Source organism: Blastomonas sp. CCH9-A1 (genome assembly GCF_001557175.1).
In the GTDB taxonomy this organism is placed as follows: Bacteria; Pseudomonadota; Alphaproteobacteria; order Sphingomonadales; family Sphingomonadaceae; genus Blastomonas; species Blastomonas delafieldii_A.
In genome coordinates, this window is record NZ_LSHM01000062.1 from 56505 (window position 1) to 105322 (window position 48818).

Annotated in this window: 44 protein-coding genes, 1 tRNA gene and 1 pseudogene (1 of these 46 only partly in view); 22 read left to right on the top strand and 24 right to left on the bottom strand. The window is 65.5% G+C overall.

Going from position 1 to position 48818, the window contains the following annotated elements; translation table 11 throughout:
- The 5 genes from rbfA to rimP form a co-directional block, all read right to left on the bottom strand.
- Positions 1 to 389: the 5' portion of a 30S ribosome-binding factor RbfA gene (gene rbfA / locus AX725_RS16840; RefSeq protein WP_060978158.1), read on the bottom strand. Its footprint begins 34 nt before the window's first position; the window shows 389 of its 423 coding nt (coding positions 1-389); the start codon lies at positions 387 to 389; the stop codon falls past the left edge of the window.
- A gap of 55 nt (positions 390 to 444) precedes the next feature.
- Positions 445 to 3006 (bottom strand): translation initiation factor IF-2, encoded by a 2562-nt coding sequence (gene infB / locus AX725_RS16845; protein WP_066111093.1) that lies wholly within the window; start codon positions 3004 to 3006, stop codon positions 445 to 447.
- Between the two features lie 93 nt (positions 3007 to 3099).
- A complete protein-coding gene (locus AX725_RS16850; RefSeq protein ID WP_060978503.1) occupies positions 3100 to 3810 on the bottom strand; it encodes a DUF448 domain-containing protein in 711 nt (236 codons plus the stop codon).
- Complete coding sequence (gene nusA, locus AX725_RS16855) at positions 3791 to 5416, bottom strand: transcription termination factor NusA (protein ID WP_060978504.1); 1626 nt, start codon at positions 5414 to 5416, stop codon at positions 3791 to 3793. Before nusA ends, AX725_RS16850 begins: the two co-directional genes overlap by 20 nt.
- 2 nt (positions 5417 to 5418) lie before the next feature.
- Positions 5419 to 5988 (bottom strand): ribosome maturation protein RimP, encoded by a 570-nt coding sequence (gene rimP / locus AX725_RS16860; RefSeq protein ID WP_196490369.1) that lies wholly within the window; start codon positions 5986 to 5988, stop codon positions 5419 to 5421.
- Between the two features lie 326 nt (positions 5989 to 6314).
- On the opposite strand from rimP, the gene AX725_RS16865 reads away from it, so the two are divergent.
- The 3 genes from AX725_RS16865 to AX725_RS16875 all read left to right on the top strand — a co-directional run bounded on the left by AX725_RS16865 (position 6315) and on the right by AX725_RS16875 (position 8646).
- Positions 6315 to 6992, top strand: coding sequence for a L,D-transpeptidase family protein (locus tag AX725_RS16865; RefSeq protein WP_060978506.1), 678 nt, complete (start codon positions 6315 to 6317; stop codon positions 6990 to 6992).
- 46 nt (positions 6993 to 7038) lie between these two features.
- On the top strand, positions 7039 to 8220 hold the full coding sequence (locus AX725_RS16870; protein WP_060978507.1) for an aspartyl/asparaginyl beta-hydroxylase domain-containing protein: 1182 nt from the start codon (positions 7039 to 7041) through the stop codon (positions 8218 to 8220).
- Between the two features lie 78 nt (positions 8221 to 8298).
- A complete protein-coding gene (locus AX725_RS16875) occupies positions 8299 to 8646 on the top strand; it encodes a GntR family transcriptional regulator (protein ID WP_060978508.1) in 348 nt (115 codons plus the stop codon).
- 20 nt (positions 8647 to 8666) lie between these two features.
- On the opposite strand, the gene AX725_RS16880 is transcribed toward AX725_RS16875, so the two are convergent.
- The 3 genes from AX725_RS16880 to AX725_RS16890 are packed head-to-tail and all read right to left on the bottom strand — an operon-like array spanning position 8667 to position 12515.
- Complete coding sequence (locus tag AX725_RS16880; RefSeq protein WP_060978509.1) at positions 8667 to 10001, bottom strand: dicarboxylate/amino acid:cation symporter; 1335 nt, start codon at positions 9999 to 10001, stop codon at positions 8667 to 8669.
- Positions 10002 to 10053: 52 nt separating this feature from the next.
- On the bottom strand, positions 10054 to 11250 hold the full coding sequence (locus AX725_RS16885; RefSeq protein ID WP_060978510.1) for a M24 family metallopeptidase: 1197 nt from the start codon (positions 11248 to 11250) through the stop codon (positions 10054 to 10056).
- Positions 11247 to 12515, bottom strand: coding sequence for an NAD(P)/FAD-dependent oxidoreductase (locus tag AX725_RS16890; protein WP_060978511.1), 1269 nt, complete (start codon positions 12513 to 12515; stop codon positions 11247 to 11249). Before AX725_RS16890 ends, AX725_RS16885 begins: the two co-directional genes overlap by 4 nt.
- 60 nt (positions 12516 to 12575) lie before the next feature.
- Between AX725_RS16890 and AX725_RS16895 the strand changes: the two genes are divergently transcribed.
- The 7 genes from AX725_RS16895 (at position 12576) to AX725_RS16925 (ending at position 21521) form a co-directional block, all read left to right on the top strand.
- Positions 12576 to 13499, top strand: a complete 924-nt coding sequence (locus AX725_RS16895; protein ID WP_060978512.1) for a dihydrodipicolinate synthase family protein — start codon at positions 12576 to 12578, stop codon at positions 13497 to 13499.
- Positions 13500 to 13505: 6 nt separating this feature from the next.
- A complete protein-coding gene (locus tag AX725_RS16900; RefSeq protein WP_066112747.1) occupies positions 13506 to 14504 on the top strand; it encodes a 4-hydroxyproline epimerase in 999 nt (332 codons plus the stop codon).
- 7 nt (positions 14505 to 14511) lie between these two features.
- On the top strand, positions 14512 to 15177 hold the full coding sequence (locus tag AX725_RS16905; protein WP_066114804.1) for a GntR family transcriptional regulator: 666 nt from the start codon (positions 14512 to 14514) through the stop codon (positions 15175 to 15177).
- Positions 15178 to 15212: 35 nt separating this feature from the next.
- On the top strand, positions 15213 to 16637 hold the full coding sequence (locus AX725_RS16910) for an amino acid permease (protein ID WP_060979973.1): 1425 nt from the start codon (positions 15213 to 15215) through the stop codon (positions 16635 to 16637).
- A 41-nt stretch (positions 16638 to 16678) separates the two neighbouring features.
- Positions 16679 to 18316, top strand: a complete 1638-nt coding sequence (locus AX725_RS16915; RefSeq protein ID WP_060979972.1) for an amidohydrolase family protein — start codon at positions 16679 to 16681, stop codon at positions 18314 to 18316.
- Entirely contained in the window at positions 18313 to 19890 is a 1578-nt protein-coding gene (locus AX725_RS16920; RefSeq protein ID WP_060979971.1) for an aldehyde dehydrogenase (NADP(+)), read from the top strand. The genes AX725_RS16915 and AX725_RS16920 overlap by 4 nt, the downstream gene beginning before the upstream one ends.
- Positions 19891 to 20000: 110 nt before the next feature.
- Entirely contained in the window at positions 20001 to 21521 is a 1521-nt protein-coding gene (locus AX725_RS16925; protein WP_060979970.1) for a flavin-containing monooxygenase, read from the top strand.
- Between the two features lie 3 nt (positions 21522 to 21524).
- Here the strand turns inward: AX725_RS16925 and AX725_RS16930 are convergent, their stop codons facing one another.
- Positions 21525 to 22337 carry a DUF4163 domain-containing protein gene (locus tag AX725_RS16930; protein ID WP_060979969.1) on the bottom strand — a complete coding sequence of 271 codons (813 nt, stop codon included), beginning with the start codon at positions 22335 to 22337 and terminating at the stop codon, positions 21525 to 21527.
- A 45-nt stretch (positions 22338 to 22382) separates the two neighbouring features.
- Here AX725_RS16930 and AX725_RS16935 point away from each other — a divergent pair, with 45 nt between their 5' ends.
- The 3 genes from AX725_RS16935 to argC all read left to right on the top strand — a co-directional run bounded on the left by AX725_RS16935 (position 22383) and on the right by argC (position 25803).
- Positions 22383 to 23792, top strand: a complete 1410-nt coding sequence (locus tag AX725_RS16935) for a leucyl aminopeptidase family protein (RefSeq protein ID WP_060979968.1) — start codon at positions 22383 to 22385, stop codon at positions 23790 to 23792.
- A 110-nt stretch (positions 23793 to 23902) separates the two neighbouring features.
- Positions 23903 to 24868, top strand: coding sequence for a C40 family peptidase (locus tag AX725_RS16940; protein WP_060979967.1), 966 nt, complete (start codon positions 23903 to 23905; stop codon positions 24866 to 24868).
- Complete coding sequence (gene argC, locus AX725_RS16945) at positions 24865 to 25803, top strand: N-acetyl-gamma-glutamyl-phosphate reductase (RefSeq protein WP_099046564.1); 939 nt, start codon at positions 24865 to 24867, stop codon at positions 25801 to 25803. The genes AX725_RS16940 and argC overlap by 4 nt, the downstream gene beginning before the upstream one ends.
- A 13-nt stretch (positions 25804 to 25816) precedes the next feature.
- Here argC and AX725_RS16950 read toward each other — a convergent pair whose 3' ends face one another.
- The 3 genes from AX725_RS16950 to AX725_RS16965 form a co-directional block, all read right to left on the bottom strand.
- Positions 25817 to 26773, bottom strand: coding sequence for a GGDEF domain-containing protein (locus AX725_RS16950; RefSeq protein WP_060979965.1), 957 nt, complete (start codon positions 26771 to 26773; stop codon positions 25817 to 25819).
- Positions 26774 to 26864: 91 nt separating this feature from the next.
- Positions 26865 to 28073, bottom strand: a complete 1209-nt coding sequence (locus AX725_RS16955; RefSeq protein WP_060979964.1) for an acyl-CoA dehydrogenase — start codon at positions 28071 to 28073, stop codon at positions 26865 to 26867.
- 362 nt (positions 28074 to 28435) lie between these two features.
- Positions 28436 to 29968, bottom strand: a complete 1533-nt coding sequence (locus AX725_RS16965) for a cryptochrome/photolyase family protein (RefSeq protein WP_060979962.1) — start codon at positions 29966 to 29968, stop codon at positions 28436 to 28438.
- A gap of 135 nt (positions 29969 to 30103) precedes the next feature.
- Between AX725_RS16965 and AX725_RS16970 the strand changes: the two genes are divergently transcribed.
- On the top strand, positions 30104 to 30520 hold the full coding sequence (locus AX725_RS16970; protein WP_060979961.1) for a DUF983 domain-containing protein: 417 nt from the start codon (positions 30104 to 30106) through the stop codon (positions 30518 to 30520).
- Between the two features lie 4 nt (positions 30521 to 30524).
- On the opposite strand, the gene AX725_RS16975 is transcribed toward AX725_RS16970, so the two are convergent.
- Positions 30525 to 30902 (bottom strand): DUF2147 domain-containing protein, encoded by a 378-nt coding sequence (locus AX725_RS16975; RefSeq protein WP_060979960.1) that lies wholly within the window; start codon positions 30900 to 30902, stop codon positions 30525 to 30527.
- Positions 30903 to 31138: 236 nt separating this feature from the next.
- Between AX725_RS16975 and AX725_RS16980 the strand changes: the two genes are divergently transcribed.
- From AX725_RS16980 to AX725_RS17000, 5 genes are all read left to right on the top strand, one after another.
- Positions 31139 to 32443 carry an isoprenylcysteine carboxylmethyltransferase family protein gene (locus tag AX725_RS16980; RefSeq protein WP_060979959.1) on the top strand — a complete coding sequence of 435 codons (1305 nt, stop codon included), beginning with the start codon at positions 31139 to 31141 and terminating at the stop codon, positions 32441 to 32443.
- Positions 32444 to 32522: 79 nt separating this feature from the next.
- Positions 32523 to 32927, top strand: coding sequence for a c-type cytochrome (locus tag AX725_RS16985; RefSeq protein ID WP_060979976.1), 405 nt, complete (start codon positions 32523 to 32525; stop codon positions 32925 to 32927).
- Positions 32928 to 33023: 96 nt separating this feature from the next.
- The gene (gene apaG, locus AX725_RS16990; protein WP_060979975.1) at positions 33024 to 33422 is read left to right on the top strand and encodes a Co2+/Mg2+ efflux facilitator ApaG/CorD; all 399 of its coding nucleotides are present in this window, start codon (positions 33024 to 33026) and stop codon (positions 33420 to 33422) included.
- Between the two features lie 12 nt (positions 33423 to 33434).
- A complete protein-coding gene (locus tag AX725_RS16995) occupies positions 33435 to 34247 on the top strand; it encodes a LysR family transcriptional regulator (protein WP_060979958.1) in 813 nt (270 codons plus the stop codon).
- The gene (locus AX725_RS17000) at positions 34244 to 34813 is read left to right on the top strand and encodes a GNAT family N-acetyltransferase (RefSeq protein WP_060979957.1); all 570 of its coding nucleotides are present in this window, start codon (positions 34244 to 34246) and stop codon (positions 34811 to 34813) included. Before AX725_RS16995 ends, AX725_RS17000 begins: the two co-directional genes overlap by 4 nt.
- Here the strand turns inward: AX725_RS17000 and AX725_RS17005 are convergent.
- From AX725_RS17005 to AX725_RS17015, 3 genes are all read right to left on the bottom strand, one after another.
- The gene (locus AX725_RS17005) at positions 34755 to 36119 is read right to left on the bottom strand and encodes a serine hydrolase (protein WP_066117359.1); all 1365 of its coding nucleotides are present in this window, start codon (positions 36117 to 36119) and stop codon (positions 34755 to 34757) included. The two genes, AX725_RS17000 and AX725_RS17005, sit on opposite strands and share 59 nt — an antisense overlap.
- Positions 36120 to 36216: 97 nt before the next feature.
- Positions 36217 to 38208 (bottom strand): DNA topoisomerase IV subunit B, encoded by a 1992-nt coding sequence (gene parE / locus AX725_RS17010; protein ID WP_060979381.1) that lies wholly within the window; start codon positions 38206 to 38208, stop codon positions 36217 to 36219.
- Positions 38209 to 38290: 82 nt separating this feature from the next.
- Entirely contained in the window at positions 38291 to 39058 is a 768-nt protein-coding gene (locus AX725_RS17015) for a GcrA family cell cycle regulator (RefSeq protein WP_060979380.1), read from the bottom strand.
- 68 nt (positions 39059 to 39126) lie between these two features.
- Here AX725_RS17015 and AX725_RS17020 point away from each other — a divergent pair, with 68 nt between their 5' ends.
- A complete protein-coding gene (locus AX725_RS17020) occupies positions 39127 to 40005 on the top strand; it encodes an ABC transporter permease (protein WP_286133065.1) in 879 nt (292 codons plus the stop codon).
- A gap of 30 nt (positions 40006 to 40035) precedes the next feature.
- Here AX725_RS17020 and hspQ read toward each other — a convergent pair whose 3' ends face one another.
- Positions 40036 to 40362 carry a heat shock protein HspQ gene (hspQ, locus tag AX725_RS17025; protein WP_060979383.1) on the bottom strand — a complete coding sequence of 109 codons (327 nt, stop codon included), beginning with the start codon at positions 40360 to 40362 and terminating at the stop codon, positions 40036 to 40038.
- A gap of 254 nt (positions 40363 to 40616) precedes the next feature.
- Between hspQ and AX725_RS17030 the strand changes: the two genes are divergently transcribed.
- Together AX725_RS17030 and AX725_RS17035 are read left to right on the top strand one after the other, a co-directional pair.
- Positions 40617 to 40706: transfer RNA gene (locus tag AX725_RS17030), tRNA-Ser, on the top strand.
- Between the two features lie 212 nt (positions 40707 to 40918).
- On the top strand, positions 40919 to 41464 hold the full coding sequence (locus AX725_RS17035) for a class I SAM-dependent methyltransferase (protein WP_208598015.1): 546 nt from the start codon (positions 40919 to 40921) through the stop codon (positions 41462 to 41464).
- Positions 41465 to 41662: 198 nt separating this feature from the next.
- On the opposite strand, the gene AX725_RS17040 is transcribed toward AX725_RS17035, so the two are convergent.
- The 7 genes and pseudogenes from AX725_RS17040 to AX725_RS21335 form a co-directional block, all read right to left on the bottom strand.
- The gene (locus tag AX725_RS17040) at positions 41663 to 43411 is read right to left on the bottom strand and encodes a coiled-coil domain-containing protein (RefSeq protein WP_060979379.1); all 1749 of its coding nucleotides are present in this window, start codon (positions 43409 to 43411) and stop codon (positions 41663 to 41665) included.
- A gap of 18 nt (positions 43412 to 43429) precedes the next feature.
- On the bottom strand, positions 43430 to 44509 hold the full coding sequence (locus AX725_RS17045) for a protein-glutamate methylesterase/protein-glutamine glutaminase (protein WP_060979378.1): 1080 nt from the start codon (positions 44507 to 44509) through the stop codon (positions 43430 to 43432).
- A 6-nt stretch (positions 44510 to 44515) separates the two neighbouring features.
- Positions 44516 to 45373, bottom strand: a complete 858-nt coding sequence (locus tag AX725_RS17050) for a CheR family methyltransferase (protein WP_060979377.1) — start codon at positions 45371 to 45373, stop codon at positions 44516 to 44518.
- A 61-nt stretch (positions 45374 to 45434) separates the two neighbouring features.
- The gene (locus tag AX725_RS17055) at positions 45435 to 46103 is read right to left on the bottom strand and encodes a DUF2490 domain-containing protein (RefSeq protein WP_060979376.1); all 669 of its coding nucleotides are present in this window, start codon (positions 46101 to 46103) and stop codon (positions 45435 to 45437) included.
- Between the two features lie 92 nt (positions 46104 to 46195).
- A complete protein-coding gene (locus AX725_RS17060; RefSeq protein ID WP_060979375.1) occupies positions 46196 to 46678 on the bottom strand; it encodes a chemotaxis protein CheW in 483 nt (160 codons plus the stop codon).
- A complete protein-coding gene (locus tag AX725_RS17065) occupies positions 46675 to 48360 on the bottom strand; it encodes a methyl-accepting chemotaxis protein (protein ID WP_060979374.1) in 1686 nt (561 codons plus the stop codon). The genes AX725_RS17060 and AX725_RS17065 overlap by 4 nt, the downstream gene beginning before the upstream one ends.
- Before the next feature lie 112 nt (positions 48361 to 48472).
- Positions 48473 to 48818 (bottom strand): annotated as a pseudogene (locus AX725_RS21335) (methyl-accepting chemotaxis protein); the annotation flags it as partial.

The window sequence follows — 48818 nt, forward strand, 5'->3', positions numbered from 1 at the left end:
CCCAGGTCCTGCGCCACTTTGGGATCGCTCAGCAGCCGGTCGATATGGCTGCCGGTGTCGAAGCTGTCATCGGCGAGCCATTTAAGCTTGGCGGCATATTTCATCCGCACGCGCTGCGCGACCTCGCGCTGGAAATAGGCGGTGTTGGTGCGCAGCGCCTTGAGCACCACGTCCTCTTGCCTGCCCAGTAGCGGCTTCACGAACACGGTTGCGTGGCGCAGGTCGGGCGACATGCGCACTTCGGTGACCGATACGGTGGTGCTGCTCAGCACATCGTCATGCACCTCGCCGCGCGTCAGCAGTTCGGACAGCACATGGCGTACCTGCTCGCCGACGCGCAGCACGCGCACCGAACGCCCTTCGGGGCTGGTATCGTTATGCCTGGCCATGATCGTTTCCTTCACGATACCCCGCCGACCGTTGCCGGGCGGCGGGGATCATGCCTTACAGCGTGCGATCGCGCATCTCGACGTCGAACGTCTCCAGGATATCGCCCGGCTTGATGTCGTTCGTATCCTGCAGCACGACGCCGCATTCCAGACCCGCACGGACTTCGGCCACGTCGTCCTTGAAGCGGCGCAGCGAGGCGATGCTCGTCTTGCTCACGATGACATCGTCGCGGGTGATGCGTGCATACAGGCCCTTGCGGATGAAGCCGTCGGTGACCAGCAGACCCGCTGCCTTGTCCTTCTTGCCTGCCGGGAAGATCTCCTTGATCTCCGCACGGCCAACCACGGTCTCGATCCGCTCCGGACCCAGCACGCCCGCCATCTCGCCCTTGATGTCGTCGAGCAGGTCATAGATGATGTCGAAATATTTGAAGCGCACGCCGTCGCGTTCGGCCAGCGCGCGCGCCTGGGCATTGGCGCGGACGTTGAAGCCGATGATCGGCGCGTTCGAGGCCTTGGCCAAGGTCACGTCGGATTCGGTGATCGCACCCACGCCCGAGTGCAGCACGCGGGCCTTGATGTCGTCGGTCGAGATCTTGTTGAGCGATCCGACAATGGCTTCCACCGAACCCTGCACGTCGCCCTTGACCAGCACCGGATATTCCTTGGCGCGGTTGGCCGAGAGTGCCGAGAACATCGTGTCGATGCTCGCAGGCGCCATGGTCGTGCGCTTTTCCAAGGCCTTCTGGCGGCGATAGTCTGCGACTTCGCGGGCACGCTGCTCGTTCTCGACCACGGTCAGCTTGTCGCCTGCCGACGGCACGCCGGTCAGGCCCAGCACTTCGACCGGGATCGACGGGCCGGCCTCGTTGACCTGCTTGCCCTTGTCGTTGATCAGCGCGCGCACCTTGCCCGACTGTTCGCCGACGACGAACACGTCGCCGCGCTTGAGCGTGCCGCGCTGCACCAGCACGGTGGCGACAGGGCCGCGACCCTTGTCGAGCTTGGCTTCGACCACCACGGCCTCGGCAGCACGATCGGGATTGGCCTTGAGCTCGAGCAGTTCGGCCTGGAGCAGGATCTTGTCGACCAGTTCGTCGAGGTTGATCTTCTTGAGCGCGGAAACTTCCACGTCCTGCACGTCGCCCGACATCGCTTCCACGATGACCTCGTGCTCGAGCAGGCGCTCGCGGATCTTCTGCGGGTTGGCGCTGTCCTTGTCGACCTTGTTGATCGCCACGATCATCGGCACGCCCGCGGCCTTGGTGTGGTTGATTGCCTCGATCGTCTGCGGCATCAGGCCGTCATCGGCCGCCACCACCAGGATGACGATATCGGTGACGTTGGCCCCGCGCGCACGCATTTCGGTAAAGGCGGCGTGGCCCGGCGTGTCGAGGAAGGTGATCTTGTCGCCCGACTTCACCTGCACCTGATAGGCGCCGATATGCTGGGTGATGCCGCCGGCTTCGCCCGCCACCACATCGGTGCCGCGCAGCGCATCGAGCAGGCTGGTCTTGCCATGGTCGACATGGCCCATGATGGTGACCACCGGCGCACGGGGTTTCAGCGTTTCGGCCGCATCGACATCCGCCTCGTGATCGATTTCCACATCGGAATCGGACACGCGGGTGATCTTGTGGCCGAATTCCTCGACCAGCAGTTCGGCGGTATCCTGGTCGATCGTCTGGTTGACGGTGACCATCATGCCCATCTTGAACAGCGACTTGACCAGGTCCGCGCCCTTTTCCGCCATGCGGTTGGCGAGTTCCTGGACGGTGATTGCTTCGGGCACGACGACGTCGCGCACCTGCTTGGGCTGCGCATCGCGGCTCTGGCCGCCCATGTGCAGACGGCGCTCCTTTTCACGCGCACGCTTGAGCGCGGCAAGGCTGCGGGCTCGTGCACCGCCATCGCCTTCGTTCAGCGCCTTGCTGACGGTGAGCTTGCCTGCCTGGCGACGGTTGTCGACCACCTTGGTGCTGGCCGGCTTTTTGGGCTTGATTTCGGGGCGCGGGGCAGGGGCGACCGGCGTGAACCGGCGCGGCGGCGGGGCCGCACGCGTTTCTTCGTTGGCAGGCTTGGCCGCGTCCTTGGCGGCAGGCGCGGCCTCGGTCTTGGCTTCGACCGGCTCGGCCGCAGGCACCTGCTGCGTCTCGGCCGCAGGTGCGGGTGTTTCGGCAGGCGCAGGCGCGGGTTCAGCCGCAGCCTTGCGCGCTTCCTCGGCCTTGCGGCGCGCTTCCTCGGCGGCCCGCTGACGCTCCTCGGTCTCGCGGCGACGCGCTTCCTCGAGCGATGCCAGACGTGCTTCCTCGGCCTCGCGCAGCAGCTTTTCCTGCAGCTCGCGGCGGCTCAGCGCCGAAACCGGCTGCTGCGGACGCGGCGGCGGCGGCGGAGCTGCGGCGGGGGCAGGGGTGGGCGCCGGAGCGGGCGCAGGGGCAGGCGCGGCAGCAGGCGCTTCACCCGGCTTGCCGACCAGCTTGCGGCGCTTGACCTCGACCACGACCTTGTTGGTGCGACCATGGCTGAACGTCTGCTTGACTTCGCCAGCCTCGACAGAACGCTTCAGCCCCAGCGGCTTGCGACCCAGTGTCGGCTTGTTTTCGGTATCTTCACTCATCGAACAGACTCAATCCTCAATAAATTCTCATATCGGGCGATGCATCAGGCATCGCCGGTCCGCACGGGGCATGTCCGCGCACGCCAGAGCGGGCTAGACTGGCTCGCCGGGGCCGGGCACGGCCCCCTCCCCTTTGAAATGCAGCAATCGGCCAAGAAACTGGTCAATGCGGGCGGCGGCGCGCTGATCGGTCAGCGCCACATGGACCGCGTTGTCGCGCCCCAATGCCACAGACAGGCGGGTGCGGTCTACAGGCAATACGGTTCCGCGCTGGCCGCTGCCTTCGGCATCGCTGCCGACGCGCCAGGCCTGGTCGAGCTTCGCATTGCCGTCGGGCGAGCTGTCGCTCGAATGCAGCAGCAGCCACACCTTGCCGCGCCGCGCCGCCTCGGCGATGCGGTCCGATCCGGTCAGCAGCGTGCCCGAGCGCGATTCCAGCCCCAGCCGGTCGAGCAGGGCGCGGGTGAGCGCTTCCTCGATCATGGCAGGAAGATCGTCGGGCACGGTGATCGGCCCGATCTTGAACGCACGCGCGAGGGCCGCCTTCATCCGGCCCTTGGCGATGGCCTCTTCGAGCTCGGGCCGGGTCACGCCGATCCACGCGCCGCGCCCGGGGGCACGCGCACGCACATCGGGAGCGACCTGGCCCTCGGGGCTGATTGCCAGCCGGATCAGCGCGCCACGCTCCGCCCGTTCGCCGCTGAGGATACAGCGGCGGATCGGGCCATCCGCCTTGTCGGCGGAAATGTCGGTGGCGTCGTCGGTTAGAAGATCACCGGCCGTGTCATTGGGAAGTTTCCGCATGCGCGTCCTCCCCGTCTGCACTCGCATCCTCGTCCTCGAACCAGTGCGCGCGTGCGGCCATGATGATCTCGTTGCCCTGCTCTTCGGTCAGGCCATAGGTGGCAAGCACGCCGCCCTTGTCCTCGGGCCGCTTGTTGGCGGGGGCCGAGTTGTCGCGGCGACGCTGCTCGGTGCGCTTTTTGGCGATCAGCTCGTCGGTGGCGAGATCGGCCAGATCGTCGAGCGTCTTGATGCCCGCCTTGCCCAGGGTCACCAGCATGGCTTCGGTGAGGTGCGGCAGCTCGGCCAGCGCATCCTCGACGCCCAGAGCGCGGCGTTCCTCGCGCGAGGCCTCTTCGCGGCGCTCGAGCGCTTCCTGCGCGCGGCTCTGCAGCTCTTCGGCCAGTTCCTCGTCAAAGCCCTCGATGCTCGAAAGCTCGTCGGGCGAGACATAGGCGACTTCCTCGAGCTCGCTGAAGCCTTCGGCGACCAGCAGCTGCGACAGCGTTTCGTCGACATCGAGTTCGTTCTGGAACATTTCCGAACGCTCGGTAAATTCCTTCTGGCGCTTCTCGCTCGATTCCGCCTCGGTCATGATGTCGATGGCAGAACCGGTGAGCTGGCTGGCCAGACGCACGTTCTGGCCGCGACGGCCGATGGCGAGCGACAGCTGATCGTCGGGAACGACGACCTCGATGCGGCTCTCTTCCTCATCGATCACCACGCGGCTGACCGTGGCCGGCTGCAGCGCGTTGACGACGAAGGTCGCGGTGTCTTCCGACCAGGGGATGATGTCGATCTTCTCGCCCTGCATTTCCTGGACGACGGCCTGCACGCGGCTGCCCTTCATGCCGACGCATGCGCCGACCGGATCGATCGAGCTGTCATAGCTGATCACGCCGATCTTGGCGCGGCTGCCCGGATCGCGCGCAGCGGCCTTGATCTGGATGATGCCGTCGTAGATTTCCGGCACTTCCAGCTCGAACAGCTTGCGCATGAAATCGGGATGCGCGCGGCTGAGGAAGATCTGCGGGCCACGGTTCTCGCGGCGGACGTTGAGGATGATCGCGCGGATGCGGTCGCCGACGCGGGCGACTTCGCGCGGAATCTGCTGTTCGCGGCGGATCACGCCTTCGGCGCGGCCCAGATTGACGATGACATGGCCGAATTCGACCGACTTGACGACGCCGGTGATGATCTCGCCGACGCGATCCTTGAACTCGTCAAACTGACGCTCGCGCTCGGCATCGCGGACCTTCTGGAAGATCACCTGCTTGGCGGCCTGCGCGTCGATGCGGCCCAGGTCCACAGCGGGGAGAGGGTCGACGATGAAGTCGCCGACGACCGCGCCCTTTTGCAGCTTCTGTGCCTGCTTGACATCGACCTGCTTGAAATAGTCCTCGACCGTCTCGACCACCTCGACGACGCGCCACAGGCGCAGGTCGCCGCTGACCGGATCGAGCTTGGCACGGATGTCGTTTTCCGCGCCATAGCGGGCCCGCGCCGCGCGCTGGATCGCCTCTTCCATCGCTTCGAGCACGATGGCCTTGTCGATCATCTTTTCGGTCGCCACCGAGTTGGCGATGGCGAGAAGTTCAGCCTTGTTGGCAGAAATGGCGCTGGCCATGATCAGTCTTCCTGTTCTTCGAGATCTGCGTTTTCGTCGATTTCTTCGATATCGTCCACACCGCTGGTGTCGAGCGGGCGGGTGGCGGCGATCAGCTTGTTGGTCAGCATCAGCTTCGCGCTGAGCACCTGGCCGAAGGGCACGGTGACATGGCCGACCTTCTTGTCGTTGACCGAGATCATCTCGCCCTCGAGCGAAAGCAGCTCGCCGGTCAGCTGCTTGCGGCCCTGTGCGGCTTCGGCGAGCACCAGCCGTGCTTCATGGCCCAGCCAGTTGCCGTAATCCTTGAGCCGGGTGAGCGGACGATCGATGCCGGGCGAGCTGACTTCCAGTCGATAGGCACCGGGCACCGGGTCCTTGCCGGCTTCTTCCAGCGCATCGAACACGTCCGAAATCCGGCGCGACAGGCTGGCGCAATCGTCGATGTTGAGCTGGCCGGTCTCGGGCCGTTCGGCCATGATCTGCAGCGTACGGTCATCGCCCGCACCGAACAGGTGCACGCGCACCAGATCGAAACCGAGCGCCTGGGCTTCGGGTTCGACAAGGGCAGCGACGGCGGCAAGATCGGTCAACGATAAGCTTTCTGATAGGTTGGTCTGTCGGCAGGGCAGCAAAAGCTCGTTCGTGCCGGCCCCGCGAGGCGCCGGCCCGTCAAGTCTCAGCAACCATGTCGGGATGGATCGCCATATAGGCGCATGGGCCGCGATAAGCAACCCATAACTGCCGCCTGCGCGCCAGCCCCAGCCGGTAACCCTATTGCTTAACCCGACCGTCCGTCACCGTCCCGCCGGGGGACGGGGCCATCGCACCGCTGGCGATTCGGCAGCCATTTGGTTAGCATCTCGTAAAGGCCGCATTGAGGTGGCGTTAACGCATTGCACGACGGGAGCAGCGAACCATGAAATGGCCCAAGGCACGGCAGGTGGCAGGCGGCGGCATGCTGGTCGGTATCGGTGCGCTCGTGGGAGCCATGATCACCAGCGCGCCCGGCGATGCCGCAATGCAGCCGGTCGCCAGGGCGGCGCTGCCCGGTACGCAGGCACAGGCGGCTGAGGCGGCCACGCCCGTGCTGGCCAAGGCCGATCCCGCCATCACGACGCCCGAGCAGGCGGGCTATGCGATCAAGAGCGTGATGACGATCGATGGTCCGCTGAGGCATGGCAATTATTACTGGGACGAAAGCAACGCTCCTGCGACCGGCCCGCTGCTGATCACCGTGGACCTCGCCGCGCAGACGCTTTCGGTGTTCCGCGACGGGCACGAGATCGGCGTCGCGGTGATCCTTTACGGTACCCCGGAAAAGCCGACACCGCTCGGGGCCTTCCCGATCACCCAGAAGGATGCCGATCACGTTTCCAACCTGTATGATGCGCCGATGCCATACATGATGCGGCTGACCAACGATGGTGTCGCGATCCATGGCAGCGATGTCGAATGGGGCTATGGCACACGCGGCTGCATCGGCGTGCCGACCGCCTTTGCCAAACTGCTGTTCGAACAGGTGAAGCTGGGCGATGTTGTCATCATCACCAACGGCCAGCGCATCAATGTCGGTGACGCTGTCGCCGGAGTCTGACGCGAAGCATCCGCTGGTCATTCGGTTCGTCGCTGGCTAGACACGGATGATGGATCGCCAGCACGCCAGCATTATCATCCAGCAGGCCATAACCGCGCTGCGCAGCGGCGATGCGACACGCGCGCGCGATCTGCTGACCAATGTCGTCAACGATCCGCCCCCGGGCGAGGTGCCGCCCTGGTTCCTGCTGGCCCAGGCCTGCCAGATGGCGGGCGACGCCGCCGGCCAGGGCGATGCGCTGGTCCAGCTTCTGGCAGAAGAGCCGCGACATCTGGGCGGTCTGCTGCTGATGGCGGGACACAAAGCGGCGCTTGGCGATTCGCGGGCGGCTTCGTCCTTCTACACCACGGCGCTGGCGGTGGCCGATCACGCGCCCGATCAGGTGCCACAGGCGATGATCCCGCTGCTGCAACAGGGCCAGCAATATCTGCAACAGGCGCAAGGCGAATATGCCGCGTTCCTGGCCGACCAGCTGGCAGGCAAGGGCATTGCCCCAGGTTCCGTATCACCGCGTGTCGACATGGCGCTCGATCTGCTGCTGGGGCGCAGGCAGGTCTATGTGCAGGAGCCGACCAGCTTCTATTTTCCCGGCCTGCCGCAGCGGCAATTCTACGAGGCGGCCGAATTCGACTGGGCGGCTGGCTTCGAAGCCCAGGCGGACTCCATGCGCGCGGAGCTCGAAGCGCTGCTCGAACGGCAGCCGGGCGATTTCAGCCCCTATGTCCAGACCCGTCCCGACCGGCCCGCCGCAGCCAATCCCTTGCGCGACGACCCCAGTTGGGGCGCGCATTATCTGTGGGAAAATGGCGTGCCCGTCCCCGACCATGCCGCCCAGGCGCCGGTGACCATGGCTGCGCTCGCGACGGCGCCGATGCCGGTGATTGCCGCGCGCTCGCCCATGGCGCTCTATTCGCTGCTGCGCCCGGGCACGCATATCCGTCCGCACAATGGCATGCTCAACACCCGGCTGATCTGTCACCTGCCGCTGATCACCAATGCCGATTGCGCGATCCGCGTCGGCAACGAGACGCGGACCTGGCAGCAGGGCAGGCTGCTGATCTTCGACGACAGCATCGAGCACGAGGCGTGGAACCGGGGTCAGGCGACGCGGATCATCCTGCTGTTCGAAATCTGGCGGCCCGAGATTTCGCGTGATGAGCGCAAAGCGCTGACCGCGATCTTCGAGGCGATCACTGCCTATGGCGGACTGCCACCCGACCAGGGATAACCCCTACGATTGCTGCGCAAAAAGCCCCGCATTGAATCCACTTGACCTGCCACGCTGTATTATGGCAGTGAAGCAGTGATGGCAGACAACTCCAAACCCGTTTACCTGAAGCTCCGCGACATCATCGCCGCCTCGATTCTCGACGGTGTATACGCGGAAGGCGATATGCTGCCTTCGGTTCGGGCGTTCGCTGCCGAGCAACAGGCCAATCCGCTGACGGTCGCCAAGGCGTACCAGATGTTCCAGGACCAGGGACTGGTCGAGGTCCAGCGCGGGGTGGGCATGTATGTCGCCGCAGGGGCCGTCGACAAGCTGCGCGCGATGGAGCGCGAGGATTTCCTCCAGCATGTCTGGCCGCCGGTGCTGCGCCAGATGCGGCGCATCGGCCTGTCGCCTGCCGCGTTGCTCGACGAAGAGAAAGCCTGAGCCTCAGGGGTTGAGGCCCCTCAGGGGTCTACCGCATCATCGGGCAGATCCTCGACACGCGGCAACCGGTCGGCCAGCGCAAGGTCGAACTGTTCCTTGTCCAGCCTTCCTTCCCATTTCGACACCACCACGGTCGCGACCGCATTGCCGATGAAGTTGGTGAGGCTGCGGCATTCGGACATGAACCGGTCGATCCCCAGGATCAGCGCCATGCCCGCGACCGGCACCGAGGGCACGATCGACAGCGTTGCCGCCAGCGTGATGAAGCCTGCTCCGGTAACGCCTGCCGCGCCCTTGGACGAGATCATCGCGACGCCCAGCAGCAGCAGTTGCTCGCCGATCGACAGCTCGACATTGCACGCCTGCGCGATGAACAGCGCGGCCAGCGTCATATAGATATTGGTGCCGTCGAGGTTGAAGCTGTAGCCGGTCGGCACGACCAGGCCCACGACCGTCTTCGGACAGCCCGCGCGCTCCATCTTCTCGATCAGCGAGGGCAGGGCGCTTTCGGAGGACGAGGTGCCCAGTACCAGCAGCAGTTCGGCGCGCAGATAGGCGACGAGCTTCAGGATCGAAAAGCCGCACAACCGCGCCACTGCACCCAGCACGACCAGCACGAACAGCAGCGAGGTAAGGTAGAAGGTCGCGACCAGCGCGGCGAGATTGGCGAGGGTGCCGATGCCATATTCGCCGATGGTGAAGGCCATCGCGCCGAACGCGCCGATGGGGGCCGCCTTCATCACGATGCCGACCAGCTTGAAGAACGCGGCCGAGGCATCCTCGAGCAGATCGAGCAGCCGCGCGCCCTTGTTCCCGATCATCGCGAGCGAGATGCCGAACAGGATCGACACGAACAGCACCTGGAGCAGGTTGCCGCTGCTCAGCGAGGCGAGAAACGTGTCGGGCACGATGCTGCTCAGGAAACCGGTGATGCTCGATTCCTGCGCCTTGGCGGTATATTCGCTGACCTTGCCGGTATCGAGCGTCGCCGGGTCGATGTTGAGCCCCGCGCCCGGCTGTACGACATTGGCGACGATCATCCCGACGATCAGGGCGAGCGTGGAGAAGGTCAGGAAATAGGCAAAGGCCTTGCCCGCGACGCGCCCCACGCTCGCCAGATCGCGCATGCCGGCAATGCCGGTGACGATGGTGAGGAAGATGACCGGCGCGATCACCATCTTGACCAGCTTGATGAACACATCGCCCAGCGGCTTCATCGCAGCCCCGGTCTCCGGCGCGAAATGCCCGAGCGCGACGCCCGCGACGATCGCCACCAGCACCTGCACATAAAGCTGCGCATACCAGCGGCGCGGGGTGCGGGTGGGGAGCGGCGAGGGCGGCGACAACGAAACCATCTGCGCGGCCTAACATCACCCGGCCGCGCGTCCAACGATTATGGTCGTGCGATCACCCGAACGGCGCGTCGATCGCGGGTTGCGGCTCGGTGAACCAGCGCGGGCCGTTGTCGGTCATGTAGAAATGGTCCTCCAGCCGGATGCCGAACCGGTCGGGGATGACGATCATCGGTTCGTTGGAGAAGCACATGCCGGTCGCCAGCGGGGTGGTGTCGCCGCGGACCAGATAGGCGGGTTCGTGGATCGACAGGCCGATGCCGTGGCCGGTGCGGTGGGGCAGGCCGGGCAGCGCGTAATCGGGGCCGAGCCCGGCGGCTTCGAGCACGCGGCGCGCGGCGGCATCGACGCTCTCGCAGGGCGCACCTGGCTGGGCGGCGTCGAAGGCAGCGGCCTGCGCCGCATATTCCAGGTCCCAGATGCGGCGCTGCTCGTCATTGGGCGTGCCGAAGACATAGCTGCGCGTGATGTCCGAATGATAGCCGTGCACCGTGGTGCCGGTATCGATCAGCACCATGTCGCCCTCATGCAGTTCGGGATCGCCGGGAAGCCCATGCGGAAACGCCGATCCGCGTCCGAACTGGACCATGCAGAACGTGTTGCCGGGACCGCCCATCGCGCGGTGCGCGTCACCGATAAAGCGGATGACTTCGCTCGCCTTGATGCCTTCGCGCAGGATCAGCGCAGCGCGGCGGTGCGCCTCGAGTGTCATCGACTTGGCCTGCTGCATCAGCGCGATCTCTGCAGCGGACTTGTGCATCCGGCAGCCGTCGATCGCCGGCGCGCCGCTGGTCAGCGCGAGGCCGGGCGCGCTCTTCGCGATGCGATCGACGAACAGGAAGGGCAGCGCGGGATCGATCGCCAGCGTGGTGGCATTCCAGGCGCGGCAGGCATCGGCGACCAGAGCCGTGGGCGATTCATCCTCCTGCCAAAGCCGGATTTCCAGCTCGCTTGCCAGTTCCGCCTGCAGCGACCCCAGCTCGAAATAGGGGGCGATCATGACGGGATCGCCGGTGACCGGAATCAGCAACGCCACCAGCCGTTCGGTGCCACCCCAGGGGACGCCCGCGAAATAGCGCAGGCTCGTGCCTGCGCCGACGATCAGCGCATCGGCCCCGGACTCGCGGGTCAGCTTGCGCGCCCTTTCGATCCGCGCCAGCCTTTCCTCGCGCGAAATAGCCGGGGCGGCGTCCTGCCAGGGGCCAAGTTCGGCCAGCTGCTCGGTCGCGGTCGATCCGCCAATGCCTTTCATGTCGTTCCTCCAAAGCGCGCCGGGTCGAACGGCGCCAGATCGATTGCGGTCGGTTGTCCTGCCGCCAGTGCGCCAACCAGCTCTCCGGTAATCGCCGCCAGCGTCAGCCCCAGATGCTGATGGCCGAAGGCGTATAGCAGATTGCGCGCGCGCGCGCTGCGGCCGATAGCCGGCAGATAATCGGGCAGGGTCGGGCGTGCGCCCATCCAGGGCTCCCCTGGCAGGTCGAAGGGCAGGCCGAGCTCGGCGACATGGGCGCGCAGCCTCGCCCATTTGCTCGGATCGGGCGGCGCGGCACGCGCGGCAAATTCGACAAAGCTGGCGGCGCGCAAGCCGCCGGCAAAGCGGGTGACGATCATCGAGCGGTCCTCGAACGCGACCGGGGGCATGTCCTGCGGCCAGCGGCTCGTCGGTGACTGGATATGATAGCCGCGCTCGGCGATCAGCGGAATGCGCGCACCCATCGGTCGCAGAAGCTCGGCAGAGGCTGCCCCTGCGCAGAGCACGATATGGTCGGCGCGCAGTGTCTCGGCGCTCAGCCGGACGACCGCCTGGTCGCCCTCGAGCGCAATGCCATCAGCCTGGCCCTGCCGGATCGCGCCCCCGCCCTCGACCAGCGCAGAGCGCAGGGCATCGGCGAGCGCAGCGAGATCGGCGATCTGACCCGACCCAGCAAAGCGCACCGCGCCGGCTATCTGTGTTCCGCGCGCCAGGTCGCGAATCGCTGCCAGTTCGTCCGCGCGCGCATCGCGGACGCTGGCGGTGCCGATATCGGTACCGGTCCAGAAGGCGCGGCCCTTTGCCGCGCTCGCTTCGCTTTCCCAGGCGACGAAATGGCCATCCTCGCGCAGCAGGTGCGCGGTACCGGTGAGCCAGCTCGTGCGCTTCCATGCGGGCATCGCCTGGGCGAGAAGCGCCGAGAGCGCCGCCGTGCCGCTGGCAAAACGTGCGGGCGTGCTGGCACGCATCAGGCGCAGCGCAAAGGGACCCCAGGTGCCGATCTGTGCAGCGGGAAGCCCCAAGGCCCCGCGCGGATGCATTCTGCCCCAGGCGCTGCGGATCGTCGCCAGTGAGGCGAGCGGCTGGACCTGCTCGACCGCGATATGCCCGGCATTGCCCCAGGAGGCACCTTGCGGCTTTTCTTGCGGCTCCAACACTGTCACGATGCCGCCCGCGCGCTGCAGCTGCAGCGCCGCACAGAGGCCGACAAGGCCTCCGCCAATGACGAGAGCGGTCGCGCGCGAAGGATGGCTGCTGTTTTTCATCTTGCAGGTCCCATCCTATAATCGTATACGATTTTATCGCAACAGGGGATTTCCGCGACAATGACGGCTCACAAGACGCTTTGGCAGGGAGTGTATCCCGCCGCCACCACCCAGTTCACCGAAAGCCTCGCGATCGATCATGATGCGACGCAAAAGGTGCAATCGGCGCTGGTCGATGATGGCGTTGATGGCCTCATCATCCTGGGCACCTGCGGCGAGAACAATTCGCTCGAAGCCGACGAGAAGCTCGCCGTGCTCAAGGGCGCGGTCGAGGCGGTCGGCGGACGCGTTCCGCTGGTCGCGGGCGTGTCCGAATTCACCACCAGCCGCGCGATCGAATATGCCAGGGCCGCAGAAGCGATCGGCATGGATGCGCTGATGCTGCTGCCGTGCATGGTCTATGTGCCCAAGGTTGAAGAGCTGGAGGCGCATTTCCGCGCTGTGGCCGAGGCGACCAGCCTACCGATCATGCTCTACAACAACCCGCCCGCCTATCGCGTCAATGTCGATTTCGACACGCTTGCCCGGCTCGAGAACGTGCCCAATATCGTGGCGATCAAGGAAAGCGCGCCCGATCCGCGCCGCTTCACCGACCTGATCAACCGCTTCGGCGATCGCTACACGGTGATGGCGGGGCTCGACGATGTCGCGCTCGAAGGGCTGATGCTGGGCGCATCGGGCTGGGTCTCCGGCCTGACCAGCGCCTTCCCGCGCGAATCGGTGGCGCTGGTCGCGGCGCAGCGGCGCGGCGATTATGCCGAAGCGCTGCGCATCTATCGCTGGTTCATGCCGCTGCTGCATCTCGATGCCGAACACGACCTGGTCCAGTCTATCAAGCTCGCCGAACAGATCATGGGGCGCGGGTCGGAACGCGTGCGCATGCCGCGCATGCCGCTGACCGGTCAGCGCCGCGCCGACGTGATCGCCTGGGTCGAGCAATGCGCGGCGACCCGGCCCGTGCCCGATGTCGCGGCGGCTGCCTGATCGCGCATGCGGCACACGTTCTTCTGCATAGACGGCCATACGGCGGGCAATCCGGTTCGTCTGGTGGTCGGTGGCGCGCCGCTGGTGCGCGGGTCCTCGATGGCCGAGCGGCGGATGGATTTCATTGAGCGGTTCGACTGGATCCGCACCGGCCTGTGCTTCGAACCGCGCGGGCATGACATGATGTCGGGTGGGTTTCTCTACCCGCCCACCCGGCCCGAGAACGATGTCGGCATATTGTTCATCGAAACCTCGGGCTGCCTGCCGATGTGCGGGCACGGCACGATCGGGATGATCACCTTCGGGCTCGAACACGGGCTGATCCAGCCGCGCGAGCCCGGCCTGCTCAAGGTCGAGGTGCCGGCCGGCGATATTCAAATCGAATATGCGCGCGAGGGCGACAGGGTGGCCTGGGTGCGCATCCGCAACGTCCCCTCGTTCGTGGCGGCAGAAGGCGTCGAGATCGACGTGCCGGGCCTGGGGGCGCTTTCGGTCGACATCGCCTATGGCGGAAATTTCTACGCGATCGTCGAGCCGCAGGGCCATTATACGGGCCTGGACGATCTGGGTGCAACGCGGCTGATCGAGCACGCGCGCACGATCCGCGCGATGCTGCGCGAAAGGATCGAGCCGGTGCACCCGCTCGACGACCGGATCCGGGGGGTGAGCCATGTGCTCTGGGCCGATGCGCCCAAAGGCGAGGGTGCGGACGGGCGCAACGCGGTCTTCTATGGCGAGCGCGCGATCGACCGTTCGCCCTGCGGCACGGGAACATCGGCGCGGCTGGCGCATCTCGCGCACAAGGGCGTGCTGAAGGCCGGTGAGCGTTTCGTGCACGAAAGCTATATCGGCAGCCGCTTTATCGGCCGGGTGGAAGATTCAATCGAGCTTGGCGGGCGGCGCGCGATCATTCCCTCGATCCAGGGTTCGGCGATCGCGACGGGTTTCAATACCATCTGGATCGACGACAAAGACCCCTTTTGGGATGGCTTCTCTGTGATATGAGAGGCTTATGAGCATCGCCGCGCGCAACCTTTCCGAACAGCTGGTCGACCAGGTTCGCGCCCGCATTCTCAACGGAACCGTCGCGCCCGATCGCCCGATCCGCCAGGACGCGCTCGCGGCCGAAATGGGGGTGAGCAAGATCCCGCTGCGCGAGGCGCTGGCGCGGCTGGAGCAGGAAGGGCTGCTCGCCTCGCAGGCCAATCGCGGCTTCACCGTGCGCCCCCTCACCGATGTCGAGGCCGAAGAGGTCTATGCGCTGCGGCTCAAGCTCGAGCCCGAGACCATCGCCATCGCCGCCAAGCTCGCCGGAACGGCCGAGCAGCAGGCCGCCTCCGATCAGCTCGATCAGCTCGACAGCCTGACCGATTCGGGAGGCGAGGGCGTCGGCGCGTTCAACCGGGCATTTCACCTGGCGCTGCTCCGCCCCGCCGGGCGCCCGGTGACCTTCACCATTCTCGAACGGCTGCACGTCCTGTCGGAACGCTATGTGCGCAAGCATCTCGAGCCGCTCGGCCGTAACGAGCGCGCCAACGAGGAGCATCGCGATATGCTGCAGGCCTGGCTGGCGCGCGACGAGCGCAAGATCGCAGCGCTGACGCTGGTGCATATCGGCAAGACGCTCGATGACCTCAGGCTGCAGCTGCAAACCGAATCCAAGGGACCGCCGGGCTGATCGCCCGTGCGCATAATCATAAAGGGACGCGACGGATGGGGATTTTAGGGCCGATCAAACCGATAGTGCAGGCGGCCGACGCCCCTGAGGGCAGCCGGCTGAAGCCTACGCTTTCCTGGCCGCACCTGATTGCGCTCGGCGTCGGGGCCATCGTCGGCACCGGCATCTACACGCTGACCGGCGTGGGGGCAGAGCGCGCCGGGCCTGCGGTCATTCTGGCCTTCGCGATTGCGGGCGCGGTCTGCGCCTGCGCCGCGCTTGCCTATGCAGAGCTCGCGACGATGATCCCGACTGCGGGATCGGCCTATACCTATACCTATTCGGTGGTGGGCGAGACCTTGGCCTGGGTGGTCGGGTGGAGCCTGATCCTCGAATATTCGCTGGCCTGTTCGACCGTTGCGGTCGGCTGGTCGGGCTATCTGGTCGGCTGGCTGCAATCCGCCGGCGTTGAACTGCCCGCCATGCTGCTCAGCGGCCCGCATGCAGGCGGTATCATCAACCTGCCGGCGGTGATCGTGTCGCTGGCGATCGCGGGCATGCTGATGGCGGGCACGCGCGAGAGCGCGACGCTCAACATCATCCTCGTCATCATCAAGTTGACCGCATTGACCGCGTTCGTTGCGCTGGCGCTCCCCGCGTTCGACAGCGCGAACTTCACGCCGTTCATGCCCTATGGTTTCGGCAGCACGGTGCAGGACGGCTCGACCCGCGGGGTGATGGCGGCTGCCGCGATCGTGTTCTTCGCCTTTTACGGCTTCGATGCGGTGGCGACCTCGGCCGAGGAAGCACGCAATCCGGGGCGCGACCTCACCATCGGCATTGTCGGGTCGATGGCGGTGTGCACGCTGATCTACATGGCGGTGGCGTTGTCCGCCGTCGGGGCGATGTCGTATCTGACACTGGGCAATTCGCCCGAGCCGCTGGCGCTGGTTCTGCGCACACTCGGCCACCCGACCGCCTCCTATCTGGTCGCGCTGGCGGCGCTGATCGCGCTGCCTTCGGTGATCCTGGTGATGATGTACGGCCAGAGCCGCATCTTCTTCGTGATGGCACGCGATGGCCTGCTCCCGCCGGTGCTCTCGCGTGTCTCGCCCAAGACCGGCGCGCCGGTGCTGGTCACCGGAATTACCGGTGTGTTCGTCGCCGCCGTTGCCGGGTTCTTCCGGCTCGACGAGATTGCCGAGCTCGCTAATGCAGGCACCTTGCTCGCGTTCATCGCGGTGGGCGGCTGCCTGATGGTGCTGCGCAAGCGCGCGCCGGAACTCAAGCGCGTGTTCAAGTGCCCGCAGCCCTATCTGGTTGGTACGCTCGCGATTCTCGGCTGCCTCTATCTGCTCGCGAGCCTGCCCACACAGACGCTGGTGCGCTTTGCGCTGTGGAACGTGGCGGGCCTTGCCTTCTATTTCCTCTACAGCCGCTCGCGCAGCCTGGCGCTGCAGGAACAACAGGCCGGGGTATAATCAAAACGGGCCCAGCGAGGCTCGCAACAGGGGAACGGGGCATGAAGATCGGTCGGATATTGCTGGCGAGCCTGTCGGCGCTCGCGCTGGCGGGCAGCGTTTCGGCGCAGTCGCTGGGCCAGGCGGCCCCGCGCGAGGTCGCCGATCCCATCCCGGCGCGTACGCTGGGCGAGGGGCCGTGGCCGCGCACCGTGCTGCGCAACGCGATCTATGTCGATGGCACCGGCGCGCCCGCACAGGGGCCGGTCGACATCGTCATCGAGAACGACCGGATCGTGCAGATCGCCAGCATCGGCGCACCCGGCGCGATCGAGGAAGCGCGCAGGCCCCCGCGTGGCGACAAGGAATATGACCTGACCGGTCATTATGTATTGCCCGGGTTCGTCGACGCGCACGTCCATCTGCACACGCTGAGCGACGGGCAGGGCGTGCCGTCCGACTATGTGCTCAAGCTCTGGCTCGCGCATGGGATCACCACCGCGCGCAATGTCGGCTCGTCCGAAATGTCGATCGAGCAGCAGGTCGCGATCAAGAACCGGCTGGCGCGCAACGAGATCACAGGACCCCGGCTCGACGTATACCCGATGTTCCAGCAGATCGGCCTGCCGATCCGCACCGCCGAACAGGGCCGCGCGGCGGTGCGCGATGCGAAAAGGCGCGGCGCGGACGGCATCAAGTTCATCGGCGGCAGCGAGGCGGCCTTGCTCGCCGCGATCGACGAGACGAAGAAGCTGGGGATGCATTCGACGATGCACCATGCCCAGGGCGTGGTCGCCTATGCCAATGTGCTGCGCACCAGCGAGGCGGGCCTGGAATCGATGGAGCACTGGTACGGCCTGCCCGAGGCGCTGTTTACCGACCGCAAGCTGCAGGACTGGCCGGGCGATTTCGTCAATACCGACGAACAGATGCGCTTCGGCGAGGCTGGCAGACTGTGGAAGCAGGCGGCAAAGCCCGGCTCGGAGCGCTGGAACGAGGTAATGGAGACGCTGCTCAAGCGCGGCTTCACCATCGACCCCACCTTCACCGCCTATCTCGCCAGCCGCGACCTCATGCGGATGAACCGCGCGGTCTGGCACAACGATTATACCATGCCCGCCTTGTGGGACTGGTACCGCCCCAGCCGGATCAACCACGGCAGCTACTGGTTCGACTGGACCACCGAGCGCGAGATGGACTGGAAGGAGAATTTCCGGCTGTGGATGGCGTTCGTCAACGAATACAAGAACCGCGGCGGGCGCGTTACCGTCGGGTCGGACGCAGGCTATATCTACAACACCTATGGCTTCGGCTATATCCAGGAGATGGAGCTGCTGCGTGAGGCCGGGTTCAGCCCGCTCGAGGTGATCAACGCCGCGACGCAGCAGGGCGCAAGGCTGCTCGGCCATGATGCCGATATCGGCACGATCGAGCCCGGCAAGAAGGCGGACCTGGTCATCGTCAAGGGCAATCCCATCGCCAATCTCAAGCTGCTGTTCGCCACCGGCACGCTCAAGCTCGACGATGCGACCGGCAAGGCGCAGCGCGTCGGCGGCATCGCCTGGACGGTGAAGGACGGCATTTTCTACGAGGGCAAGGCACTGCGCGCGGACATTCGCGCGATGGTGGCGCGCTCCAAGGCCGAGCGCGGCTTGCCGCCCGGCTACATGACCATCGAACAGGAAGACCTTACACAGTGACACTGACAGGCCAGTATTTCATCGCGGGCGAACGGCGCGGGCATGGCGAGGTGTTCCATGCCTATGATCCCGCCAAGGGCGCGAGCATTACCGATATCGGCTTTTTCAGCAGCACCGAGCGGGACATAGCCGATGCCTGCGCCGCAGCGGACGAGGCTGCGGTTCCCTATGCCGATCTGCCGCTGGAGCAGCGCGCGGCGTTTCTGGAAGCGATCGCCAATGAGATCGAAGGCTTGGGCGATGCGTTGCTGGAGCGTGCCTGCGCCGAATCGGGCCTGCCGCTGGCGCGGATCACTGGTGAGCGCGGGCGAACCTGCGGCCAGCTGCGGCTGTTCGCCGCCGAGGTTCGCGATGCCCAATGGCTCAAGCTGCGCATCGACCATGCCGACCCGGCGCGTACCCCGCCCAAGCCCGATCTGCGCCTGCGCATGATCCCGCTGGGGCCGGTCGCGGTGTTCGGCGCCTCCAATTTCCCGCTCGCTTTCTCGACAGCCGGCGGCGACACCGCCTCGGCGCTGGCCGCAGGTTGCCCTGTGGTGGTCAAGGGGCACCCCGCGCATCCCGGCACGGCGGAGCTGGTCGCGGGCGCGATCACCCGCGCGGCTGCGGCGACCGGCATGCCCGCCGGCGTGTTCAGCCTGGTCACCGGCACCGGCAACGCCATCGGCGCGGCATTGGTCGCCGATCCGCGCATCCAGGCCGTGGGCTTTACCGGATCGCGCAGCGGCGGCGAGGCGCTGATGAAGATCGCGGCCGCGCGTCCGCAGCCGATCCCGGTCTATGCCGAAATGTCGGCGATCAACCCGGTCATCCTGTTGCCGCACGCGCTGGCGGGCCGGGGCAAGGCGCTGGCTGCGGGCTATGTCGCATCGCTGACCATGGGCTCTGGCCAGTTCTGCACCAATCCCGGTCTTGTGCTCGCGCTGGAAGGCCCGGAGCTCGATGCGTTCCTCACCGAAGCGGGCGCACTGGTTGAGGCGCAGCTGCCGCAGACCATGCTCACCGCCGGAATCCACTCGGCTTATGAAAAGGGCAGTGCCGCGCTCGCCGCCACGCCCGAGGTCCAGACGATCGCGCGCGGCGTCCACCCGACCGGGCCGCACGAAGGCCGCACCGCATTGTTCAGCGTCGCGGCAAAGGACTGGCTCGCCAAGGCGGAATTGCAGCACGAGGTGTTCGGCACCTCGTCGATCGTCGTGCGCTGCCAGGACCGCGACGAACTTCTCGCGGTGCTGCGCGGGCTCGAGGGCCAACTCACCGCGACGCTGCACATGGATGAGGCCGATACGGACGATGCCCGCGCGCTGCTGCCGGTGCTCGAGCGCAAGGTCGGGCGCATCCTCGCCAATGGCTGGCCGACGGGTGTCGAGGTGGGGCATGCGATCAACCATGGCGGACCTTACCCCGCGACCTCGGACGGGCGGACGACCTCGGTCGGCACGCTGGCGATCGACCGATTCCTGCGCCCCGTCGCTTACCAGGACCTGCCTGAGGCCTTGCTGCCCGAGGCGCTGCGCAAGGGCGGGCAGGGCGGTGTGATCGCGCGGATCGACGGGGCCTGGCGTCTCGCCTGAGCGCAAAATATGGCCGGGGCGGTCCGATATGGGTTGCAATTCACAACGATGTAAGCAACCTTTCTCTCCCGAGAGCCGCAAAAGCGGCCTTGCGACTGGAGAGTCTCGCCATGAAGCATGAAAAGCCGTCCGACCTCAAAGCCGCGTCGCATGTCGATGTGCTGATCATCGGTGCCGGAATTTCCGGCATCGGCATGGCGGTGCATCTCAAGGAAAAATGCCCCGGCCGGACCTTCGCGATCCTCGAGCGGCGCAGCGATATCGGCGGCACCTGGAACCTGTTCCAATATCCCGGCATCCGTTCGGACAGCGACATGCACACTTTGGGCTTCGAGTTCGAGCCGTGGCGCGAGCAGAAGGCGATTGCCGATGGCCCCTCGATCCTGAGCTACCTGAAGCGCATCAAGGACGAGCGCGGGCTCAACGATTACATCCGGCTCGGCCACAAGGTGCTCTCGGCGAGCTGGTCGAGCAGCGAGGCACGCTGGACGATTGCCGCCGAGGTCGAAGGCCAGGGCGTTCAGCATCTGACCTGCAGCTACCTTTTCATGGGCACCGGCTATTACGACTATGACCAGGGCTATGACCCCGAATTTGTCGGGCGTGAGAGCTTTGGCGGACAGATCATCCATCCGCAATTCTGGCCCAAGGGCTTCGACTATGCGGGCAAGCGCGTCGTCGTGATCGGATCGGGCGCGACCGCCGTCACCATCGTGCCGTCGATGACCGACAAGGCTGCCCATGTGACCATGCTCCAGCGCACGCCGACCTGGTACTGGAGCCGCCCGGCCAAGGATTGGCTGGCGAACAGCCTGCGCGCCATCATGCCCGACGAATGGGCCTATCGCATCATCCGCTTCAAGAACGTGCGGATGCAGCAGATCTCGTTCAACCGCGCGCGCAAGGACCCCAAGAAGGTCGGCGACTATCTGCTCAAGCGCATCCGCAAGATCATGGGCAGCAAGATGCACGAGCCCGATTTCCAGCCGCCTTATGGCCCCTGGGAGCAGCGCCTGTGCCTTGTCCCCGATGGCGACATGTTCAAGGCGATCCGTGACGGCAAGGCGGATATCGTTACCGATCATATCGACCGCTTCACCCCCACCGGCATCCAGCTCAAGTCAGGCAGGCATCTCGATGCCGATGTCATCGTCACCGCCACCGGCCTCAAGCTCGCCATGGCCGGCAAGGTCGATTTCTCGGTCGACGACCAGCCGCTCGATTTCACGCAGCATTTCTATTACAAGGGCTGCATGTTCAGCGATGTGCCGAACATGGCGATCGTGTTCGGCTATCTGAACGCTTCTTGGACGCTCAAGGTCGATATCGTCGCCGATTTCGTCTGCCGTCAGCTCAACCACATGGCCGCCACCGGAAGCGACATCGCAGTGCCGGTGCTGGGCAGCGACGGCCCGGTCAACGAGGAACAGATTTTCGATTTCTCCTCGGGCTATGTCCAGCGCGCGCTCGACATCCTGCCCAAGCAGGGCGACCGCATGCCGTGGCGGCTCAACCAGGATTATCTGTTCGACCGCAAGGTGCTGCGCGAGGAGGCGGTGGACGATGGCGTGCTCACCTTCCGCAAGGCGGCTGCGCATGTCGAAGAACCCACCGCGATCGCGGCGGAATAAGGCTCATTCCGCCGCGTTGAACGCCGCCTGATATTCGGGCCTGATGCTGGCGATCGTCTGCTTGGTCACGGGGACGCTGATCTCGTAAACGCCTTCGGCATAGGGACCCGCCACATAGGGCGCGGCAACGAACAGGATGCGGTCGAACCTGTCCTGCCCGACGGCGGACGGGATGATCACGAGGTCGCTGAAGGGCGGGCAGACGTTGAACATGTCCTCGGGATCGGACGACATATATTCGCCCCGCCGCACCTGGCGCTCCGCCTTCAGCCCGTCGCAATAGAGCGTGCGCATCGGTTCCAGCGCCGTCTTCATGTCGGTGAACAACGCTTCGGGCTTGAGCTTCTTGCCTGCAGCCTTGTCCCACAGCAGCACCTCATAGCCGGTATTGCCGTGCGCCCCGCCCGAATAGCTGCTGATTTCGCCCAGCATCGCGAGCAGCGGCGGCGTGTTGCCGGTGGTCGACCAGCTCGTCCCCAGCATGTGCGGGTTATAGGGATAGTCGTTCGCCTTGGCGTCCTTCTCCGCCTCGTCCGCCTGGCTTTCCAGCTGGGCCAGGCCCTGTGCGCGGTCTTCCTCGAGCAGCTTGACCAGCGCCGGGATCGCGGCGGCTTCGGCGGGATAGGAATAGCTGTACGTGAACTTCTCGGTTTCGCGCTCGAACGCTACCGGCTTGGCCGCCGCTTGGCTGTCCTTCGTTGCAGCGGGCTGGGCCTTTTCTGCCACCGGCGCGTCCTGGCCGCATGCGGCCATCGCGGGCAGCATCAATGCGGCCAGCGCCGCAAGCGCCAGAGAGCCAGGTTTTCGAACGATCATGATTCTCTCTCGCAGTTGCGCGTCAAATTGCTGTAAGACCTGACAATGATTGATTTGTCCTCCCTCGTCCAGCCGGACCTTGGCCAGAGCGCGCGCAGCATCCACCTTGTCGACAAGGCGGGATTGGCCGATTGGCTGAACGCCGCGCCGCCGCGCATCCGCAACCACCTGTCCGCCATGCGCTTTGCCGCGCGCCCGCACGAGCTGGTGGTGGTGCCGGGCGATTCCGCCGATGACTGGGCGGTGGTGCTGGGCGTAGCCGATGCGGCAAATCTGCGCCCCTGGTGTCTCGCCAAGGTCGCAGAAGCGCTCGCCGCGGGGCATTATCGGCTCGCAGGCGATGCGCGCCCCGGCGATGCGCTGATCGGCTGGGCGCTCGCGCAGCACCGGTTCACCGCCTACAAGAAGCCGGAAGACAACCCGCAGGGCCCGCGCGTGCTGCTGACCAACGATCCGGCGCGCCGGGAAGCCGCGCTGGCGGAGGCCGAGGCGACGGCCTGGGTGCGCGATCTGGTCAATACCCCCGCCGAGGACATGGGTCCTGCGGCGCTGGAAGAAGCCGCGGCGACGCTCGCGCGCACCTATGGCGCGCTGCTCGACGTGACCCGCGGCGATGCGCTCGAAACCCATTATCCGATGATCCATGCGGTCGGGCGTGCGGCGGCGCGCAGCCATGCCCCGCGGCTGATCGAATTGCACTGGGGCCGCGACGATCATCCCAGGGTGGCGGTCGTCGGCAAGGGCGTGTGCTTCGACAGCGGTGGTTTGGACATCAAGCCGGCGTCGGGCATGCTGCTGATGAAGAAGGACATGGGCGGCGCGGCGCACGCGCTGGCGCTGGCGCAGTTGATCATGCGGATGAAGCTGCCGGTGCGGCTGCACATGCTGGTCGGCGCGGTCGAGAACGCGATTGCGGGCAATGCCTTTCGCCCGGGCGATGTGCTCAAGAGCCGCAAGGGCATCACCGTCGAGATCGGCAACACCGATGCCGAAGGTCGGCTGGTGCTGGGCGATTGTCTGGCCAAGGCGAGCGAGGCTTCTCCGGATCTGATCGTCGATTTCGCGACGCTGACCGGTGCCGCCCGCGTTGCGGTGGGGCCGGATCTGCCCGCGCTTTTCTCTAACAGCGATCCGCTCGCCGAGGGGCTGCTCGCCAGCGGAACGACGGTGGGTGACCCGTGCTGGCGGCTGCCGCTCTGGCCGGGATATGAAGAAATGTACGCGAGCGACATTGCCGATATCGGCAATACCGGCGGCTCGTTTGCGGGATCGATCACCGCCGCGTTGTTTCTGCAGCGCTTCGTGGCCGAAGGCGTGCCCTGGGCGCATTTCGACACCTATGCCTGGCGCCCGACCCCGCGCCCCGGCCAACCCAAGGGCGGCGAAGCCATGGGGTTGCGCGCCAGCTGGCACTATCTGCGCAGCCGTTATGACGCGAAAACGACCCCGCAATGACGGGGCTTGGACAAATCGCGGCAACTGGGCTATCAGCCCCGGCTGCGCGGTGCCCGGCACCGGCAGGGACAGATCATCATGACGCGGCATGGCTTGAGGGACTGGGGTAATTGACACATTCGACACGTTCTGCGGCGGAAGCATCGCCGGTGGATGCCGGATCGGCGCTGCAGGACAGCTCTGACGCCCCCGCAGCGGGGCAGCAGCGCTTCGTGCTGAGCGGTCCGGTCGCCGATTACGACCCGCGCGTCACGGCCATCCGCGGCGATCTGGCGGATATCGCGCTCGCTGGAAAGTTCTTCGCGCCGCATTATGTCGCGCCGCAGCTCCATCGCGTAGCCGATGAAGCGGCGATGCTGCGCAAGGCGGGCAGCGCCGATGCCGAGGCGGTCAGCCAGCTGCAGCCGGGCGAAGGCTTTGCCCTGCTCGACAGCGCGGGCGACTGGGGGTGGGGCTATGGCGTTCACGACGGCTATTGCGGCTATGTCCGGCTTGACGCGTTGACCCGCGACGCCGCCGCGCCGACCCATGTCGTGCATGTCCGCCGCGCGCTCGTCTTTGCCGAACCGGCGATCAAGACGCCAATGGTGGCGAGCCTGCCGATGGGCGCGCGCGTCGCGGTTCAGGGCGCCAGCGAATGCGGCAAGTTCCTGCAGGTCGAAGCCGGCTGGATGTCGGTGCGCCATGCGATCGGCCTCGATGCGCTGACCTGCGATCCGGTCGATCGCGCGCAGCAGCTGATCGGCGCGCCCTATCTCTGGGGCGGACGCGGCGGCGATGCGCTCGACTGTTCGGGGCTGGTGCAGCTGGTGCTGATGCTCGCAGGCCTTGCCGCCCCGCGCGACAGCGACCAGCAGATGGCGGCGCTGGGCCGCGCCCTGGGCGATGACGAGCCGCTGGAACGCGGCGACCTGGTCTTCTTCCCCGGCCATGTCGGGATCATGGCGGATACCCAAACGCTGGTGCACGCCAATGCCTTCTGGATGCAGGTGGTGGCAGAGCCGCTGGCCGATGTGATCGCCCGCTTCCCCGAAACCACGCCGCAGCCGGTTCTGGCGCGCAAGAGGATCGGCTGATGCTCAAACTGTTCATCGATGGCGCCGCCGGGACAACGGGCCTGGAAATCGCTGAGCGCATGGCAGGGCGGGGCGAGTTTCGCCTGATCACGCTCAGCGATGCCGATCGCAAGAGCGTGTCCGCGCGCGCCGCTGCCATCCAGGACGCCGATTTCGTGATCCTGTGCCTGCCCGATGCTGCTGCGCGCGAGGCGGTTGCGCTGGGCGAGGGCGCGGACACGCGCTTCATCGATGCCTCGAGCGCGCACCGCGTCGCCGATGGCTGGACCTATGGCTTTGCAGAGCTGCGCAAGGGCCAGCGCGAGGCGATTGCCAGCGCTCGGCTGGTGAGCAATCCCGGCTGCTACCCGACCGGTTTCCTGGCGCTGGTCGCGCCGCTGGTGGCCGAGGATCTGCTGCCCGCCGATCACGGCTTCATCGTCAATGCAGTGAGCGGCTATTCGGGCGGTGGCAAGGATCTGATCCAGCGGATGCAGGTCGATGCGCCCGAAATCGGGTTTCGTGCCTATGCTCTGGGGCTCGAGCACAAGCACCTGCCCGAGATGCAGGTGCATGCCGGGCTCAGCCGCGCGCCGATCTTTGCGCCCGCGGTCGTCCGCGCCTTTCGCGGCATGCTCGTCGATGTGCCGTTGTTCCTCGATCCCGAGCTAGGCTTTGCCGATGCACGGACCTTGCACGCCGCGCTCGCGGACCATTATGCAGGCGAACCGCTGGTCAGCGTCGCAGCCATCGATGCCGTGCCCGGCGAGCTGCTGGTGAGCGAGGGCGATGCGGCGACCGACCGGCTGTCGCTCTACGTGTTGCCCAGCGCGGATGGCTCGCAGGTGCGGCTGGTCGCGATGCTCGACAATCTGGGCAAGGGCGCGAGCGGGGCTGCGGTGCAGAATCTGAATATCATGGCCGGACTCGACGAACTGGCCGGTTTGCGCGCCTGAGGCCGGGTCTGGTTCAGGTGCGCAAGACCGTCCGCTTGGCGGCATAAAGCGCACGGTCAGCGCGCAGGAACATCGCTTCGGCATCATAGGCCATCGCGTTTTCGGCGATCGCGATGCCATAGCTTGCTCCCACCTCGAGCAGGTGCCCGTTCCAGACGATCGGCGTCCTGAGCAGGTTGATCGCCTCTTTCGCGCGCCGGGCGATCCTGGGCAGGTGACGGTTGCTGGGCAGCAGCACGGCAAATTCGTCGCCGCCCACCCGCGCCACCATCAGGGCATCGAAAAAGGCCTGGGAAAGGCGCTTGCCGAACTGCGCCAGACAGGCGTCTCCCGCCAGATGGCCGTAGCGGTCATTGATCGCCTTGAAGCCATCGACATCGAACAGGATCAGCGCGCCCAGCGGCCGGAAGAAGGGGGCGGCCATGCTGGCGTCCAGAAAGCGGGTCTGAAACGCCGAGCGATTGGAAAGGCCGGTCAGTCCGTCGGTTTCGGCGGCGAGGCGCAGATTTTCCTGCTCGCGCCGTTGCTCGGTGATGTCGCGCTTGGTGCCGTTGAGCCGGACGGGGCGCCCTGCCTCGCATTCGATATTGGCGACAATCTGGATCCAGCGATCTTCGCCGTCGGTGCGCGTGATCCGGGCATCGAGCGTGAAACCGCCCGCACGCTCGATCGCGTGGCTGCGCAAGCGATGCAGCACCTCGCGCGATTCCGGGTCGTACAGTTCGACCACGTCACCACGATTCAGGCCTTTGTCGCTGCGCAGACCGAACATGTCATAGACCTTGCGCGTCCAGTTCAGGCCATCGGTTCGCAGATCGCATTCGAACAGGCCGATCCCGGCATGGTCCAGACTGCGCAGAACTCTGGCGATGTCGGGCTGGCCCGGCACAGGCTGTGCGGGCTCGATGGCAGCGGTGTCATCCGGGGCGGCATGCGCGGACGTACCGAAATCGTGAAAGTAACCGTCCATCACCGCTAATGCATCGCTCCCTGGATTGCAGAAGGCAGACTAGCGGTTGCGAGTTAAGGCCAGGTTACCAAATCCCTAAACCTTCGGACGGTCAGAAAAACGCCTGAATTCCGGTCTGTGCACGGCCCAGGATCAGCGCGTGAACATCATGCGCGCCCTCATAGGTATTAACCGTTTCTAGATTCACCATGTGGCGCATCACCTGATATTCTTCGCTGATGCCGTTGCCACCGTGCATGTCGCGCGCCATGCGGGCGATATCGAGCGCCTTGCCGCAATTGTTGCGCTTGACGATCGAGATCATCTCGGGCGCGAACCGGCCCTCGTCCATCAGCCGCCCGACGCGCAAGCTGGCCTGCAGGCCCAGCGCAATCTCGGTCTGCATGTCGGCCAGCTTCTTCTGGAACAGCTGTGTCGCGGCGAGTGGCTTGCCGAACTGGACACGGTCGAGGCCGTACTGCCGCGCGGCGTGCCAGCAGAATTCGGCCGCGCCCATCGCGCCCCAGCTGATGCCGTAGCGCGCGCGGTTGAGACAGCCGAACGGACCCTTCAGGCCTTCGACATTGGGCAGCAGCGCGTCTTCACCGACCTCGACCTCGTCCATCTGGATCATGCCGGTGGTCGAGGCGCGCAGGCTGAGCTTGCCCTTGATCTTGGGGGCATTCAGGCCCTTCATCCCCTTTTCCAGGATGAAGCCGCGGATCGCGCCGCCATGCGCGTCGGACTTGGCCCAGATCACGAAGACATCGGCAAACGGGCTGTTCGAGATCCAGGTTTTCGCGCCGGAGATGACATAGCCGCCATCGACCTTTTTCGCGCGGGTCTTCATGCCCGCCGGGTCCGATCCCGCATCGGGTTCGGTCAGGCCGAAACAGCCGATCAGTGCGCCCGCGGTGAGGCCGGGGAGATATTTGCGGCGCTGTTCGTCGCTGCCATAGGTGTTGATCGGGTGGATGACGAGCGAGCTTTGCACCGACATCATCGAACGGTAACCGCTATCGACGCGCTCGACCTCGCGCGCGATCAGGCCATAGGCGACATAGCTTGCTTCCGCGCCGCCGAATTCTTCCGATATAGTCGCGCCGAGCAGCCCGGCCTCGCCCATCATCGGGAACAGTTCGGGCGCGTCGATCTCCTCGCGAAAGGCGTCGATCACGCGTGGTTGCAGCACGTCCTGCGCAAATCCGCGCGCGCTTTGCTGGATCAGCCGCTCCTCTTCGGTCAGCTGCTCGTCGAGCAGAAAGGGGTCTTCCCAGGTGAACGGGATGGTTTCGGCCTTGCGGATGGTGTCGTGCTTCATGGGCCGAAGGTCTAGCGCAGCTTTGGCCGCGCTCCAACCGGATTTTGCGCAAATAAGTTGACGTAAGCGTAAAGCCGTTGCGGTGAACCGGTGTCCGCTTTCGGCACAATGAACCTGTTAACCATCAATTACCATGGGCAATGGTTAAAAATGCGTTAACTCATGGACCATGCAGCGGCTTCAATTCCTTCGCACCCCAGCTCAGCCCCACAGCTTCCGCTCGGCGCTGTCGCCGCGCGTCCTCGCAGCGACCCCGGTGGACGAGCCCGAGGTGCTGGCCAAGCGCAAGCGCGCGCAGCGCAACGAGGAAATCCGCCTTTTCTTCCTGAGCTTTACCGCATTCTTTGTTGCGATCAGCTCGTTCATCTGGTGAGCTGATCGAGAAACCGCTTCGCATCGGCGCGGATCGCCTGCTTGTCCTTGTCCGCCCGCTTCGCCCAGTTGCGATAGGGCATGGCGAGCCGTTGGTTCTTGCCCAGGACCTCCTCGTTGCGGTCGAGAAAATCCCAGTAGAGCAGGTTGAACGGGCAGGCCCTGGCCCCGGTCTTGGCCTTCACGTCATAGCGGCAGTGCTGGCAGTAATCGGACATCGAATGGATGTAATTGCCGCTCGCGGCATAGGGCTTGCTGGCGAGCAGCCCGCCATCGGCGAACTGGCTCATGCCCAGCGTGTTGGGCAGCTCGACCCATTCATAGGCGTCCGCGTACACTTCCAGATACCATAGATGGACCGCGTGCGGATCGATCCCGGCGATCAGTGCGAAATTGCCGGTGATCATCAGCCGCTGGATATGGTGCGCATAGGCATGGTCCAGGGTCTGGCCGATCGCCTGTTTCAGGCAATGCATGTCGGTCTGGCCGTCATAATAGAAGCCGGGCAGGGGGCGCGTCGCATTCAGCGCGTTGCGCTGCGCGTAATCCGGCCCCTCGCGCCAGTAGATGCCGCGCACATATTCGCGCCAGCCGATGATCTGGCGGATGAACCCCTCGGTGGCATTGAGCGGGGCCTTGCCGTCGCGATAGGCCTGCTCGACCGCGCGGCACAGATCGAGCGGATCGAGCAGACCGCAATTGAGATAGGGCGAGAGGATCGAGTGCCACAGGAACGGCTGGTCGGTCAGCATCGCGTCCTGATAATCACCGAACTTTGCCAGCGCATGGCGGATGAAATGCGCCTGCTGCCTCGCCGCGTCCTCGGCCGTGGTGGCGAAGGCGAAATGGTCGAGGCTGCCCGGATGGTTACCGAAACGCTTCGCCACCAGATCGAGGACCTCGCGGGTGATTTCGTCGGGCTTGAACTTGAGCGGCTGGGGGATCAGCAGCGGCTCGTTCGGCGGCGGCTTGCGGTTCTCGCTGTCGTAATTCCACTCGCCGCCCTCGGGCTTGCCTTCGTCGTCAAGTAGCAGCCCGGTCTTGCGGCGCATCTCGCGATAGAAGAACTCCATGCGCAGCTGCTTGCGCCCTTGCGCCCAGGCGTCGAATTCCTCGTGCGTGCAGACGAACCGGTCATCCTCGCGCAGCTCGACAGGCACGTCGAACCGATCCGCCCATTCCTCCATCGCCGCTCGCACCCGCCATTCGCCGGGCAGGGTTGCGATGATGCGGTCAGGGGCGTGGCGCTCGATCGCGCGCGCCAGTTCGCCGGTGAACGAGCCCGCATTGTCGGGGTCGTCGAGATTCACATAATCGACCGTCCAGCCCACCTCGCGCAGCGCCTCGGCATGGTGGCGCATCGCGGAGAGGATGAAGGCGATCTTGGCCTTGTGATGGCGGACATAGCTCGTCTCCTCATCCACCTCCATCATCAGCAGCACCGCCCGTTTCTGCTCGACGCCGCGCAGCGCCGAGAGGGAAAGGCTGAGCTGATCGCCCAGGATCGGGATGAGGATGGTCATGAAAGGCCCCTGTTCGACGAGCCTGTCATGATGGGGTCGCGCGGGCTGCAATCAATGGTCGCAAAGAGCTTTGATCGCGGCGGCGCACGGGTTACGAGGCGATGTCAGCGCTGAGGCTGGCTGAGGACCGCTGCCATGCCCCATTCCGCCCCGCGTGCCATCGAGGAGCCGAGCGCGCTCGTTGCCGCGTTCCGGGGCGCGCGGAACCATTGTCCGCGCTGCGACCACAAGCCGCTGTTCGCGCGCTACCTCAAGCCCGTGGAGCGCTGTGCGTGCTGCGGGCAGGACTGGACGCTGCACCAGGCCGATGATTTTCCCGCCTATATCGCGATCTTCATCAGCGGCCATCTGCTCGCGCCGGTGCTGATCGCGGCAGGGTCGCGCGAATTGCTGCCCATGGGCTGGCTCGCGCTGATTGCGGTGGTGGGTGCGCTGCTGCTGACGATCGTCATGCTGCAACCGGCGAAAGGCGCGGTAATCGCGCTGCAATATCATTGGCGGATGCACGGCTTCGACCCGGCAGCGCGCGAGGCCGATCAGCCCGAGGGTTGACCGGTCAGATCTTCTTCCAGATCTGCGACTTGCAAAGCAGGCCGCCCAGGATGCAGCCGCTGATCTTGATCCGCTTGGCGTCGAGCTGCACGATCCGCGAATAATAGGTATCGCCCAAGTCCGGCACGAAGACGCGGCCCTTCCAGTGGCCCGGCTTGGTCAGGCGATAATCGCGCAACAGGCTGGTGCCGATCAGGTTCGGCGTGCCCCCAGCGGCGGCGTCCTTCTTGGCGATGTCGCTTGCCCAGCTGACCTTGCCGCACAGGTTCTCGCCGCACGGCTGGGTGACGACGCGGACATCGCCGGTCGGGTTTTCCCAGGTGCCGTGGATGGTCTCGGCCATGGCCGCCTGTGCGCTCAGCCCCGTCGCGATGAAACCCATTGCTCCCCAAGCGAGACCGCGCGCCCGCAAACGCCCCAGATGCATCATACGACCCTTTGCAACCCTGTTTTCCCGGCGCGTCCCTTGGTGGCAACAGCCCCGCGCAAGGATGACGATTAGGCCATGATCGCGGTTCCAAGTCGAGCGGCATTTGCCTCGGTTCGGCGAATTCCGGCTCGGACCCGCAGCATTTCCTTCATCGAATCCTTACCAATATCGGTTAAAAGGCGCGCGACATGACCCAAGCTGCGTCCGCCCAACCCGATCCATGTCCGCCCAGCGCGGTGAGCCATGGCGCGGGGCTGATTGGACTGGTCGGACTTCTTGCCTGGATCGCGCTCGCGCGGCATTTCGGCTGGGACGGGCCGAGCGCCGCGCTGGTCTGCTGTGTCGCCACCGGGCTGCCGATGGTGCTCTGGTCGATCTTCGTAGACAAGGTGCATCTGCGCCCGAGCACCGGCATCGACTGGAGCCATCCGCGCGCCGTGAAGGACGTGCTGGACATCAGCACCATCAAGCTCACCGGCCTGTGGCTGACCTGGTCGCTGATCGCCGCGATCTATGCGACCGCGCGCTGGTACTGGACCGGCAATTACCAGTTCTCGATGGCGGTGTTCATCTATGCCTCGCCCTTCCTCTTCTTCCTTTCCATCCCCTATGTCATCTGGATCGACCGCTATCTCAAGCAACCGCGCGACGGCGCCTGGCATTTCGGCGCGATGATCTCCGGCCAGTCCGGCTGGGATCGGGAGCAGATCTGGCACCATCTGCGTGCCTGGGCGGTGAAGGGTTTTTTCCTTGCCTTCATGCTGTCGATCGTGCCGGGCGGCTATGCCGATATCGTCAACGCCAATGTCGCCGAGATCGCGACCAACCCGGTCTGGATCGCCAACTGGCTGATCATCGCGATGTTCCTGGTCGACGTGCAGTTCGCGACCGTCGGCTATGTGCTGACCTTCAAGCCGCTCGATTCGCACATCCGCACCGCCAATCCCTTCATGGCGGGCTGGGCCGCGGCGCTGATCTGCTATCCGCCGTTCATCCTGATGGGCGATAACGGTCCGCTCAACTATCACGTCGCCACCGCCGACTGGGCGTACTGGTTCGAAGGGCACACGGCGCTGCTGGCGGTCTGGGGCGTCTGGCTGGTATTTCTCACCGGAGTCTATGCCTGGGCGACGGTCGCGTTCGGCATCCGCTTTTCCAACCTCACCCATCGCGGGATCCTGACGCACGGGCCATACCGCTGGACCAAGCACCCGGCCTATCTGTCCAAGAACGCCTTCTGGTGGTTTTCCACCATGCCATTCCTGGTCACCAGCGGTTCCTGGCAGGATGGGCTGCGCAACACCGTGCTGCTCGCCGCCGTATCGGGCGTCTATTACTGGCGCGCGCGGACCGAAGAGCGGCATCTGATGGCCGATCCCGATTACGCCGCCTATGCCGCCTGGATGGAACGCCACGGTCCCGTGCCGCGCGCGATCGGCTGGCTGACGGGCAGACGCGCGAAGGTCGATGCCGTGGTCGCACCCGCCGAATAAGCCTGCAATTGCGTTCTTTGCGGCTGGTAATGCCCGCCATCGCCCCCATATCGCGCCTCCGTTGCAGCAGCAGGTGGAGATGGCATTGATCGACAATCGGATTTTGCGCATGGCGGCGCTGGGGACGGCGGCGTTCGTCCTGACGACGGTGGCAGCAGGCGCGCAGACGGCAGCCAAGCCCGGCGATGCGGCGCGCGGTGCCCAGGTCTATCAGACCAACTGCACCGGCTGCCATGCGCTCGATGCCAATAGCGTCGGCCCGGCGCATCGCGGCGTGTTCGGGCGCAAGGCTGGCAGCGCGCCCGGTTTCGACTATTCGCCCGCCCTCAAGAAAGCAGGCTTTGCCTGGGACGCGGCGAAGCTCGACAAGTGGCTTGCCAATCCGCAAGGCTTTGTCCCCGGGGCCAAGATGCCCTTCCGCCTGATAAATGCGCAGCAGCGCGCCGATGTGATTGCCTATCTCAGGAAGGAGAGCGGCAAGTAACCGTCAGCAGCCCCACGGGCGAAATATTCCCCAGCGCCTCTTTCGCAGCGGGGCCGAAAGAGGCATATTGCGGGCATGGACGGCATCTCGGACAGCATGGACAGGTTCTTCGGCCATTCGGCGACCACCCAGGGCATCACGGTGCGGGTGGCGGTGAGCTTCCTGCCCGATCGTTCGCGCGCGGACAATGCGCGCTGGTTCTGGTCCTATCATATCCGCATTGAGAATCATTCGGACCAGGCGGTGCAACTGCTCACCCGCCATTGGGTGATCACCGATGGCCGCGGCGGGGTGCATCAGGTCGATGGCGAGGGCGTGGTCGGCGAACAGCCGGTGATCCAGCCGGGCAAGGCGCATGATTATGTCTCGGGCTGCCCGCTCAACACCCCGACCGGGCGGATGGAGGGCGTGTATCGGATGCTGCGCGACGACGGGCAGATGATCGCGGTGGAAATCCCGCGTTTTCCTCTGGTCGCACCGGCGGTTGCCGACTAATCACCGTTTCCCATGAAGCGTACCCATCTTCCGCTCAACGGCCTGCGCGTGCTCGACGCCGCCGCCCGGCATCTGAGCTTTACCCGTGCGGCCGATGAGCTGGCGGTGACGCCCGCCGCCGTGGGCCAGCAGATCCGTGCGCTTGAAGAAATGCTGGGCGTCGTCCTCTTTCGCCGTACGCCCAAGGGGCTCGAGCTGACCGATGAGGCGGGTGCCGGGCTCGATGCGCTGCGCAGCGGCTTCCTGCAGTTCGAAGAGGCGGTGCGGGCGATGCAGCAGGGCCAGTCGAGCTTTCGCCTGACCATCGCGGTGCCGCGCGACTTTGCCGCCAAATGGCTGCATCACCGGCTGATCGGCTATGCCGCCGCCAATCCCGAAATCCGCTACACGCTCGTCTCGGGCGACAGCGATATCGACTTTACCGAAGCCAATCTCGATTGCGCGATCCGCCTCGCCGATGGTCCGGCGGAGCTCGAAGGCGCGCAGATCGGTCCGGCGCAGTTCGTTACCGTTTCCGCGCCCGGCTATGACGGAGACCGGCGGATCGAATGGCCCGGCTGCCAGCGCGGCGCGGGCGAGGACGAAGCCGATGATTCGACCGTGATGCAGGTCGCCGATGCCGGCCTCGGCCTCGATGCGGCGATTGCCGGATTCGGCATTGTCACCGTGCCGTGGCTGCTTGCCGAGCGCGATCTGACCGAAGGGCGGCTGGTGGCGATCGGCGAGGCACGCGAATCGCGCCGCGCCTTCTGGGTGGTCGCACCCACGCCGCAATGGCGGCAGAAAAAGGTCAAGGCGCTGGTCGCCGCGCTCACTGCAGCATGAGTAGACTTCCCGTCCTGAGGAGTGACCGGCTGACGCTGCGCCAGGTGCGCGTGAGCGACGCCGAGGCGCTGTTCGAGATCCTGTCCGACGACGAGCTGATGACCTGGTGGGCGTTCGGGCCGCACCGTTCGGTCGAAGAAACGCGCGCGATGCTGGAGCCGGTGGCGGCCGAGGATGCCAGCTGGCGCAGCTGGGCGATCACCCGCACTGGCGAGGATATCGCGCTCGGCTGGGTCAATGCGCACCAGCGGCGCGAGAATGTCAGCGAGATCGGCTATATCCTGGCGCGCTCGGCCTGGGGCCAGGGCATTGCGCGCGAGGCGGTCGGGCGGGTGCTCGACCAGCTGCTCGTCGCCGAAGGCCAGCGCCGCGTCTTCGCCGACACCGATCCCGACAACCGCTTTTCCATCGGCCTGTTGCAGAAACTGGGTTTCCAGCTGGAGGGCCATCTGCGCGCCGAATGGGAAACGCATATCGGCGTGCGCGATACGCTGCTGTTCGGGCTGCTCAGGGACGAGTGGCTGGCGGTCCAGCAAGCTGATCAAGCAGCCGCGCCATCAGCGTGACGAAGCCCGGCTGGTCGATGTCAGCCGCCGGATTGTTGACCAGCGCGCTGACGACATAGCGCTCGCCGGTTTTTGAGCGGAGCAGGAAGCTCATCGCCATGATTCCCGGCTCCGACCCGCCCTTGTAGCCAAGATAACCCCAGCGCCCTGCATTGACCGGGGGGATGCCGGGGTTGATCTTCAGGATCGCGCGGGTGACCGGATCGCCCTCGCGTTCGAGCATCGCCAGCAGCCGCGCGATATCGGCGGGGCTGGCAAACCATTCGATCGTGTCGATCTGGTTGGGCCCGCCGGTATAGACCGACAGGTCGAGATTCTTGAGGCGCAGCGTATCGCCTGCCTCGGCCAGCAGCCTGGTTTGCGCGGCATCGTCGGCAGCGAGGAAGCGGTCGCGCAAGCCAGTATTGGCAGGCATTTTAAGCCCGGTGACTTGCTGCGTGGAAAGCAGCGGAATCATGTCCGAAGGCTGGGCATGGCCGCTCGCCCTGACGATCGCGGCGAGCCTTTTCTGCCCGATGGCGGCGATCAGCGTGTCGGTGGCACTGTTGTCGCTGACCGAGATCATCAACGTCGCGAGCGTCTGCAGCGTCATCGGCGCATTGTCGGGCCAGTCCTGGCTGATGCCCGAGGGGTGCGATTTCTGCGTCAGCGGAAGCACGTCGCTCCACTTGCGCTCGCCCGCGCGCACGGCCCGGTCGATCTCGGCGAGCACATAGAGCTTGAAGACAGACGCAATGGCGAAGCGTTCATCGGCGTTGCGGGCGATCACGGTTTCCGCGCCCTTGTCGGTTAGCTTCTGCACGACCAGTCCGGTGCGACCTGACAGCGCGGCGATATCGGCAGCGATCTTGTCGAGGCTGTCACCCTCGGTCCGCGTGCCGGTGATGAACAGGCCCGAGAGCTTGCCGTCCAGCATGCCGATGGTGAAGGTGACAATCGCCCTGTCGAAGCGGATATCGACGCTGGCCGAGCGCGCGTCCATCGGGCGCACTGCGACCACCGCCTGCGCCTCTCCATGCTGTGCCTTGAGCCCGGCGACCACTTGCGCGAGCTGCGCTTCGGGCACGGCAGCGACAAAGGCGGGGTTGAAGATGTCCGACGCGCTGGCCGGGCCCCGCAGCAGCGCGAGCACGCTGGCGGCGCCCTGGTCGAAGGCGGGAGAGGGGGTTACGGCGGGTACGGGGGGTGTCTGGGCGTGGGCGATGGGGCTAGTGATCGCGAGGCCCAGCGCTGCGATTGTCGCCAGCAATTGATGAGGCCTGCGCGCAGGTCCCTCGACTTCGCTCGGGACAAACGGAAAGCTCATTCGCCATTCGCCATGTTTTGCGAGGTTGCTCTCCCCTCCGTTTGTCCCGAGCGAAGTCGAGGGACGACTTACGACCCGCCCCCTCAGGCCCAAACCCTTACGCGTCGATCGCTTCACGATCGACCTGCGCGGCGTGGTTCTGGATGAAATTGAACCGGTGCTCGGGGTTCTTGCCCATCAGTTCGCCAACCAGTTCCTTGACCGCCGCATATTGCTCGTAGGCCGGCGGCAGCGTGACTCGCAGCAGCGAGCGGGTCGCGCGGTTCATTGTGGTTTCGCGCAACTGGCCGGGGTTCATCTCGCCCAGGCCCTTGAAGCGGCTGACCTCGACCTTCTTGCCTTTTAGGATCGTCGATTCGAGTTCGGCGCGGTGGGCATCGTCGCGCGCGTACCAGCTCTTGGCCCCCACCACGAGCCGGTAGAGCGGCGGCTGGGCGAGGTACAGGTGCCCTGCCTTCACGATGTCCGGCATTTCCTGGAAGAAGAAGGTCATCAGCAGCGTCGCGATATGCGCGCCGTCGACATCGGCATCGGTCATGATGATGATGCGGTCGTAGCGCAACTGGGCCGGGTCGCAATGCTTGCCGGTGCCGCAGCCCAGCGCCAGCGCGAGATCGGCAATTTCCTGATTGGCGCCGATCTTGGCGCTGTTGGCCGAGGCGACGTTCAATATCTTGCCGCGGATCGGCAGGATCGCCTGGGTCTTGCGGTCGCGGGCCTGCTTGGCCGATCCGCCCGCGCTGTCGCCCTCGACGATGAAGATCTCGGTCTCAGCGCCCTCGACCCCGGTGCCGTCATTGCTGCAATCGGTGAGCTTGCCCGGCAGGCGCAGCTTGCGCGCGCTGGTCGCGGTCTTGCGCTTGACCTCGCGCTCGGCCTTGCGCTTCAGCCGTTCGTCCATCCGCTCGAGCACCAGCCCGAGCAGCGCCTTGCCGCGCTCCATATTATCGGTGAGGAAATGATCGACATGGTCGCGGATCGCCGCCTCGACCAGTCGCGCCGCCTCGGGCGAGGTCAGCCGGTCCTTGGTCTGGCTCTGGAACTGCGGATCGCGGATAAACACCGAGAGCATCAGCTCGCTGCCGGTCATCACGTCCTCGGCCGTGAGCCCAGCCGCCTTCTTGTTGCCGATCAGTTCGCCGAAAGCGCGCAGCCCTTTCAGGATCGCGGCGCGCAGACCCTGTTCGTGCGTGCCGCCATCGGGCGTGGGGATGGTGTTGCAATAATAGCTATAGCTGCCGTCGGACCAGAGCGGCCAGGCGACCGCCCATTCGACCCGGCCCTTGCCTTCGGGAAAGTCCTGGCGACCCGCGAAGAAATCGGATGTGGCGCATTCGCGATTGCCCAGCTGCTCACGCAGGTGATCGGCCAGGCCGCCCGGGAACTGGAACACCGCCTCTTGCGGCACCTTGTCGTCGGCAAGCTCGGGATCGCATTTCCAGCGGATCTCGACCCCGGCATAGAGATAGGCCTTGGACCGGACGAGCGCGAACAGCCGCGCGGGCTTGAACTTCGCACCGGCGCCAAAAATCTCCTCATCGGGCACGAAGCTGATCGTGGTGCCGCGCCGGTTGGGGGCAGCGCCGACCTTTTCCAGCGGTCCGAGCGGATTGCCGCGCGAGAAGCGCTGCGCATAAAGCTCCTTGTTGCGCGCGACCTCGACCAGCAATTCGGTCGACAGCGCATTGACGACCGAGACGCCGACACCGTGCAGGCCGCCGCTGGTCGCATAGGCCTTGTTCGAAAACTTGCCGCCCGAATGCAGCGTGGTGAGGATCACCTCGAGCGCGGACTTTCCGGGATATTTGGGATGCGGATCGACCGGAATGCCGCGGCCATTGTCGCTGATCGTCAGGTGATTGCCCGCGCGCAGCGTCACTTCGATCCGCGAGGCATGGCCAGCGACCGCCTCGTCCATGCTGTTGTCGAGCACTTCGGCGGCCAGATGATGCAGCGCGCGCTCGTCGGTGCCGCCGATATACATGCCGGGCCGGCGGCGCACGGGCTCGAGCCCCTCGAGCACCTCGATCGCCGAGGCATCATAGCTTTCGGCAGCGGCAGCGGACTTGGCGAAAAGATCGTCGGACATGCCGCAGCTATACGGCGGAAATGCCCGGACGGGCAAGCGGCCCGCCGGACTTATCCGCCAGAATGTTCAGGCTTTGATCGCCTCAACGCACCCTGGGTCCGCCGAACGGCATCGGCGGGGGCGGACGGCGCGTGCCGCGCGGCAGCTGTGCCTGATAGGCGCGGCCGCAATGCTCGACGCAATAAGGGAAGCCGGGATTGACCGGCTCGCCGCAGAAATGGAAATCGGGCTCGCCCGGATGGCCCATCGGCCAGCGGCAGATGCGGTCGGTCAGGTCGAGCAGGCTGGTCTTGTCGGCGATTTCCGGGCTGGGGCGCGCAGGCACCAGGCGGCGCGGCGGCGCGGGCGGAATCGGCGCCTGCTGGTCGCCGGGACCCTGGCGCAGAAAGCCTCCGGGGCCGACCGAAACGATGCGCGGCTGCGGCTTGGCTTCGGGCGCGGCGGTAACTTCGCCGGCATCGTCGATATCATCCTCGTCCTCATCGACCACCGGCGCGGCTACCACCGGACGCGGGGCAGGGGTCGGCGCGGGAGCAGGAGCAGGCGCGGCGCGCACCGGCTTGGCGGTGGCTGCGGCGGGCGCATCGGTCTTGAACGGCGGCTCGTCCGCCGGGGCTTCGGCCTCTGCCTTCTTGGCAGGCTTGGGCGCGGCCTCCTTCTTCGGCGCGGGCTTGGGCTTGGCTTCGCCCGGCTTGACCGGCGAGGGGCGCGACTTCAGGCCCAGGCGGTGTGCCTTGCCGATGACGGCGTTGCGGCTGACCCCGCCCAGCTCTTCTGCGATCTGGCTGGCGGTGAGGCCTTTCTCCCACATGGTTTTGAGCTGATCGATGCGCTCGTCGGTCCATGACATGAAAAGCAATTCCTTCTTGACCTATTGGGGCTTGCCCGGTCTGGTGACCGCCGATAGGCGCATCCACCATGAACGATCAAGCACCAAATCCCCCCGTTGGCGTGGCCCAGACCGGCACAAGACCGGAAGGTCGATCGCCGAGCCCCTTTGCGGAACCCGGTACCGTGAGGATCAGCGCGATAAACTGGGGAGGACTGAAAGCTCTCTATATGAAAGAGGTGCGTCGGTTCTTCAAGGTGCAGTTGCAGACCATCTGGGCGCCGGCGATCACCACGATGCTCTATCTGGTGATCTTCACCGTCGCATTGGGGCGTAGCGGGCGCATGGTGCTCGACGTGCCGTTCGGCGATTTCCTCGCCCCCGGCCTCATCGTGATGGCGATGATGCAGAACAGCTTCGCCAATTCGAGCTTCTCGCTGCTCGTCGGCAAGATCCAGGGCACGATCATCGACTATCTCATGCCCCCGCTGTCCGAGCTCGAGGTGCTGGTGTCGCTGGTGATCGCTGCGGTCACCCGGGCGTTCCTGGTCGGAGGCGCGGTCTGGCTGGCGATGCTGCTCTGGCCGGACATCCACGTGATGCCGCAGCATCTCTGGGCGATCCTGTGGTTCGGGCTGATGGGCGCGGTGATGCTGGCATTCATGGGCGTGCTCACCTCGATCTGGGCCGAGAAGTTCGACCATGCCGCCGCGATCACCAATTTCGTGGTTGCCCCGCTCGCGCTGCTTTCGGGAACCTTCTATTCGGTCGACGCGATGGCCCCCACGTTCCGCGCACTGAGCCATGCCAACCCGTTCTTCTACGTGATCTCGGGTTTCCGCTACGGCTTCATCAGCAGCACCGATTCGCCGCTGCTGGCAGGATCGCTGCTGCTGCTCGCCATCAACGCCGCGCTCGGCATCGGCTGCTATGCGCTGCTCAGGTCGGGATGGAAGCTGCGCTCCTGACCGGCGGGCCGACCGCCGCCGATCCGGCGGTCAATGCATCGTGCGCAGGCGATAGCGCCCGCCGCTGAACGGACCGAAAAGCTGCGGCACCGCAGGATGGTCTACAGGGCCGTTGCTGTCGTCCTTCACCAGATTCTGCTGGCTGACATAGGCGATATAGCTGTTCTCGGCATTTTCCGCGAACAGGTGATAGAAGGGCTGGTCCTTGGCGGGACGCAGTTCCTCGGGAATCGATTCATACCAGTCCTCGCTGTTCGCGAACACCGGATCGATATCGAAGACCACGCCGCGAAAATCGAAAATGCGGTGCCGCACGACATCGCCGATCGCATAGCGCGCTTTCGCCACGCGCGGCATCACCACCGCACCGGAACTGGCGCTGCCATCGGGTGCATCGTCTTGGCCGAAACGGAAAGGATGGTTGCTCATAGGCTTAATCTAAGGTGTTGCGGCGCAGCATACAAGCTTTCCGGCGCGCACAGGCCGGATTCCCCCTTGGCAAGCCGCTTGCCTTGCGCTAATGGCCCGCCTTCTCGCGGATCGACCACGCATTTTCATGCCCCGCGAGAACCGATTGGATCGCCGAAACGCCCGTTTCGGCCCGCCCGGACGGAGAGGTGGCAGAGTGGTCGAATGTACCGCACTCGAAATGCGGCGTGGGTGCAAGCTCACCGTGGGTTCGAATCCCACCCTCTCCGCCAGCGTCGTCCTCGATCTTTTGGCCGTATGGCCGTCAATCCCGTGCAGTCATGACCTTGGGCAAGGAAACCCGATGCATCTCAATGCGTAAGCTTTGCTGTGCCGTGGTGGCGCAGGAGGGATTATGGCGGGCGAGGCTTTTTCGGTTCGGTCATCGCGCGGACACTGGTTATCGGCGGCTGCAGCACGACTGGGCCTGGGCCAGGGCATGACCATGCGCGAGTTTCTGCGCTCTCCGTCGGGCGTGGGTTCGGCGTTTCCCGCATCGGCGGCGCTGGTCAGGGCCGCGCTCGATCCCGTAGACTTTTCGGCTGCGCATCTGGTGGTCGAGTTCGGCCCGGGCGAAGGGCCCTTCACGCGCGAGCTCTTGCGCCGCATGCCGGTTGGCAGCACGCTGCTGACGATCGATACCAGTCACCGGTTCACCCGCTATCTGCAGGAAAGCCTGCCCGATCCGCGCTTGCATGCTGTCACCGGATCGGCAGCGTCGCTGGGCGCGATCCTGCGGCGGCTGGGCCTTGGCCCGGTCGATCGCATCGTCACCGGCATTCCCTTTTCCACAATGGCACCAGAACTCGGTGCGCGCATCGTCGATTCGAGCGCGGACGCGTTAGGTGAGCAGGGCCAGATCATCGCCTATCAGATGCGCGATGCGGTCGCGCCCTTGCTGGCCGCGCGCTTTGCCGAGGTCCGCACCGCGCGCATATGGCGCAACATGCCGCCTTGCAGAATCTACTGGGCGAGCGGTAGGTCTGGCTGACACACAAGCGGCGGTTCACGCCGCCGCAGCTTTCGGGTTTGGCCGGGGCCGGGGGCATGCGCTGGAAGCATGCCGCCGGCCCCGGACTGTGCCGACCCCCCTGAGGCCGGTTCGCTTCGGCCCCCGACCGAAGCATCCCGCCACCTGCAGCCTCCCCCGAAGCTGTCCCCCAGGCGACCGGGATCAAACTGGACGACTTCAGAACAACGCGTCGTCGAACAACGCGTCGTCGTCATCTGCAGGGCCGCCATGGCTGGCGTCTGAGTGCGGCTTGTCCGCAATCAGCCGCGGCATGCCGGGCAGCAAAAAGGCATCGTGCACCACCCGCTCGCTCGCCATGGTATAGCTGCGCGCCATGCGGTCCATCACCATCCGAACGACCTGATCGTCGCGTCCCTCGAGCGATAGCGGATCATCGCGACCCAGCTCGATCGTCAGCAGCGCCTCGATCCTCTCGAGCGCATCGCCCAGATCGAGGCTCTCCTCGAGCTCGTCGGTGGTCGAACGCAGCGCCCCGAGCAGCCCACTGGCCATTGTTTCGGACACCGCCATCGCCTGCTCGGTGCGCTGGGCGCCCTCGCGAATGGCGTTGAGCGAGCTCGCCAGCCCGTCGCCGTCCTGCCCGACTTGTGCATCCGCATGCTGGCGCATGCGCAACGAGATTGCGCCCAGCCCGGTGGACTCGGCCGTGATCTGCTTGATCGTCTGGTCGAGCGCATCGGAACTCGCGCGAATCTCGTTGGCGATCACCGCGACCGGGCGACCGATCGCCTCCACCCGGCGGCATTTCAGGCCGATATTGATCGCCATCTGCTGCACCTCGATCCGCAGGATGCGCATCGCGGCGGCGCGGCCCGACAGGTCGTCGACGGTATCGACGATGATGCGCAGCGTCTCGGCGGCCTGGGCATCGGCAAGCTGCAGCTGCGCGATCATCGCGCTGGCTTCTGCAATGCCGGCTTCCAGGCTGCGCAGGAACACCTGGCCGTCCTCGCTGCCGCCACCCTTGCTCAGCGCGATCAGCCGGTCGGCCTCGGGCACCATGCTGCGCAGGGAGCGGACCAGGGCCTGGGTTTCGGTGCGGAACTCCTGCGCAGAGGAGGTGAGCTGCGCGAGCAGCAGCCGCAGCAGATGATCGCGGGTCGCCGCCTCGTCCTCGGCGGAAAGCCCCGCCGTCGCGAGCGTCGCCTGCATGTCGGCATAGCCTTCGAGCACATGCTCGAGCCGCTGGCGGGCAATGTCGCCGACCTGAATCGCGCCCAGCACGTTGGCGACGCTGCCCTGGATCGAGCGGGCGAGCACGGCATTCTTGTCGGCAAGCTCCGCCAGCATCGCCTGGTGCTTGCGCAGGGCCGCAGCATCGGCCTCCAGCCGATCAGGCACGTGCGGCACGACGCGCTGGCATTCGCTTGCGAGCAGCCGGTCGTTATGCTCCATGCTGCGCAGGCTGGCAGCAAGCCCATCGAGCTTGGTCTGAAGCGCGCCGACCTCTTTCTCGCCCGCCGACAGCTGGCCCGACATCGTGTTGGCAAAATCGACGAAGGTTTCGGCGCCCGATGCGGCGATCTTCACGTTGAGACCGAAAATATGGAGCACGTGCAGCGACTTCTGCACATCGGCAATGTGCGCGGACAACCGCCGCGAGGCCTGCTGGATCTCGCCCATGTCCTGCGCGCGGCCCTGCATCTGGTCGCCCACACTCGACAGGCGCCGCGCCGCGGTGGTGAGATTGCTGACCGCAGCCGCGCCGTCGCCCGACTGGAAGGTCGAGGTGGCCTCGCGCAGGGCGCTGACGATGCCGTCGATCGATTCCACCGCCTGGGCCAGCGTCTTGCCCACGGTCACGAAGCGCGCGTCGATACCTTGCGTGATCTGGCTGAGCAGCACGCTGATCGTCGCCTCCCCGGCGGGGCTGGCGTCGCTTGCGCTGATCCTGGCATGGAGCATTACGGGTCTGGTCCTTGTTCAGCGGGCGGTGGCGTGAAGCAGTTCGCGGGCGATCGCGCCCAGGGGTATGACCTTGTCGGCTGCGCCCCGCGCGATCGCTTCCTTGGGCATGCCGAAGACGATGCAGCTTGCCTCGTCCTGGGCGAAGGTGCGCGCACCGCACTGCTTCATCTCGAGAAGGCCGCGCGCGCCGTCATCGCCCATGCCGGTCATGATGATGCCGACCGCGTTCGATCCTGCATTGCGCGCAGCAGAGCGGAACAGCACGTCGACCGAGGGGCGGTGGCGCGAAACCAGCGGCCCTTCGCGCACGCTGACGAGGTAGCGCGCGCCCTGGCGTTCCAGCAGCATGTGCTTGCCGCCTGGCGCGATCAGCACATGGCCGCGCATCACGGTGTCGCCGTCCTGCGCTTCCTTGACGCTGACATTGCATAGCCCGTCGAGCCGCTTGGCGAAGGCGCGGGTGAAATTCTCGGGCATGTGCTGGACGATAACGATGCCCGGCGAGTTGGCGGGCAGGGCCATCAGCACCTCGCGCAGCGCTTCGGTACCGCCGGTCGACGCGCCGATGCAGACGACCATTTCGGTGGTCTTGCTCATCGCGCGGCCCGAAGGCGGCATCAGCATGGCATCGGCGGTCAGCTTCGCCTCGACTTTGCGCGGCGAAGGGGCCGGCTTGCGCCCCGTCACCCGGGCCCTGGCCGCGCCCTTGACCGTCTCGCGGATCATCATCCGCGATTCCGCCAGATGGTCGGCCACACCCATGCGCGGTTTCAGGATCACGTCGACGGCTCCCGCCTCCAGCGCCTGCATCAGCGTTTCGGACCCCTGTTCGGTCAGCGACGAGCACATGACGACGGGGACGGGGCATTGCTCCATGATCTTGCGCAGGAAGGTGATGCCGTCCATCCGCGGCATCTCGACATCGAGCGTGATGACGTCGGGAACCTCGTCCTTGATGTAGCGCGCGGCGGCAAACGGATCGGACGCTGCGGCGATCACCTCGATATCGGGATCCTCCTGCAGCACAGAGGTCAGCGTCTGGCGCACGCTGGCGCTGTCGTCGATGATGAGCACGCGGATCTTGGGACGGACCATGATCGCTTACACCTTCTGGAAGACCGTGTTGCAGACGGACTTGAGCTGTCCGCTGAACCCGGCGATCGATTCGGAATGCCCGAGGAGCAGATAGCCACCCGGACGAAGTTGTTCGCACAAACGGGTTACCACTTTGTGCTGAGTGGGTTTGTCGAAATAGATCAGTACGTTACGGCAAAGGATGATATCGACCGGCGCGCCGATCGGATAGTGGTCGTTCATCAGGTTGAGACGGCCGAAGCTGACCTTCTTGCGCAGCGCAGCAGCAATGCGAACGTCCCGACGGGAGGGGTCTTTCGGCTCCATGACATAACGGCGGCGCAGTGCGGGCGGCACTGGTGTCACCATTTCTGCGGGATAGATGCCCCTGATGCCGGTCTGCAGCATCTCGGTGTCGAGGTCGGTGGCCAGGATTTCGTAATCGGGGCCATCCTTGGTGCGCGCATAGTCGTCGAGCACCATCGCCAGCGTATAGGCTTCCGCCCCGTTGGAGCTCGCCGCGCTCCAGCAGCGCAGCATGCGCTGGCCGCGCTTCTGGTAGTCGGGCAGGATGTCCGAGACCAGAAAGTCGAAATGGTTGCGCTCGCGGAAGAAGTCGGTCTTGTTGGTCGTCACCGCGTTGAGGAAATCGTCCATGTCCGCCTGCGAGACGTCGCCGCTCAGGATATAGGCGCAATAATCGGCGATGCTGGCAAAGCCGTTGTCGCGCACGCGCCGCCGCAGGCGACCCTCGAGCATCGTCGTCTTGGACGGCGGCATGCGGATACCGGTGGCGCTGTAGATAAGCGCGGACAGCGCCCGAAAATGCTGCGGGCTGATGCCGTCCGTGACCGGCATGGCAAGTCTGGCGGTGGCTGCAGCCATGATCAGTTTCCTCCTTTGGCAGGCAGATCGCGATGGAACATTTGCGGGGCCGTTTCCTGGGTCATAGCGTGACGTAGATGTTGATATTGGCGGTGTGATCGGTGCGATCGTCGCCATCGCGGAACACATGCTGGTTGAGATAGCCGGGCACGATCTCGGCATTCCTGGCGAGCGGGATCGAGACGCCGACGAAATTGCGCCACAGCGACAAGCCGCCGCGCTGGACACTGGTCCGGTTGAGGTCGACAAAGGGCTCCGTGTAGGCAACCAGCTTGTTGTTCGCCGAAATCGGCGCGCGCAGCTGGACAAATTGGCGCATCCGCCAGCTCGTGCCGTCGCGGTCCTCGAACGTGCGCTGTTCCAGCCTGGACCGGGAATCGAGCGTGAGACCGTTTTCGGTCGTCAGCAGCCGGACATTCAACTCCTGATAATAGCGATGCTCGTCGAGCAGCGCCGGGCCGACCGGATCGGTGCGGACATAGGCATAGCCGAGCCCGACATTGACATTCTTGCTGATCCGGTAGCCGGCCAGTGATCGCAGCAGCAGCTGGCCCAGACGCTGGGCATCATTGGTGAACCGCTCCTGGGCCTCGAGCCGGACATAGACCTTCTTGTCGATGTTGATCGTGGCGAACTGTCCTGCCCAGGCATTGGTGTCCTCGGCCGCCAGGGCGGCGGCCGGGCCCATGAGCGCCGGGGCCAGGGCAAGGAGAGCCAGGCGGCGCAGCATCGAGTTTGCCCTAACCATAGCACGGCAACCGCCAGGCCGGCGCTCCGGCCCATAGCGGGCCTGCGGTTCGGGGGCGAGCGGGTGATCCAGCATCAGGCAACCTTCGCCATCGGATGCAGCTGCTGCACATCCTGCGCGGTGAAGATGCTGGCGACATCGATGATCACGATGAACCCGCCCTCGTTGCGGACCACGCCCGTGATGTAATCCGAATTCCAGCGGACGCCGATATCGGGCGCATTCTCGATCCGCGCGGTCTCGATCGTGGCCACCGACAAGACCTTGTCGATGACCACGCCCAGCGACAGCATGCGGTCTGCCAGCGGGATATCGAGAATCAGGATGCGGGTCGACAGTGTCGGCTCGGCTGCGGGCAGGCCCAGGCGGACGCGCAGGTCCACCGTGGGCACGCCCTGACCGCGCACATCGGTCAGACCCAGAAAATAGTCGGGTCCGTTGGGCACCTGGAAGGGCGGCTTGTGGTCCAGGATCTCCCGGACCAGGCCCACCGGGACGGCGAAGACCTCTTCGCCGATCCCGAATTCGACCACCTGGATTTCGTGCTGATTGTTCATGCGGCTTCTCCAAAATGCGCGTCGTCGGAATCGACCCCGCCGCGCTCCAGATCGAGCGCGAAGCCCTGCACGCGCTCCTGCTGATGCGCGACCGAATTCGGCTTGTGCGCGGGCTTGGAAGATCTTGCGGGCTTGGCAACGCGCGTGACCGGGCGAGCGGCTGGGCGATGCGCCACGGCGCTGCGGCCATTGCCGGCATCCACCCGGAAGAACGCGATGGTTTGCTGCAGTTCCTCGGCCTGGCTTGCCAGCTCCTCGGACGTGGAGCTGATCTGCTCGGAGGCGCTGGCATTCTGCTGCGTCACCTTGTCGAGCTGCTGGATCGCCTCGTTGATCTGTGCGGTGCCGATGTCCTGTTCGCGGCAGGCGGCGCTGATCTCGGACACCAGCTCGGCGGTGCGGCGGATATCCGGGACCAACTTTCCAAGCATTTCGCCGGCTTCTGCGGCCGCCTTGACGGTCTCCGACGAGACCTGGCTGATCTCTGCGGCAGCGCCCTGGCTGCGTTCGGCGAGCTTGCGCACTTCGGAGGCGACGACCGCAAAACCGCGGCCATGCTCGCCGGCACGCGCGGCTTCCACCGCAGCGTTCAGCGCGAGCAGGTCGGTCTGACGCGCGATTTCCTGGACGATGCCGATCTTGTCGGCGATCATCTGCATCGCGCCCACGGCCCTGTTCACCGCCTGACCGCTGACATCGGCATCCTGGGCCGACTGGCGCGCGATCTTTTCGGTCTGCGCGGCATTATCGGCGTTCTGCTTGATGTTCGCAGCCATCTCTTCCATCGAGGCCGAAGCCTGTTCGGCAGCGGCGGCCTGTTCGGTCGCGCCCTGCGACACCTGCTCGGAGCTCGACGACAGTTCCTGACTGCCGGCGGCCACGTTGCCCACGGCCGAAACCGTGTCGCCCACGACGCCACGCAGGCGCTCGATCATCAGATTGACGCTGGTCAGAAGGTCGGCAATTTCGTCATTGGTAGTGATTTCGGCAAATTTCGTCAGATCGCCCTCGGCAACCTGGCGCATTGCGACATCGGCACGAGCCAGCCCGCGCGAGATGTTGAGCGACAGCCAGGTGGCTGCGCCCAGGGTGATGAGAACGGCGATGACGCCAAGCGTCAGCATCAGGTTGCGGGCATCCGCGTAGAACTGGTCGGACGAGGCTACGGCGGCGGCCAGCTGCTTTTCGTTGAAATCGATCAGCTTCTCGGCGGTCTTGCTCATCTTGCTTGCCTGTTCGCGGCCCAGACCCATGGTCAGCGCGGCAGCGGCGGTGCGATCACTGTCGCTGAGTGCGACGACACGGTCGGAAGTGGCAGCGAGGTCTTCCCACTGTTCTGCGAGCTGGGTCCACATTGGCCTGGCCTTTTCGGAGGCCTTGTCGAGTGCGAGGTTCAGCGTTTCCTCGACCTTCTTCTTGTTGGCGGCATGGCCGGCCTTGAGGTCGCGGCGCTTGGTTTCGTTATCCTGCATCACGAGGTTCTTTTCCATGCGGATCACCATGGAAATGCCGCCGTCGATGGCGCGTGCGCGGCCGAGCTGGGCAGTCGGCCCCTCGATCACCGTGTTGAACGTGGTGTTGAGGTCGCCGAGCCGCATCACCCCGATGGCTATCACGCCGACAAGGATCAGCAGGAGCACCGCAAAGGCGGATGCCAGTTTGAGTTTTATGGTTGCACGCATGGGTTCAGTCTCGCTTCAGTCGCAGTGGAAGTGAGCAGTAACTCGCCGCCAGAGGTTGTTGAGGATGGGTGATGGCTTGCCGGTCCCGGCAGTGTCCGGAACCGGCATTGCATCAGGCGGCCTCTCCAAAATGGGCGTCGTCTTCGTCTGCGACGCCTCGTGTCAAATCGAGTGCAAAGCCCTGGACCCGCTCCTGCTGGTGCGCCACGCTATGGGGCTTCGGCTTGGGTGCGGCGGGCTTGGCGGGTTTCGCGGTACGCTTGGGCTGAGCGGTGGCCGGACGGCGGACGCTCTGCACGGCGCGGCCATTGCCGGCATCCACCCGGAAGAATGCGATCGTCTGCTGCAGTTCTTCGGCCTGGCTTGCCAGTTCCTCGGACGTGGAGCTGATCTGCTCGGACGCGCTGGCATTCTGCTGCGTCACCTTGTCGAGCTGCTGGATCGCCTCGTTGATCTGT

Bases quoted from the DNA above. Each gene is read 5' to 3' on its own strand.
- infB (WP_066111093.1), bottom strand. From the start codon at position 3,006: ATGAGTGAAGATACCGAAAACAAGCCGACACTGGGTCGCAAGCCGCTG.
- AX725_RS16850 (WP_060978503.1), bottom strand. From the start codon at position 3,810: ATGCGGAAACTTCCCAATGACACGGCCGGTGATCTTCTAACCGACGAC.
- nusA (WP_060978504.1), bottom strand. From the start codon at position 5,416: ATGGCCAGCGCCATTTCTGCCAACAAGGCTGAACTTCTCGCCATCGCC.
- AX725_RS16865 (WP_060978506.1), top strand. From the start codon at position 6,315: ATGAAATGGCCCAAGGCACGGCAGGTGGCAGGCGGCGGCATGCTGGTC.
- AX725_RS16870 (WP_060978507.1), top strand. From the start codon at position 7,039: ATGATGGATCGCCAGCACGCCAGCATTATCATCCAGCAGGCCATAACC.
- AX725_RS16875 (WP_060978508.1), top strand. From the start codon at position 8,299: ATGGCAGACAACTCCAAACCCGTTTACCTGAAGCTCCGCGACATCATC.
- AX725_RS16880 (WP_060978509.1), bottom strand. From the start codon at position 10,001: ATGGTTTCGTTGTCGCCGCCCTCGCCGCTCCCCACCCGCACCCCGCGC.
- AX725_RS16885 (WP_060978510.1), bottom strand. From the start codon at position 11,250: ATGAAAGGCATTGGCGGATCGACCGCGACCGAGCAGCTGGCCGAACTT.
- AX725_RS16890 (WP_060978511.1), bottom strand. From the start codon at position 12,515: ATGAAAAACAGCAGCCATCCTTCGCGCGCGACCGCTCTCGTCATTGGC.
- AX725_RS16895 (WP_060978512.1), top strand. From the start codon at position 12,576: ATGACGGCTCACAAGACGCTTTGGCAGGGAGTGTATCCCGCCGCCACC.
- AX725_RS16900 (WP_066112747.1), top strand. From the start codon at position 13,506: ATGCGGCACACGTTCTTCTGCATAGACGGCCATACGGCGGGCAATCCG.
- AX725_RS16905 (WP_066114804.1), top strand. From the start codon at position 14,512: ATGAGCATCGCCGCGCGCAACCTTTCCGAACAGCTGGTCGACCAGGTT.
- AX725_RS16910 (WP_060979973.1), top strand. From the start codon at position 15,213: ATGGGGATTTTAGGGCCGATCAAACCGATAGTGCAGGCGGCCGACGCC.
- AX725_RS16915 (WP_060979972.1), top strand. From the start codon at position 16,679: ATGAAGATCGGTCGGATATTGCTGGCGAGCCTGTCGGCGCTCGCGCTG.
- AX725_RS16925 (WP_060979970.1), top strand. From the start codon at position 20,001: ATGAAGCATGAAAAGCCGTCCGACCTCAAAGCCGCGTCGCATGTCGAT.
- AX725_RS16930 (WP_060979969.1), bottom strand. From the start codon at position 22,337: ATGATCGTTCGAAAACCTGGCTCTCTGGCGCTTGCGGCGCTGGCCGCA.
- AX725_RS16935 (WP_060979968.1), top strand. From the start codon at position 22,383: ATGATTGATTTGTCCTCCCTCGTCCAGCCGGACCTTGGCCAGAGCGCG.
- AX725_RS16950 (WP_060979965.1), bottom strand. From the start codon at position 26,773: ATGGACGGTTACTTTCACGATTTCGGTACGTCCGCGCATGCCGCCCCG.
- AX725_RS16955 (WP_060979964.1), bottom strand. From the start codon at position 28,073: ATGAAGCACGACACCATCCGCAAGGCCGAAACCATCCCGTTCACCTGG.
- AX725_RS16965 (WP_060979962.1), bottom strand. From the start codon at position 29,968: ATGACCATCCTCATCCCGATCCTGGGCGATCAGCTCAGCCTTTCCCTC.
- AX725_RS16970 (WP_060979961.1), top strand. From the start codon at position 30,104: ATGCCCCATTCCGCCCCGCGTGCCATCGAGGAGCCGAGCGCGCTCGTT.
- AX725_RS16975 (WP_060979960.1), bottom strand. From the start codon at position 30,902: ATGGGTTTCATCGCGACGGGGCTGAGCGCACAGGCGGCCATGGCCGAG.
- AX725_RS16980 (WP_060979959.1), top strand. From the start codon at position 31,139: ATGACCCAAGCTGCGTCCGCCCAACCCGATCCATGTCCGCCCAGCGCG.
- AX725_RS16985 (WP_060979976.1), top strand. From the start codon at position 32,523: ATGGCATTGATCGACAATCGGATTTTGCGCATGGCGGCGCTGGGGACG.
- apaG (WP_060979975.1), top strand. From the start codon at position 33,024: ATGGACAGGTTCTTCGGCCATTCGGCGACCACCCAGGGCATCACGGTG.
- AX725_RS16995 (WP_060979958.1), top strand. From the start codon at position 33,435: ATGAAGCGTACCCATCTTCCGCTCAACGGCCTGCGCGTGCTCGACGCC.
- AX725_RS17000 (WP_060979957.1), top strand. From the start codon at position 34,244: ATGAGTAGACTTCCCGTCCTGAGGAGTGACCGGCTGACGCTGCGCCAG.
- AX725_RS17005 (WP_066117359.1), bottom strand. From the start codon at position 36,119: ATGAGCTTTCCGTTTGTCCCGAGCGAAGTCGAGGGACCTGCGCGCAGG.
- parE (WP_060979381.1), bottom strand. From the start codon at position 38,208: ATGTCCGACGATCTTTTCGCCAAGTCCGCTGCCGCTGCCGAAAGCTAT.
- AX725_RS17015 (WP_060979380.1), bottom strand. From the start codon at position 39,058: ATGTCATGGACCGACGAGCGCATCGATCAGCTCAAAACCATGTGGGAG.
- AX725_RS17020 (WP_286133065.1), top strand. From the start codon at position 39,127: ATGAACGATCAAGCACCAAATCCCCCCGTTGGCGTGGCCCAGACCGGC.
- hspQ (WP_060979383.1), bottom strand. From the start codon at position 40,362: ATGCCGCGCGTGGCGAAAGCGCGCTATGCGATCGGCGATGTCGTGCGG.
- AX725_RS17035 (WP_208598015.1), top strand. From the start codon at position 40,919: ATGCGCGAGTTTCTGCGCTCTCCGTCGGGCGTGGGTTCGGCGTTTCCC.
- AX725_RS17040 (WP_060979379.1), bottom strand. From the start codon at position 43,411: ATGCTCCATGCCAGGATCAGCGCAAGCGACGCCAGCCCCGCCGGGGAG.
- AX725_RS17045 (WP_060979378.1), bottom strand. From the start codon at position 44,509: ATGGTCCGTCCCAAGATCCGCGTGCTCATCATCGACGACAGCGCCAGC.
- AX725_RS17050 (WP_060979377.1), bottom strand. From the start codon at position 45,373: ATGGCTGCAGCCACCGCCAGACTTGCCATGCCGGTCACGGACGGCATC.
- AX725_RS17055 (WP_060979376.1), bottom strand. From the start codon at position 46,103: ATGCTGCGCCGCCTGGCTCTCCTTGCCCTGGCCCCGGCGCTCATGGGC.
- AX725_RS17060 (WP_060979375.1), bottom strand. From the start codon at position 46,678: ATGAACAATCAGCACGAAATCCAGGTGGTCGAATTCGGGATCGGCGAA.
- AX725_RS17065 (WP_060979374.1), bottom strand. From the start codon at position 48,360: ATGCGTGCAACCATAAAACTCAAACTGGCATCCGCCTTTGCGGTGCTC.